The organism is Bradyrhizobium sp. USDA 3364, assembly GCF_054056355.1.
This window is the reverse complement of the sequence record NZ_JBSRYG010000002.1, coordinates 7,921,652-7,979,322: the sequence shown is the minus strand read 5'-3', so window position 1 is coordinate 7,979,322 and position 57,671 is coordinate 7,921,652. Positions and strand designations below refer to the sequence as shown.

At 61.5% G+C, this 57,671-nt stretch carries 50 protein-coding genes and 2 pseudogenes (2 of these 52 running past the window's edge); 30 read left to right on the top strand and 22 right to left on the bottom strand.

Annotation, left to right across the window (positions count from 1 at the left end):
• The 3 genes and pseudogenes from hemA to ACVILL_RS37685 all read right to left on the bottom strand — a co-directional run.
• Nucleotides 1–165: pseudogene (hemA, locus tag ACVILL_RS37695) on the bottom strand (5-aminolevulinate synthase) (it extends 1,102 nt beyond the left edge of the window).
• A 125-nt stretch (nt 166–290) separates the two neighbouring features.
• A complete protein-coding gene (locus ACVILL_RS37690; RefSeq protein ID WP_456733659.1) occupies nt 291–1,754 on the bottom strand; it encodes a catalase in 1,464 nt (487 codons plus the stop codon).
• A gap of 380 nt (nt 1,755–2,134) precedes the next feature.
• Entirely contained in the window at nt 2,135–3,382 is a 1,248-nt protein-coding gene (locus ACVILL_RS37685; protein WP_456733658.1) for a cupin domain-containing protein, read from the bottom strand.
• A 224-nt stretch (nt 3,383–3,606) separates the two neighbouring features.
• Between ACVILL_RS37685 and ACVILL_RS37680 the strand changes: the two genes are divergently transcribed.
• Nucleotides 3,607–5,913 (top strand): FdhF/YdeP family oxidoreductase, encoded by a 2,307-nt coding sequence (locus ACVILL_RS37680; protein WP_456733657.1) that lies wholly within the window; start codon nt 3,607–3,609, stop codon nt 5,911–5,913.
• A 32-nt stretch (nt 5,914–5,945) separates the two neighbouring features.
• Nucleotides 5,946–6,353, top strand: a complete 408-nt coding sequence (locus ACVILL_RS37675; protein ID WP_456733656.1) for a thioesterase family protein — start codon at nt 5,946–5,948, stop codon at nt 6,351–6,353.
• A gap of 113 nt (nt 6,354–6,466) precedes the next feature.
• Here ACVILL_RS37675 and ACVILL_RS37670 read toward each other — a convergent pair whose 3' ends face one another.
• The gene (locus ACVILL_RS37670) at nt 6,467–7,153 is read right to left on the bottom strand and encodes a helix-turn-helix transcriptional regulator (protein WP_456733655.1); all 687 of its coding nucleotides are present in this window, start codon (nt 7,151–7,153) and stop codon (nt 6,467–6,469) included.
• A gap of 57 nt (nt 7,154–7,210) precedes the next feature.
• Nucleotides 7,211–7,585 (bottom strand): DUF305 domain-containing protein, encoded by a 375-nt coding sequence (locus ACVILL_RS37665; protein ID WP_456733654.1) that lies wholly within the window; start codon nt 7,583–7,585, stop codon nt 7,211–7,213.
• Nucleotides 7,586–7,887: 302 nt separating this feature from the next.
• On the opposite strand from ACVILL_RS37665, the gene rpoH reads away from it, so the two are divergent.
• The 6 genes from rpoH to ACVILL_RS37635 all read left to right on the top strand — a co-directional run bounded on the left by rpoH (nt 7,888) and on the right by ACVILL_RS37635 (nt 16,170).
• The gene (gene rpoH / locus ACVILL_RS37660) at nt 7,888–8,790 is read left to right on the top strand and encodes an RNA polymerase sigma factor RpoH (RefSeq protein ID WP_456733653.1); all 903 of its coding nucleotides are present in this window, start codon (nt 7,888–7,890) and stop codon (nt 8,788–8,790) included.
• Between the two features lie 227 nt (nt 8,791–9,017).
• Complete coding sequence (locus ACVILL_RS37655; protein WP_456733652.1) at nt 9,018–12,200, top strand: efflux RND transporter permease subunit; 3,183 nt, start codon at nt 9,018–9,020, stop codon at nt 12,198–12,200.
• A gap of 113 nt (nt 12,201–12,313) precedes the next feature.
• Complete coding sequence (locus tag ACVILL_RS37650) at nt 12,314–13,462, top strand: efflux RND transporter periplasmic adaptor subunit (protein WP_456733651.1); 1,149 nt, start codon at nt 12,314–12,316, stop codon at nt 13,460–13,462.
• Between the two features lie 385 nt (nt 13,463–13,847).
• Complete coding sequence (locus ACVILL_RS37645; RefSeq protein ID WP_456733650.1) at nt 13,848–14,093, top strand: hypothetical protein; 246 nt, start codon at nt 13,848–13,850, stop codon at nt 14,091–14,093.
• A 345-nt stretch (nt 14,094–14,438) separates the two neighbouring features.
• Nucleotides 14,439–14,885, top strand: coding sequence for a hypothetical protein (locus tag ACVILL_RS37640; RefSeq protein ID WP_456733649.1), 447 nt, complete (start codon nt 14,439–14,441; stop codon nt 14,883–14,885).
• Nucleotides 14,886–15,879: 994 nt separating this feature from the next.
• Complete coding sequence (locus tag ACVILL_RS37635) at nt 15,880–16,170, top strand: hypothetical protein (RefSeq protein ID WP_456733648.1); 291 nt, start codon at nt 15,880–15,882, stop codon at nt 16,168–16,170.
• 2 nt (nt 16,171–16,172) lie between these two features.
• Here the strand turns inward: ACVILL_RS37635 and ACVILL_RS37630 are convergent, their stop codons facing one another.
• Nucleotides 16,173–16,397: a hypothetical protein gene (locus ACVILL_RS37630; protein WP_456733647.1), complete on the bottom strand. Its 225-nt coding sequence runs from the start codon at nt 16,395–16,397 to the stop codon at nt 16,173–16,175.
• On the opposite strand from ACVILL_RS37630, the gene ACVILL_RS37625 reads away from it, so the two are divergent.
• Both ACVILL_RS37625 and ACVILL_RS37620 read left to right on the top strand, forming a co-directional pair.
• Nucleotides 16,398–16,604 (top strand): CidA/LrgA family protein, encoded by a 207-nt coding sequence (locus tag ACVILL_RS37625; RefSeq protein ID WP_456733646.1) that lies wholly within the window; start codon nt 16,398–16,400, stop codon nt 16,602–16,604.
• A gap of 61 nt (nt 16,605–16,665) precedes the next feature.
• Nucleotides 16,666–17,336: pseudogene (locus ACVILL_RS37620) on the top strand (LrgB family protein).
• Between the two features lie 717 nt (nt 17,337–18,053).
• On the opposite strand, the gene ACVILL_RS37615 reads toward ACVILL_RS37620, so the two are convergent.
• The 6 genes from ACVILL_RS37615 to ACVILL_RS37590 form a co-directional block, all read right to left on the bottom strand.
• Entirely contained in the window at nt 18,054–18,191 is a 138-nt protein-coding gene (locus ACVILL_RS37615; RefSeq protein WP_456733645.1) for a hypothetical protein, read from the bottom strand.
• Nucleotides 18,188–18,388 (bottom strand): hypothetical protein, encoded by a 201-nt coding sequence (locus ACVILL_RS37610; protein WP_456733644.1) that lies wholly within the window; start codon nt 18,386–18,388, stop codon nt 18,188–18,190. Before ACVILL_RS37610 ends, ACVILL_RS37615 begins: the two co-directional genes overlap by 4 nt.
• A 10-nt stretch (nt 18,389–18,398) precedes the next feature.
• Nucleotides 18,399–19,562, bottom strand: coding sequence for a molybdopterin-dependent oxidoreductase (locus ACVILL_RS37605; RefSeq protein WP_456733643.1), 1,164 nt, complete (start codon nt 19,560–19,562; stop codon nt 18,399–18,401).
• Between the two features lie 121 nt (nt 19,563–19,683).
• Complete coding sequence (locus ACVILL_RS37600; protein ID WP_456733642.1) at nt 19,684–19,914, bottom strand: hypothetical protein; 231 nt, start codon at nt 19,912–19,914, stop codon at nt 19,684–19,686.
• A 228-nt stretch (nt 19,915–20,142) separates the two neighbouring features.
• The gene (locus ACVILL_RS37595; RefSeq protein WP_456733641.1) at nt 20,143–21,033 is read right to left on the bottom strand and encodes a LysR substrate-binding domain-containing protein; all 891 of its coding nucleotides are present in this window, start codon (nt 21,031–21,033) and stop codon (nt 20,143–20,145) included.
• Nucleotides 21,034–21,035: 2 nt separating this feature from the next.
• Nucleotides 21,036–22,085, bottom strand: a complete 1,050-nt coding sequence (locus tag ACVILL_RS37590; protein WP_456733640.1) for a YeiH family protein — start codon at nt 22,083–22,085, stop codon at nt 21,036–21,038.
• 1,095 nt (nt 22,086–23,180) lie between these two features.
• Here ACVILL_RS37590 and ACVILL_RS37585 point away from each other — a divergent pair.
• On the top strand, nt 23,181–23,756 hold the full coding sequence (locus ACVILL_RS37585) for an NADPH-dependent FMN reductase (protein ID WP_456733639.1): 576 nt from the start codon (nt 23,181–23,183) through the stop codon (nt 23,754–23,756).
• A gap of 55 nt (nt 23,757–23,811) precedes the next feature.
• Here ACVILL_RS37585 and ACVILL_RS37580 read toward each other — a convergent pair whose 3' ends face one another.
• From ACVILL_RS37580 to ACVILL_RS37565, 4 genes are all read right to left on the bottom strand, one after another.
• A complete protein-coding gene (locus tag ACVILL_RS37580) occupies nt 23,812–24,444 on the bottom strand; it encodes a carbohydrate ABC transporter permease (protein WP_456733638.1) in 633 nt (210 codons plus the stop codon).
• A gap of 176 nt (nt 24,445–24,620) precedes the next feature.
• Nucleotides 24,621–25,589 carry an HlyD family secretion protein gene (locus ACVILL_RS37575; protein WP_456733637.1) on the bottom strand — a complete coding sequence of 323 codons (969 nt, stop codon included), beginning with the start codon at nt 25,587–25,589 and terminating at the stop codon, nt 24,621–24,623.
• Nucleotides 25,576–27,834, bottom strand: coding sequence for an ABC transporter permease (locus ACVILL_RS37570; RefSeq protein WP_456733636.1), 2,259 nt, complete (start codon nt 27,832–27,834; stop codon nt 25,576–25,578). Before ACVILL_RS37570 ends, ACVILL_RS37575 begins: the two co-directional genes overlap by 14 nt.
• A 68-nt stretch (nt 27,835–27,902) precedes the next feature.
• Nucleotides 27,903–28,964: an HlyD family secretion protein gene (locus ACVILL_RS37565; protein ID WP_456733635.1), complete on the bottom strand. Its 1,062-nt coding sequence runs from the start codon at nt 28,962–28,964 to the stop codon at nt 27,903–27,905.
• A 482-nt stretch (nt 28,965–29,446) separates the two neighbouring features.
• Between ACVILL_RS37565 and ACVILL_RS37560 the strand changes: the two genes are divergently transcribed.
• The 7 genes from ACVILL_RS37560 to ACVILL_RS37530 all read left to right on the top strand — a co-directional run bounded on the left by ACVILL_RS37560 (nt 29,447) and on the right by ACVILL_RS37530 (nt 36,252).
• Nucleotides 29,447–30,352 carry a 3-hydroxyacyl-CoA dehydrogenase gene (locus ACVILL_RS37560; RefSeq protein WP_456733634.1) on the top strand — a complete coding sequence of 302 codons (906 nt, stop codon included), beginning with the start codon at nt 29,447–29,449 and terminating at the stop codon, nt 30,350–30,352.
• A 21-nt stretch (nt 30,353–30,373) separates the two neighbouring features.
• Nucleotides 30,374–31,351 carry a 3-hydroxyacyl-CoA dehydrogenase NAD-binding domain-containing protein gene (locus tag ACVILL_RS37555; RefSeq protein ID WP_456733633.1) on the top strand — a complete coding sequence of 326 codons (978 nt, stop codon included), beginning with the start codon at nt 30,374–30,376 and terminating at the stop codon, nt 31,349–31,351.
• 87 nt (nt 31,352–31,438) lie between these two features.
• A complete protein-coding gene (locus tag ACVILL_RS37550; protein WP_456733632.1) occupies nt 31,439–32,659 on the top strand; it encodes an acyl-CoA dehydrogenase family protein in 1,221 nt (406 codons plus the stop codon).
• Between the two features lie 176 nt (nt 32,660–32,835).
• Nucleotides 32,836–33,570 carry an enoyl-CoA hydratase-related protein gene (locus tag ACVILL_RS37545; protein WP_456733631.1) on the top strand — a complete coding sequence of 245 codons (735 nt, stop codon included), beginning with the start codon at nt 32,836–32,838 and terminating at the stop codon, nt 33,568–33,570.
• Between the two features lie 31 nt (nt 33,571–33,601).
• The gene (locus ACVILL_RS37540) at nt 33,602–34,828 is read left to right on the top strand and encodes a CaiB/BaiF CoA transferase family protein (protein WP_456733630.1); all 1,227 of its coding nucleotides are present in this window, start codon (nt 33,602–33,604) and stop codon (nt 34,826–34,828) included.
• Between the two features lie 75 nt (nt 34,829–34,903).
• On the top strand, nt 34,904–35,689 hold the full coding sequence (locus ACVILL_RS37535) for an enoyl-CoA hydratase (protein ID WP_456733629.1): 786 nt from the start codon (nt 34,904–34,906) through the stop codon (nt 35,687–35,689).
• A gap of 2 nt (nt 35,690–35,691) precedes the next feature.
• Nucleotides 35,692–36,252, top strand: a complete 561-nt coding sequence (locus ACVILL_RS37530; RefSeq protein ID WP_456733628.1) for an NADPH-dependent FMN reductase — start codon at nt 35,692–35,694, stop codon at nt 36,250–36,252.
• Between the two features lie 136 nt (nt 36,253–36,388).
• Here ACVILL_RS37530 and ACVILL_RS37525 read toward each other — a convergent pair whose 3' ends face one another.
• Nucleotides 36,389–37,315 (bottom strand): LysR family transcriptional regulator, encoded by a 927-nt coding sequence (locus ACVILL_RS37525; protein WP_456733627.1) that lies wholly within the window; start codon nt 37,313–37,315, stop codon nt 36,389–36,391.
• A 133-nt stretch (nt 37,316–37,448) separates the two neighbouring features.
• On the opposite strand from ACVILL_RS37525, the gene ACVILL_RS37520 reads away from it, so the two are divergent.
• Both ACVILL_RS37520 and ACVILL_RS37515 read left to right on the top strand, forming a co-directional pair.
• Nucleotides 37,449–37,628, top strand: a complete 180-nt coding sequence (locus tag ACVILL_RS37520) for a hypothetical protein (RefSeq protein WP_456733626.1) — start codon at nt 37,449–37,451, stop codon at nt 37,626–37,628.
• Entirely contained in the window at nt 37,615–38,277 is a 663-nt protein-coding gene (locus tag ACVILL_RS37515; protein WP_456733625.1) for a winged helix-turn-helix domain-containing protein, read from the top strand. Before ACVILL_RS37520 ends, ACVILL_RS37515 begins: the two co-directional genes overlap by 14 nt.
• 54 nt (nt 38,278–38,331) lie before the next feature.
• Here ACVILL_RS37515 and ACVILL_RS37510 read toward each other — a convergent pair whose 3' ends face one another.
• From ACVILL_RS37510 to ACVILL_RS37495, 4 genes are all read right to left on the bottom strand, one after another.
• Nucleotides 38,332–38,781 carry a hypothetical protein gene (locus ACVILL_RS37510; protein WP_456733624.1) on the bottom strand — a complete coding sequence of 150 codons (450 nt, stop codon included), beginning with the start codon at nt 38,779–38,781 and terminating at the stop codon, nt 38,332–38,334.
• 56 nt (nt 38,782–38,837) lie between these two features.
• Complete coding sequence (locus ACVILL_RS37505; RefSeq protein ID WP_456733623.1) at nt 38,838–40,169, bottom strand: NAD(P)/FAD-dependent oxidoreductase; 1,332 nt, start codon at nt 40,167–40,169, stop codon at nt 38,838–38,840.
• A gap of 106 nt (nt 40,170–40,275) precedes the next feature.
• Entirely contained in the window at nt 40,276–41,580 is a 1,305-nt protein-coding gene (locus tag ACVILL_RS37500) for a threonine/serine ThrE exporter family protein (RefSeq protein ID WP_456733622.1), read from the bottom strand.
• Entirely contained in the window at nt 41,547–41,906 is a 360-nt protein-coding gene (locus ACVILL_RS37495; RefSeq protein WP_456733621.1) for a hypothetical protein, read from the bottom strand. The genes ACVILL_RS37500 and ACVILL_RS37495 overlap by 34 nt, the downstream gene beginning before the upstream one ends.
• Nucleotides 41,907–42,187: 281 nt before the next feature.
• Here ACVILL_RS37495 and ACVILL_RS37490 point away from each other — a divergent pair, with 281 nt between their 5' ends.
• The 10 genes from ACVILL_RS37490 to ACVILL_RS37445 all read left to right on the top strand — a co-directional run bounded on the left by ACVILL_RS37490 (nt 42,188) and on the right by ACVILL_RS37445 (nt 56,280).
• A complete protein-coding gene (locus tag ACVILL_RS37490; protein ID WP_456733620.1) occupies nt 42,188–43,273 on the top strand; it encodes a heme o synthase in 1,086 nt (361 codons plus the stop codon).
• Nucleotide 43,274: 1 nt separating this feature from the next.
• Nucleotides 43,275–44,153: a ubiquinol oxidase subunit II gene (gene cyoA / locus ACVILL_RS37485; RefSeq protein WP_456733619.1), complete on the top strand. Its 879-nt coding sequence runs from the start codon at nt 43,275–43,277 to the stop codon at nt 44,151–44,153.
• On the top strand, nt 44,150–46,138 hold the full coding sequence (cyoB, locus tag ACVILL_RS37480; RefSeq protein WP_456734450.1) for a cytochrome o ubiquinol oxidase subunit I: 1,989 nt from the start codon (nt 44,150–44,152) through the stop codon (nt 46,136–46,138). The genes cyoA and cyoB overlap by 4 nt, the downstream gene beginning before the upstream one ends.
• The gene (cyoC, locus tag ACVILL_RS37475) at nt 46,135–46,767 is read left to right on the top strand and encodes a cytochrome o ubiquinol oxidase subunit III (protein WP_456733618.1); all 633 of its coding nucleotides are present in this window, start codon (nt 46,135–46,137) and stop codon (nt 46,765–46,767) included. Before cyoB ends, cyoC begins: the two co-directional genes overlap by 4 nt.
• Complete coding sequence (gene cyoD / locus ACVILL_RS37470) at nt 46,764–47,159, top strand: cytochrome o ubiquinol oxidase subunit IV (RefSeq protein ID WP_456733617.1); 396 nt, start codon at nt 46,764–46,766, stop codon at nt 47,157–47,159. The genes cyoC and cyoD overlap by 4 nt, the downstream gene beginning before the upstream one ends.
• A gap of 483 nt (nt 47,160–47,642) precedes the next feature.
• Nucleotides 47,643–48,737: an acetoacetate decarboxylase family protein gene (locus ACVILL_RS37465; protein ID WP_456733616.1), complete on the top strand. Its 1,095-nt coding sequence runs from the start codon at nt 47,643–47,645 to the stop codon at nt 48,735–48,737.
• Nucleotides 48,738–48,852: 115 nt separating this feature from the next.
• The gene (locus ACVILL_RS37460; RefSeq protein WP_456733615.1) at nt 48,853–49,653 is read left to right on the top strand and encodes an acetoacetate decarboxylase family protein; all 801 of its coding nucleotides are present in this window, start codon (nt 48,853–48,855) and stop codon (nt 49,651–49,653) included.
• A gap of 193 nt (nt 49,654–49,846) precedes the next feature.
• Nucleotides 49,847–50,434: a helix-turn-helix domain-containing protein gene (locus ACVILL_RS37455; protein ID WP_456733614.1), complete on the top strand. Its 588-nt coding sequence runs from the start codon at nt 49,847–49,849 to the stop codon at nt 50,432–50,434.
• Nucleotides 50,431–53,283, top strand: coding sequence for an ATP-binding protein (locus ACVILL_RS37450; protein ID WP_456733613.1), 2,853 nt, complete (start codon nt 50,431–50,433; stop codon nt 53,281–53,283). Before ACVILL_RS37455 ends, ACVILL_RS37450 begins: the two co-directional genes overlap by 4 nt.
• 117 nt (nt 53,284–53,400) lie before the next feature.
• Nucleotides 53,401–56,280, top strand: coding sequence for an ATP-binding protein (locus tag ACVILL_RS37445; protein WP_456733612.1), 2,880 nt, complete (start codon nt 53,401–53,403; stop codon nt 56,278–56,280).
• 11 nt (nt 56,281–56,291) lie between these two features.
• On the opposite strand, the gene ACVILL_RS37440 is transcribed toward ACVILL_RS37445, so the two are convergent.
• Nucleotides 56,292–57,671, bottom strand: partial view of a LuxR C-terminal-related transcriptional regulator gene (locus ACVILL_RS37440; RefSeq protein WP_456733611.1) — the 3' portion only. The gene runs 1,371 nt beyond the window's last position; only the last 1,380 of its 2,751 coding nucleotides appear in the window; the start codon falls outside the window, past its right edge — the gene reads right to left on this strand; it ends in the stop codon at nt 56,292–56,294.

Below are 57,671 nucleotides of genomic sequence, written 5' to 3'. Positions count from 1 at the left end.
GTCGTTCGAGCACCAGACGACGACGTCCTGCTTGCCGTCCGGTCCATTCCAAACGGCATGGGGAAATTGTCCCGCTCGGCGTTCCAGATCGACGAACACGCGATATCGTTGCTCGTACTTGAGAGCATTGATTGCGTGTTCAAAGCTGCCAATATAGTCGAACATCATCGGACTCCTCCTGGGACCATCCCCACCGGACGCGAAGCGCGAAGGGAGCGGTGCCTCGCTGTGCCCGCGCAGATCGGCGCGGGTATGCGTCCAAGCGAGGTCTCGCCGCCTTCTGACGATGGCTAGAGCTTGCCCTCGGTGAACCTGGCGAGGGCGTCGGCGACTCCCTTGCCGTAAGCGGGGTCCGCCTTTGCGCAGTTGGCGACGTGGCGTTCCTGGATGTGCCTTGCGGCCTGGCCCACCTGGCGTGCGGTGTTGTCGAACAGCGTCTGCTTCTGCGCCGAGGTCATCTTCCGGAAGAGATTTCCCGGCTGCTGCCAGTGATCGTCATCCACCCGGTGGTCCCAGTGCGCGGCAGCGCCGGTGATCTCGAGAGGCGGCTCGTTCAACTGGGGCCGGTCGGTCCATTCGCCGCGGCTGTTTGGCCAGTACGTCGGGGTACGGCCGAGATTGCCGTCAGTCCGCATTGCACCGTCGCGGTGATAGCTATGGAACGGGCATTTCGGTGCGTTGACCGGAATGTGGTGATGGTTGACACCGAGCCGGTAGCGCTGCGCGTCTCCATAGGAGAACAAGCGCGCCTGGAGCATCTTGTCCGGCGAGTAACCGATACCCGGCACGATATTGGCGGGTGAGAACGCTGCCTGCTCGACCTCGGCAAAGACGTTTTCGGGATTCCGATTGAGCTCGAAATAGCCCACCTCGATGAGCGGATAGTCGGCCTTCGGCCAGACCTTGGTGAGATCGAACGGATTGTAGGCAAATTTCGTCGCCTGCTCGTCCGTCATCACCTGAATGCACAGGGTCCAGCGCGGAAATTCGCCTTGCTCGATGCTGCCGAACAGGTCTCGCTGGTGGCTTTCGCGATCCTTGCCGACGAGTGACTGCGCTTCTGCGTCGGTCAGGTTCTGAATACCCTGCTGGGTACGGAAGTGAAACTTCACCCAGACGCGCTCATTGTTCGCGTTGAGCAGGCTGTAGGTGTGACTACCGAAGCCATGCATATGGCGGTAGCTCCTCGGGATGCCGCGCTCGCTCATGACGACGGTGACCTGGTGCAGCGCCTCGGGAAGCAGCGTCCAGAAGTCCCAGTTGTTGTCGGCGCTCCGCATGCCCGTATAGGGGTCGCGCTTGATGGCGTGGTTCAGATCGGGAAAGCGCAGCGGATCGCGGAAGAAGAAGACCGGCGTGTTGTTGCCGACCATGTCCCAGTTGCCTTCTTCCGTATAGAACTTGAGCGAGAACCCGCGGATGTCACGTTCGGCGTCCGCCGCGCCGCGCTCGCCCGCTACCGTCGAGAACCGCGCGAACATCGGCGTCTGCTTGCCAACCTCGGAGAAGATCCCGGCCTTGGTGTAGCGGGTGATGTCGTGGGTGACCGTGAACGTGCCGTGAGCGCCCGAGCCCTTGGCGTGCATTCGCCGCTCAGGAATGACTTCCCGGTCGAAATGCGCGAGCTTCTCGATCAGCCAGACATCCTGCAGCAACGCCGGTCCACGCGGCCCGGCCGTCTGTATGTTGACGTTATCCGTGACCGGCGCTCCGGATGCGTGCGTCAGATACGGTCTTCCAGTCTTGTCGTTCATTAGGGTTCTCCTGTGAGATCGGTGTTGGCAGAATGCTGGTCAATAGGTGGGTGATGAGTGTGCTCTGGGACCAAGAGGCAGGACCTCACAATCGGTCTCGACGGGCCAGGGTCCGAAGGCCCGGCTTGGGAAGCGACGGCGCCGTCAGCGTCGGCGTTTCGCGCGATCGAAGCTGTCGATATCGATCGAGACGTCTGCGGATCTCTGCATCTATGAACGCAGAATTAAAAGTCATGCCGGTTGGCCACAATGCGAGAGGTCCATCGAAACCGGCCAAAAGTCCGTCGATATTGGCCAGCGTCGACCCGGGGGCGAATACGGGAGAATCCATGGCTTGCAGCTGTTCGGAATTCACGAACCGATTGTGCGAAATGCTTTATCTACCGCTTCGGCATCACACCCGGCGCATTGTCGGGCCAACTCGCGATCGTGGCGTCGTCGACATTGAGATGTTGCGCCACGAGCTTCGACGGCGTATGCGCGAGCCAGTTGGAGAGGGAGACTTCCTCGTAGTGCGGGGCCCGGAACACGCCGATGAATTGTAGATCGGTGTCGCCGACGTTCTCGACATAGTGCCCGAGGTTGCGCCGGACATAGCCGATGTCGCCGGCATTGAAGTCCATGGTCAGCGCGTTCGGGCCGGTGTCAAACACGGTCATGCGCGCCTTGCCCTTGAGATAATACTGCCACTCGTCCGCATTGGGGTGCCAGTGCATCTCCCTGATGCCGCCGGGACGAACTGTGACCAGTGCGGCCGACACTGCCGTTGAAACCTTGAAATTGCTGCTATCGGCGATCTGGATGCTTCCAGTATCGGACGATTTGAACGGACTGGAGGATCCGAGCGGGAAGATGAAAGGATGAGTGGCGACGGGGGCATCTTTCTGGATGGCGGCGCGGTCGCCGGCGAGGTCGCCGGGCACGGTGCCCTGGAAGATCCAGAGATTGTGCAGCGGGATCCTGGCGAATGTGTCAGCCGGAACGCCGAAGTTCTTGGCCAGGATCTCGGGGGGTGTGTGAGCGAACCAGTCCGAGACGAGCAAGGTGTTGAATTCGTCGGCATGCCCGTCATCGAAGCAGATCACGAATTCGCATCCATCCGGACCCAAGCCCTGCAGTGAATGCGGCGCTCCCGGCGGGAAGTACCAGAGATCGCCTTCCTTGACGTCCGCGACATAGGGACGACCGTGTGCATCGAGCACCGTCACACGGCAGGTGCCATAGGTCATGATGGCCCACTCGGCGGCCTGGTGCCAATGCAGTTCGCGGATGCCGCCGGCGGTCAGGCGCATATTGACGCCGGAGATCTCCTTGGAAATGGCAAAATCGGCAACTGTGACCTGGCGCGCCCATCCGCCATTCTGGATGCGCTTCGGCGCGTTGTTGAAGGAGGCCCACGGTGTCGGCATGCCGCCGACATCGGTCGCCGGGGGAGATTGCGCGGAAGGAAATTGATTGCCCAGAACCTCACTCTGCGGACCCGGATCGCGGAGATTTCCCGGGCCCTTCGCGTTGATGGCGCCCTGGGGCGGCTCGTCCGGATTGCCGAAGGAGCCGGCCTTCGCCGCGGACACAGTCATTGCCGCGCCCATTGCCGAGGCCGCCAGCAGGTTTCGTCTCGAAATCATGATCGCATCTCCAGGAGGATTGCACCGCGGAGCAGTCAACAGCGGTCTCTCTCCATGGAGTTAGGAAAGCGCCGATAAGTGCCAATCCAGAGAGGACGTCGGCTTTTCGAGAATGCACTACGACGTCTCCGGTCTGGCGCGTCGCCACGAACCGGCATTCTTGAAAGAAAGTCGGCGACCGGAATTGCAAATGTTCTGCATCGGTACCCGCAGAGGTTCTTGCGATGTCGGAACGGAAGGCAATTCACCCCTATCATCATCCGGCCGGTGGGTGGGGTGCACTCAAGGCGCTCAGCGAACATCTGATCGAGCAGCGGATTCCGTTCAAGGGAGCGTCTACGCTCCGATGCATGAATCAGCCCGAAGGGTTCGACTGTCCCGGGTGCGCCTGGCCCGATCCGAAACACACCTCGTCGTTCGAGTTCTGCGAGAATGGTGCGAAGGCTGTAGCGTGGGAGGCGACCGCCAAGCGTTGCACGCCGGAGTTCTTCGCCGAGCACTCGGTGGCAGAACTTGCCACCTGGAGTGACTATGATCTCGAGATGGTAGGCCGCCTCACGCATCCGATGGCCTATGATGGAGCGACGGACAGCTACCTCCCGGTGAGCTGGAACGAGGCATTCTCGATCATCGGTCGCCATCTGAGGGCGCTGCCAGATCCGAACATGGCGGAGTTCTACACGTCCGGCCGCACTTCGAACGAAGCCGCCTTTCTGTATCAACTCTTCGTGCGCGAGTACGGCACCAACAATTTCCCCGACTGCTCGAACATGTGCCACGAGGCAACGAGCGTCGGCTTGCCGCAGTCCATCGGCGTGGGCAAGGGCACGGTCTTGCTGGAGGATTTCGACAAGGCCGATTGCATTTTCATCTTTGGCCAGAATCCCGGCACCAACAGCCCGCGCATGATGAGCAATTTGCGTGATGCCGCCCGCCGTGGCGCTTCGATCATCTCGTTCAATCCCTTCCGTGAACGCGCACTGGAACGCTTTCAGGCCCCGCAGAGCCCGGTCGAGATGGCGACGTTGGGCTCGACGCAGATCAGCTCACGGCTCCACCAGGTGCGTGTCGGCGGCGACGTCGCAGTGATCAAAGGTCTCATGAAGGTCCTGGTCGATGAAGACGCTTTGGCGCGGGCGAGCGGCGATCAGGCCGTTCTGGACTGGGATTTCATCCGTGAACACACCCACGGCCTTGATGAACTGGCAAGTGACCTGAGGGCCACGCAATGGCCTGATATCGAGCGTTATTCGGGGCTGCGCCGCGAAGAGATCGAATATGCCGCGCGAGCCTACATGAAAGCCGAGCGGGCGATCATCGTCTATGGCATGGGCATTACCCAGCATCGGCGCGGCGCACAAAACGTTCAGCAATTGGCCAATCTCGCTCTTCTTCGCGGCCATATCGGCCGTGAAGGCGCCGGCATCTGCCCGGTCCGCGGCCATTCGAACGTGCAAGGGGATCGTACGGTCGGCATCACCGAGACACCGTCCGGTGAGTTTCTCGATCGGCTGGAATCCCGGTTTGGTTTCAAGGCGCCTCGTGCGCACGGTCACAATGTCGTCACGGCGCTTGAAGCGATGATTCGCGGTGACGCGAAAGTGTTCATCGCGATGGGCGGCAACTTTGCTGCCGCAATTCCCGATTGGCAGCTGACGCAAGATGCAATCAGGCGGCTCAATCTCACGGTCCACATCTCGACCAAGCTCAACCGCAGTCACCTGATCCACGGGCGCGATGCCCTGATCCTGCCCTGCCTTGGCCGCACGGAGATTGACATCCAGGCGACCGGGGCTCAGTCGATCACCGTGGAGGACTCCATGTCGATGGTGCACGCGTCGGCCGGTCGTAACCAGCCTGCCTCCGAGCATCTTCTGAGCGAACCCGCGATCGTCGCCGGCATGGCCCGGGCGGCTCTGGGGCAGTCCTCCGTCGTCGACTGGGACGGCTTCGTCGCCGACTACGATCTTATTCGCGAGGCGATCGAGGTCGTGTTGCCGATATTTCAGGCCTACAACGCACGAATTCGCGTGCCCGGCGGCTTCCATCTGGTCTCGACCGCGCGCGAGCGGATCTGGGCGACGTCCAGCGGCAAGGCAAATTTTCTGATCTTCGAGGGCCTCGGCGAAGATCCGGACGACGATCATCCGGAGACGCTCTGGCTGAGCACAATTCGCAGCCATGATCAGTACAATACGACGCTGTATTCGCTGTCCGATCGCTATCGGGGCGTCTACGGCCAGCGCGACATTGTGTTCCTCAATCAGTTCGAACTGGACAAGCGCGGGCTCGCGGACGGCGATCGCGTCGATCTGGTGACCGTGTCGACGGACGGTCGAGAGCGGCGGGTGCGCAATTTTCGCGTGGTCGGATATTCGTTCCCGAACGGTTGCTGCGCCGCCTACTACCCGGAGACCAATCCGCTGGTGCCACTCTATGCGCACGATCCCCTCAGCTTTACGCCGTCTTCCAAGGGTATCCCGGTCCGGATCGAGCGCGTTGGCGCCAACGTCATTGACGAGCCCGCGTGACGGGACTGAAGCGATCACAGGAGTTGAGACCGATGAAGCCGAGCACGAATATCACCATCGGCATGGCTGCCGCCGTGTCGATTGTGGTCACCTCCGATATGACGGTCGGGCATTTCGTTCCGGGCATGCCACAAGTCTATGCGACCCCGATGATGATCCTGCATATGGAAATGGCCGCTGGCCTCGCGGTCGCAGCCGCTCTGCCGCCGGGCTACGTCAGCGTCGGCATGTCGGTCGATATCCGGCATCTGGCGGCCACGCCGATCGGCGGCCGGGTACGCGCGCTTGCGCGGGTCAAAAGCTTCGGCGCAAAGAGCCTCCTCTTCGAGATCGAGGCGTGGAATGATCTTGGAAAGATCGGTGCTGGAACCCACCGCCGGGGGATCGTGAATGTTCCCGAGTTCGAGAGACGGTTCGGCGTTCACCAGGCCGTGGCCTGACGTCTCCGCCCGCTGCCGGCAACGGCGCGGTCATCCTACAGGCAAGCCTCGAAATCGACGCCATTGGTTCCGGCTGCCGTCGACTGGCTTACATGGCAGATCGGGCGGTGCCGTCAGGGGAGTTCTGTGGCGGCCAGCCCGAACTCGGACCGTGGCGACATGTGATTGCCGACCCGCCAGCTCCGGGGCGTGCATCCCGTGAACCGTTTGAAGACGGTCGTAAAGTGGGCTTGGGTCTGGAAGCCGACCGTGAGCGCGATCTCCATGATCGGCATCGTGGTGTCCCTCATCAGTTCCGCGGCGCGTCGAATACGCCGCTGCAGCAGGAATTCGTGCGGGCGCAGGCCCGTCGCCACGCGAAATTGAGAGGCGAAGTGCATACGGCTAAGTCCTGCGACCGCAGCCAGATCGCGCGAGGTCATCTTCGACGATATGCTGGCATCGATGTAGTCGACGACACGTTTGAGCCGCCATTTCTGCAGCCCCTGGACATGGCGGCCGCGAACCGTGGCCTGATCGGCCCTGGTCGATTGCTCCTCGGCAGGCCCCAGACCAAACTGCCTGGCCGCGATCGCGAGCCGAAGTGCCTCCATGCATTGACGATCATTGTTGTGCGTAGCGACCTTCAGGGCCTCAAGCAGCGACCGAACGACTTGATCTCTGGATTCTATTTCGGCGGCCGCCGGCGGAAGGGTCGACAGGCGGCCTCCGGCAACGGACGCTGAACGTCCCGCCTCGTTGCCGCCCGGGGTGGGGCGCGCCAGCAATTGCCGAAGGGGATCATGGATCTGAACGGACATCTTGAATCGCTCCGGATGAACAATGCTGTCAGGTCTTCACGATGTGGCGAGATGCCATCAATTCGATGCGCGCGCGGCAGCCTCTGCGCCGGTCGACGGCATCAAATTGACGGCGGCCGGCAGCGCGTGACGAAGGGAGGAGATTTCCTGCTTCTGCTGGCTCACCATTTTCCTGGCGAGCTGCCGGAGTTCGCCGTTGTGGCCGTACTTGATCTCCGCGCTCGCCATATCGATCGTGCCCTGATGGTGAAGGACCATCACACTGACGAAATCGCGATCGATGTCGTCCGCCGGCGTCATCAGCATGCTGCGGCTGATGTTGCTCATCGCAAGTTCGATATCGAACAGAAACTGCTGCTCGTCCGCATCCTTCACCGTGCGGGCTTCGGAACCAGGCTTCGGGTCCTGCGCGAGAGCAAATGATGTCGCCATGACCGTTAGGCTGGTCGCTAGCGAGATAGCGCGTCTGCGCACGAATCCGCGGGAAAAGGACGGCACATCGAACTCCGTGGCAAGCTAATGTGGTCGGTATCACGCAGACGAATGCGTGTTGCTGCCTTGAAGATGCCAGGGGCGATCGATCAGCTCAATTAAAAATGGTTTTAAGGTTCGGCGAGCGAGACGCCGTCAACGCCGGTTAAACCCGAATTCAGATTTCTTAAGCCCAATTTAGTGGCCGCCCGGTCTGCGGTCTTCCTACAGTTGAGGTGCCGGACCCAACGTAGGAGCAGCAAATGCAGGTTCAAAAGGCCACCGCCAATGTCACCGGACTGCCAGCACTGCAGTCGGCTGGCATTCTCGCCTATTCCGCAGCCATCAGGCGCTTCGACCTGCTCGAGCGCAGCCGGGAGCAACAGCTCGCGCGGCGCTGGCAGGAGCGGCGCGACAGAAGCGCGACCGATGAACTGGTTACGAGCCATCTTCGCCTCGCCGCCAAGGTGGCGCGCGGCTACAAGGGGTACGGTCTTCCCATCGCCGACCTGATCGCGGAAGCCAATCTTGGGCTCGTGATTGCAGCGTCCCGTTTTGAACCCGGACACGGCGCGCGGTTTTCGAGCTATGCCGTGTGGTGGATCAAGGCGACCGTCCACGAATTCATCTTGCGCTCGTGGTCTCTGGTCAAGATCGGCACGACGGCAGCGCAGAAGAAACTCTTCTTCCGGCTGCGCGGCGAAATGAGGAAGCTCGCTGGCGAGACTACGGCGCTGACGCCGGAGGTTGCCCAGGCCATTGCGGACAAGCTCGAGGTGACCGTCCGCGACGTGATCGAAATGGATAGCCGGCTCGGTGGCGATCTGTCCCTGAATACCCGTATCGGCGACGGCGATCGGTCGACGGAGTGGGAAGCGACGCTTGTCGATGACGCCCCTGATGCGGAGGAGATCGTCGCGAAGCATGACGAGACGACCCGCCGGTCGGCGGCGCTGCGTTCCGCACTGGAGGTCTTGACCGAGCGTGAGCGGCGCGTGTTCGAGGCGAGACGGCTCGCAGAGCCTCCATTGACCCTTGACCAGCTCGGTTGCGAACTGTCGATCTCGAGCGAACGGGTGCGGCAGATCGAGACGTCTGCATTCGCCAAAGTCAAGCGCGCGACGATACAAGGAGCCCGGGCGGCCGGCGACGGAATGGCTGCGTGAGGCGCACGAGCATCGGGCCTGTGCGCTGGTTAGCGCAGGCTCGTCTCGACGTGAGCGGGAGCCGCGGCCGATCACGGCTGCGCGATGCCTGACCAAAAGGTGAAATTGCGCGATGGCTTCGTCATTTCATCTTTGCGCGACCGAATTCCAACTTGATTGAAGCGGCTGGCCGATCGACGCGGTGTCTTGCCGAGCGTTTTGAGCCGGCAGGCGCGCAGGGGTTTTGAATGGGAATCGTCCGATTTGCGTTGAGGTTTCCGCACACCTTCTACGTGGTGGCGGCTCTGATCCTGTTCCTGGGTGGTGCGGCGTTGTGGTCGATGCCGACGGACATCTTTCCGGAGATACGCATCCCGGTGGTGACTGTCATCTGGCAGTATACCGGGCTGTCTACGCCGGAGATGGAGCAGCGCGTCAGCACATACAGCCAGTATTCCATCAGCGCCAATGTCAATGGCATCAAGAACATGGAGTCGCAGACCCTCAACGGTCTGTCTGTGCAGAAGATCTACTTCCAGCCCGACGTCAATCTCGACCTGGCTATCGCGCAGATCGTCTCCGCCACCAACTCGATTCGTGCGTTGATGCCGCCGGGCATCCAGCCGCCGATCGTCGTGCAGTTCAATGCGTCGAGCGTTCCCGTGCTGCAACTCGCCCTGAACTCGGACAGTCTCAACGAGCAGCAACTCTATGACTTCGGCATCTATCGCGTCCGGCAGCAGCTTGCGCCGGTTCCCGGCGTCACTCTGCCCACACCGGCCGGCGGCAAATACCGCCAGATCATGGTGGACATCGATCCCGACAAGCTCCTGTCCCGAGGCCTGACGCCGCTCGATATCGTCAACGCGGTCAACACTCAGAATCTTACGCTGCCTTCCGGCACCGCGAAGATGGGAGATATCCAATACACGGTGCGTACCAATGCGACGCCGGCGACGATCGACGACCTCAACAAGATCCCGGTCAAGTTCTCGAACGGCGCCACCATTCTGCTGAAGGACGTTGCCCAGGTGCGCGATGGCTCGATGGTGCAGCAGAACATCGTCCGCGAGGACGGTCGTCGCTCGGTGCTTCTCAGCATCATCAAGAATGGCAATGCCTCGACGCTGGCAGTCGTCAACGGCGTGAAAAAGGCGCTGACTTCGGTTCGCGCTGCCGCTCCTCCCGGGCTCAAGATCACGGAGCTATTCGACCAGTCGGTCTTTGTCACGAATTCGATGAATGGCGTGCTCCGGGAAGGAGCGATCGCGGCGGGGTTGACCGCCATGATGATCCTCCTGTTCCTGGGCTCGTGGCGTTCGACCCTGGTGGTGATGATTTCAATCCCGCTGGCGATCCTGTCGTCGCTTGTCGTGCTCTACTTCCTCGGGGAAACGCTGAACACAATGACGCTGGGCGGCCTCGCTCTCGCCGTCGGAATCCTGGTCGACGATTCGACCGTCACGATCGAGAACACTCACCGGCTGTGGACGGAGAAGGGCATGTCGCTCGCGGACGCAACCCTGCATGGCGCGGCCGAGATCGCGGTACCCACGCTGGTGTCCACCCTCGCCATCAGTTGCGTGTTCACGTCGGTGGTGTTCCTCGAGGGGCCAGCCAAATACCTGTTTACGCCGCTGGGCCTCGCCGTCGTGTTCGCGATGCTTGCGTCCTACGGGCTGTCGCGGACGCTGACGCCGATCACGATTGGGCTGCTGCTGAAGGGCGAGCGCCGGCATGTCCACGGCGAAGTCTCCGGCGGGCTGTTCTCGCGCCTGTCCAACGCTTTCGAGCGCAGCTTCGAGCGGCTGCGTGACGGTTATTCCCGGCTTCTCGGATTGCTGCTTCGACGCCGCGCGGTCGTGCCGATTGCTGCGATCCTGATGCTCGGCCTGGGCGCGGTGATGCTGAGCCTGGTGGGAAGGGACTTCTTCCCATTGATCGACGGTGGCCAGATCCAGCTCCATGTCCGCGCGCCGGCGGGAACTCGGATCGAGAGTACGGAGGCCATATTCCAGAAGGTTGAAGACAAGATCCGCGAAGTCATTCCCGAGAAGGATCGTTCGCTCATCGTCGACAATATCGGACTGCCCGCGCGGGCGTATAACCTGGCCTTCGCCGACGGCTCGACCATCGGCATCAATGACGGCGTCATCCTGGTCTCGCTCCGGGATGGTCACAAGCCGACTGCGCAGTACGTCAAGAAGCTGCGTCAGGTCCTGCCGGCGTCGTTCCCGGAGGACACTTTCTATTTCCAGGCCGCCGACATCGTCACGCAGATATTGAACTTCGGACTGCCGGCGCAGATCGACGTTCGGACTGTCGGCTATGGAGCCAACAATCTGGCGGTCGCCAATGAGCTTCAGAAGCGGCTGGCCGCCATTCCGGGTGTCGTCGATGCCCATCTCCAGCAGGAAATCGACGGTCCGGCGTTCTATGCGGATATCGACAGGACCCGTGCCGCTCAGCTCGGCCTGAACGCCAGCACGGTCGCGACCAACATCAATGTCAGCCTCAGCTCGTCGGTGCAGGTGTCGCCGAATTTCTGGACGGATCTGAGCTCCGGCATTCCTTACTACCTCGCCGTGCAGACACCGGAATACAAGGTCAATTCGCTCAATGCGCTCGCCAACACGCCGGTATCGACGTCGCTCGCCGCGAGTGGCCAGACGGTGCCGGGCATGCTCAGCAACGTCGCGACCTTCAAGCGCGATACGGTGCCGACCAACGCCAATCAGAGCAACGTCCAGCCGGTCTACGAGGTCTATGCCAGCGTGCAGGGACGCGATCTCGGCAGCGTCGCGGCTGAGATCGGCAGGGTCACTGCCGAGTTGCAGAAGGAATTGAAGCCCGGCAATTCGATCCAGGTCCTCGGCCAGATCCAGAGCATGAACGACTCGTTTCGGGATCTCGGCATCGGCCTCGTGTTCGCGGCAGTCTTCGTCTACCTGCTGATGGTCGTGAACTACCAGAGCTTTGGTGAGCCCTTCGTGGTCATCCTGGCTTTGCCCGCGACGCTTTGCGGCATCGTGACCATGCTGTTCATCACCGGGACCACGCTCAATGTCCCGTCACTGATGGGTGCAATCATGTCCGTCGGTGTTGCGTCGGCGAACTCCATCCTGCTGGTGACCTTTGCGCGCGAGCAGCAGCTGAAGGGGTATTGCGCCTTTGAGGCGGCACTGAGCGCCGGTCGCACTCGGATCCGGCCGGTGCTGATGACGGCTGCCGCGATGATCGTCGGCATGATCCCGATGGCGATCGGCGGTGCCGGCGAGGAGCAGAACGCGGCACTCGCGCGCGCCGTGATCGGCGGACTGCTGTTTGCAACGCCGACAACCCTGCTCATCGTCCCTTATCTGTTTGCCATGCTGCGCAAGGGGAATGATGGAAAACCGCAGCATGGTGTGTTCGAGGAATCGCAGGCATGACAGAGATAGATGTGCGGCCCGACCAGACGCTCCACGACCTCGATCGGTCGGGCGATGCGAACGGACGTTCCCTGAAGACCGAGGACAGGCCCGGTCGGCGATCCGGAGCAGCCGTGTTCGGCTCGGCTGCGCTGGTCTTGCTCGTCGGAGGGCTCGCCTTGGGTGGCTGGCGTCACTATCAGGCCGGGCGTGACGTGGCCGCGACGTCCGAACAAGCGCGCAGGTTTGTGCCCGAAGTTCGGGTCGCAAGTGTCCGCGCCAGCGACAGCAAGATAAACGTTACTTTGCCCGCGACAACAGCCGCCTTCGAGGCTGCGAACATATTTGCCAGGACCAGCGGTTACGTCGAAAAGCGCTACGTCGATATCGGCGATCGGGTGAAGGCAGGAGCGCTGCTGGCCGAGATCGTCGCGCCCGAGCTCGACCACCAGGTCGCGCAGGCCCAGGCCACGCTGGCGCAGACCCAAGGAACCCTGCAGCAGACGCAGGCGAGCCGCGAACTCGCCGAGGTCACCAACGCGCGCGACAGCGGTCTCGTCAAGCAGGGATGGCTGACCGCCCAGCAGGGCGACAATGACCGCCTGACGCTGCGCGCACAGCAGGCGGCCGAGGCAGTGGCGAAGTCGAACATCGCGGCTCAGCAAGCCCAGATCAAGGTTCTGCAGCAGGACAAGGCCTATCAGCGCGTGGTGGCTCCGTTCGACGGCGTGATCACCCAGCGCAACATCGACAATGGCAGCCTCGTGCAGGCCGGTTCGACATTCATGTTCACGCTGATGCATGCGAACGTCATCCGCACCCAGGTTTTCGTGCCCCAGGACGAGGCGTTCGGCGTCCAGCCGGGTGTTGATGCCGTCATCCGGGTTCCGGAAATTCCAGGGCGGGCGTTTCCGGGAAAGGTCACGCGGATCGCCACTGCGTTGCAGCCCGGGAGTCGCACGTTGCTGACCGAGATCGACGTGCCCAATCCGGACGGTGCGCTTCAGCCGGGCATCTATTGCACCGTGGAGCTGTTCATTCCACGCAAGACGCAGTCGATGATCGTCCCTGCGGACGCGGTTGTCTTCGACGAAAATGGCCTGCATGTTGCAGTCGTCGATGACGGTGTGGTTCATATGCGCAAGATCGCGATCGCCCGCGATTTCGGCACGGAGGTCGAGGTGCACCAGGGCGTCAAGCCAGGTGATCAGGTGATTCTCAACCCGATGCTGAACCTAACGGAGGGAAGCCGGGTCTCCATTCGCGCGCCGCGGACGAGCTAGTTCGCTGCGGTCGGCGGCTGGAGGCTCACAGTTCGAGGACAGGCCGATCAACGGCGCGGCTTGGTGATCAGCCGTCTCCGATTTTGGACTCGCGAGCGAGCCGCCGCGATCCGCGATGTCAGTCAACCCAGTGAATCAGGCGTGAAGATCGCCGGATTCAATGTGGGGTGGTTTCGCGATTGGCTGATGCCTTCGATACCGCCACTCACCGACCGTCAAGAAGGCATCGATTGCCTTCGCTGACCCTGCCTTGACTGAGCAAAGAGGATCGTGAACGGCTCACGGCTGATTGAGGAGCTGTGAGCAAGTCTTGCATTCGGATCTCCGCATCAATCCGCACCTCACTCACAGAGCCAACATGCTCTGTGTTTGAATGGAGAGATTGATGACAATGTTGAAGATCTTGTCGGCGGCACTGATTGCCACCGCGATGCTTGCATCGGCCGCAAGCGCACGAGAGAGCCACATGCACGAGCGGCACGCCGCTCATCATGCGAGCGGCTTTCCGTTTGCTGATGGTATCGACGGCCATCCCTGGATGTCCGTACCACCCGTTGGCTCCGATAGCGCGGCGCCCTCGGACCAGCCGGGCGGAATTTGCGACCACGGAGACGACCCGCAGATTTGCTGAGGCGCCCGGCCCGGCGAGCCTGAGGCCGGGCTCGGGTTCGCCAGAAGGGTTGAGGAGTGCGGGAGAGCTGCTCGGCGGCTTGTCTTGGAACGATTTATCCTTGGCAAGAATTCTGCTTAGCAGCCTGCGGGCGGCGATCTGCCCTGCATGGCTGCAGTGCCACTTGTGTCGACGGGATTCGTCGGGGCCGGACTGGCGAGGTCCATCGAAATGCTTTCGCTGCATGCCGCCGTGTTCGGGGTTGGCACGACGTCCGGTGCGGGGCTGATGCTGGTCTCGGCCGTGCCAGCATCGGGCATTGGCGCCCGAATGGTTCCCGGTGGAGGTCCTTGCGGGACAGCGGGCGTGGAGGCTGGCAAGGCCGCAGCATTGGTCAACGTGCTCCCGGGCGCCGACGTGCACGAGCTTCCTGGCGCGGGGCCACCGAGCATCGACGCTGGTGCGACGGTGCCCGTCGTGCTGCCGGTGACTGTGCCTACGATGGTCACTGGCATGGCCGCCGGCAAGCTTGCACCCGTTGTCGGCGCGGTCGGCCCCAACATGCCGGTGATGGTGCCCATTGCGATTTCTGCGCTCATCGCCACCGTGGGACTCGCGGAAACGCTGTTGCTCGTGGAAGTGACGCTCTCCACGGACGGCGAAAGCTCGACTTCGGTCGGCGCGCAATTCACGCTCGTTCCCGGAAGTGTCGGGTCCTGCGCCAGCGGGGGTGACGCCAGAGTGGTTGCCGGCGCACCGGGAATGGTCGCGGCCGAGAACAGGCTCGTGAACGGACTTGGCCCCGCCAGTTGAGACGACACAATCGCTCCCGGGGTTGTCGGAATGGACATGGCGGTCGTGCCCATGCTCGAGACTTGCGCCAGACAACTGCCACCGCTCAACAGAAGGGCGGCCGTCGCACAGATATGTTTACGCATTCGAATCCCAGACGCTCGGTTGCCGAGGTAACGTAGGCACCGGAGCCGATGGATCCAATTCACTTTCGAGAGCGGAGCGCGATGGCCGGGCAGTGGGTGCCGGCAGCGCGCCTGCGACCGGCGCATGCACGTCAGGTTCGCATCGAGTAGCTTCGCACCGCTCTTGATCAGAGATTCTCAATTCGCTGTCATGATCCTTGCCGGAGCGCATCTACCGCCTAATCTTAAGCTTGGATGATCAAATCATTGGAGATGCCCTCTGGAGGGACTGCTGTCTGCGAAGGTGCTACATGCAACGAATTCCATTCATACTGATCTGCATGGCAGTCTCGGCTTGGGCATCGCCTGGTTATGCGGTGCCGGTTGTCCCCTCTGATCCTCCAATGAGTGCCGGAAGGATCGCTCGCCTTCCATCCGGAATCAGGAGGGTCGTTTTGGCCAAGTGCGGCGCCAACGCTCAAGCAGGTCACTACTTCGCGACATACGACGATAACTCAAACGTCGTTCGGCTCGACTATTCACGCCTCCAGTGCCCGAATGCACCCGAACCTTGCGAAGGCTCCAGCTGCGTGCAGACGTTCATCCTCCACGCTGGCCAATATGTGCTGTCCAGGTCCGGCGGCAATCGCGCGTCGTGGCCGCATCCGCGGCGGGATCTGCCGTTGTGGTACCCTCGCAGGCCTACGTGACAGGAACTGCGCATTGTCGCGTCTCATCCTTCTGAGACGACGAAATCCACCTGAGGTCGTCGACGTCTGCCGTACCGAGTCTGTATTCCTTGTCAGGATCGCTCTCGCGATCGTGCTCGGTGCGGAGCGGGCCTGAACCTACTTCAAGTTCAGGTCATCTCAACGTCTGGAACACGAATCATGAGACTGTTGTCCCTGTTTTGCTTCGCACTTTGTCTCACCCTCTCCGCCACCACGGCATTTGCTCGCGGCGGCATGGGCGGATCCATGGGATCGCACATGTCGATGGGTGGCGCGCTCGGTACGAGTGCCGCCAGGCCGGGAACGAATTCCGCGGGCACCGCGCTGCCGTCATCCGGTGGGAGCGGCCATGCCATGAAGGGGCCGCTGCTCGGCACGAACCCTGCCATCGACATGGAGGACGCGCGGGTTGAAAAAATGCTGGAGGGGTCGATCTGTCGCGGATGTTGAATTCACGCACGCCGACGCAGCAAATGATCGTCCCCGCGTTTCTTGTTCTGCTGGCGTGCGAACTCGCCGGCGATCTGCTTCACTAGGTTCTTGCGCTCCCCCGTACCGGGACCGATGATCGGCATGTCGATCCTGGCCGTCGCGCTGGTCTTGAGAAGGGAAGGGCCGGCCGCGAAGTCGCCGGTGACTGCCGGCGTGAAGCACACTGCTGAAACCTGATCCGTCACATGGGGCTACTATTCGTGCCGGCCGGCGTTGGTCTCATTGCGGAGACTGGAGTGCTGCGGGCGCAATGGCTGCCGATTGCCGCGGGCCTGATCGGATCGACATTGCTGAGCCTCGCCGCCACCGGGTTGGTGATGTATTGGAGCATTCGCCGCCGCGCCGCGAGACGGTCGCCGGACACCGTGCAGGGGCGGAGACGCGTTGACTGACGTCAGGCGGTTGTCAACGGTTGCAATCGATCGTCTCTGGATTGCGCTTGGTGCGACGCCCGTGTTCTGGCTCGTGGTAACGCTGGCGGCTTACGCCCTCGGCAACGCGCTGCAGCGAGTCTGCGGTGGTTCGAGCTTCGCAAGCCCGGTGCTCACGGCCATCATTCTCGTGGCTTGCACCGTCGTGATGACCGGGACCGATTACAGGGTGTACTTTGCGGCAACCCAGCCCATCAATTTCCTGCTCGGGCCGGCAACCGTCGCCTTGGCCGTTCCGCTGGCGCGAAGCGCGCGGCTTCTCAAGGAGAATCTTCTGGGCATAGGGCTTACACTGATGGCGGGCTCCGTCACATCGATCCTCAGCGGGATTGGCCTGGTGTGGCGCCTTGGAGGCTCACGCGCGGTTGCGTTCTCGATGGCGCCGAAGGCGGCGACCACGCCGTTGCGGTCGCGGTCTCCAGCCAGGTCGGCGGCATTCCGGCCCTCACGTCCGCGCTCGCGATCCTTGGCGGTATTGTAGCGGCGATCGCTGGTCGGAAAATGTTGACCGCGCTGAACATCCACGATTGGCGGGCCCACGGTCTTGCGGCCGGAATTGCCGGGAGCGGCGTCGCGGCCGCGCAGGTGGCTGCACGCAACGAGCTTGGTGCCGCATTCGCCGCAGTTGGCATCGGATTAAATGGCGTCCTGATCGGACTCGTTGTTCCGCTGGCTGCCCAGTACTGGAAATAGCGGGCGCAGATTGTTGTCCTGAGCTCCTGTGCGCGCCCAGGTTCGAGTCGTTGCGGCCTTGAAGGGCGATCGCTGGTGCTCCGAGCGATGATGCCAGCAATGTGATATTTCGTGCAGCCCGTGCAGATTGGGATCACGAACGACGCGCATCACTTCCAGGAAGTGAACAACTGGAGAAAGTTCGATGCGTACTCTTTTAGCTGCAGGCTTTTTGATCTCACTGACCGCATGTGCGAGCGCGGCTCCCTTGCATGGTACCCACACCCGACATCGGGTCGTGACGCATCATGGGCAATCCGCATCGCTGGGTGACTTCGCCGTCCCGAGGGAGTCCTATGCGGCCACTCGGCCGCAGACCTATTACGACGACACGCCCAGCTATGACGATCCATCCAAGCTCGGTGGCCAGCCTCCCGCGATGTGATCCGCAGGATCCGGTCGCATGTCCCGTACGCCGCATCGATCGTGCAAACGATCTTGGGTGATCTCAATGCGTTGTCTTCTGGCGTTTGGTCTTCTGCTGATCTCGTGCGCCGCCTCCGCGGCAACGCACGGTCCGGTCGCCCCCGCGGCACGTGCGCAGGGCCATCGACATCAATTGGCAGCTCCGGGTGCAGCGTTGTCCGTCCGTCCTCGCTTCGCCGTTCCCGGCTGGACGGATGAAGACACCGAGCGCTGGCTGGACAACGCCAGCTCGGGCTGGTCGCAGGCCTGACGCTAGTTCGTTCCCTTGGTGCTGACGAGATAGTCGACGATCGCGGGCACGTCGCTCTCGTCGATAGGCGCTCTGTAGACCTTGATCATCTTGCGGACCTCGGAGTCCCAGACGGGCCTGGAGAGGGCAGGCTGGTTCAACACCATGTGTCTGCGGAGTGACAGGCCAGGCAGTTGTTGTTGATGGCATCCGCGCTGGATCCACCCGGAAACAGCGCATCGCCCGCAGGAAGCTCCACGGTTGTCGATGTGATTGCCAGAGCAGGCTGGACCCGGGCGGAGGTAGGCGTCAGCAGGGCAGCCAACGAGGCGCCAAGGGCAATGATGGCGTGGCGCATGAAATTGCTCCTAAATGGCGGTGATATGGGCCGTCTCGACGGCGTTGAGCATGAAACCGCTGCTGTTCCAGTTGGGCGTTTCGGGCTGCACTTCGCCGCTCAGATTCGTGCAACGGACCATGAGCGAATGATAGCCCTTCTCCAACTGGGGGACGCTCATCTGCCAGCGGCGGAAGCTGTACTTTCCGAAGTCATCGCCAAGTGTCGCGAGTTGCCAGGTCCGGCCGTCATCCATCGAAAGCTCGACCTTGGCGACGCCCGTATCGCCCCCGAAGGCAATCCCGCGGATTGTTGCGCTGGCGGCGGCTGGAAGCGACGCATTTTCCGCAACATTCGTGAAGAAGGACCGCGGCACCATGCGGCTGATCGGAACCAGCTTTACCCCGGTCTGGCCCGGCGCAACGTTGGCGTGCGGCGTATCCGGAATGGTATAGGCGGTCGCCATCCAGTAATTGTCGTCCGCGCGATCAAGGACTTCGATGTCGCTGAGCATCTTGACCCAATAGGTCGAGTACCACCCGGGCACGATCAGGCGTAGCGGAAAGCCGTTCAGCAACGGCAGCTGCTCGCCGTTCATCGCGAAGGCGATCATGACTTCGCCGTCGCGGGCGTGATCGATGTCGAGCGACTTTCGGAAATCGGGCGCTTCGGGCACCACGGGCTCGTCCAGTCCGTTGAAGCGGACCTGGATCGCGCCTGGCTTGACGCCCGCGCGGTCGAGCACATCCTTGAGCAGCACTCCCGTCCATCGCGCATTGCCCATCGCGCCATGCGCCCACTGCGCACCGGGGACACGAGGTGAAAAGAAACCTCGGGAATTGCCCGAGCACTGATTGACGGCGGCGAGCTCCACGCGAGGCAGCTTGAGCAGATCGCCGATCGACAACGACAGCGCTTGATTGACGTGACCGCCTACGGAAAGCCTGAAGGCCGCCGCATCCACCGATGTCGGGATCACGGCCCAGTGCCAGCGCACGTAAAACTGGCCGTTCGGCGTGAATACACCGCGATCGAACACTTCCATCGGAGTTTCCAGCAGCGGTGGCCGGGTGCGCTGCAGGATCATGGGTCCCTTCTGCGGGAAGTCGTGCGTCACCGGCCGCTGTCGCGGACCACCGGCAATCGGCAGCTCCACCGATTGATCTGCCCAGGCCGACGAGGATGCCAGCGCCATGCCCGCCACTCCAATGGTGCGAAGCACGGCACGGCGAGTCAGAGATTGGGAGCGTACTTGGTTGCGATGTTGCTGCATCGAGAGCTCCTGTCGAGGTGACGCATGCTCTTTCATGCATCGCTCATCCGAGGATCATGTCCGCGAACGGATCTGCGACCTGCCGCTGCGGCGGCGCCTGATGGCTGCACTGCAGATGCCGGTTGCTAAGGCGCAACCGCTCTTGCGAGTGAATGATACTCCCTTTTCTCGAAAAATGCATCTCGTTGTGGGCCTGCGCGGGCGGCGCACCGAGTACCGAAGCTGTGGTGGCCAGCGCGGCAATCGCGAGGAAAGCGCGGTACGAACCGATCATTGTGAATCTCCATCTCGATGTTTCCGGCAGGCGGTGTTCGATGTGCCTGTCGCTTATCAAGGACGTAGGCCGCAGTGCGGCAGCAATCCAACGAGATCATGAGATCGTTCTGATCGCCGGACACGATCGAATGCGCAAGGACGCTCGCGCGCCGACGACGCTCCCGGCATTGCCGGCGAGGCATCAGTTCAATGATCGCAGAAGTGTCACCCGCGGTCGCAGGTCGTCCTACGCGGCAGCGCCCGCAACGATGCTGGACATCAGCGCGGCCTCGGCCTTGCTCACATGCCGCTCCTTGTGGCGTAAAGCGTAGAACGAGCGCGTCGCCAGTTCGCCTTCCAGCTGGAACAGCCGCTTTGCCACGACCGCCTTCTCAACCACCAGATCGGAGATGGCCGCGGCACAGCGGCCGGTCTCGATCGCGGTTCGAATTGCCTCGTTGGAGGCCAGCTCGAGCTGCACCGTCAAGTTGGAGAGGCGCACCCCGCGCTTCTTCAAGGCCCGCTCGAACATGGCGCGCGTTCCGGAGCCCGGCTCGCGAAGGATCCATGGTGTCCTGATCATCCAGTCGGGAGGAAGCGACTTCTGGGTCGCAAATGGGTGTTGTGCGCCGACCACAGCGACCAGCGTATCGGTGTCGACGCGGCGGGCGGACAGTGCAGGATCGTCGATCTCGCCCTCGATGAAGCCGACATCCGCCATACCTTCGCGAACGTCGGTCGCGACCTGTTCGGTGTTGGCGATCCTGACCGCGATTTCGATGGCGGGATAGGTCGCCTGAAATGCCAGCAGTCTCGCGGGCAGCCAGTAGCTGCCGACGGTCTGGCTGGCAGCAATCACAAGCTTTCCGGCCGTGAGCCCGGCAAAATCCCGCAGCACCTGCTCGGCTGCATGGGCACGCGCCAGCACAGCACGCGCTTCGCTGAGAAAGCGGCGGCCCATATGCGTGAGAACGATGCCGCGGCCCACCCGATCGAACAGCTTGACGCCGTAACGCCCTTCGAGCGCGGCGATTGCCGCGCTCGTGGCCGATTGTGTCAGATTCAGTTCGCGCGCGGCTTGCGTGACGTGCTGCTTGTCGGCGACCGCGGCAAAGATCCGGAGCTGTTCGAGCGTCATGGTCACCCCATGAGTTTGATGAGCGTCAGGCTGAAAGCTGCGACGAAGAGGAAGGCGAACCCGCCCAATATAGCTGGCCGCAAACCCTTCGCGTAGAGTCTTGAGACGTCGGTCTCGAGGCCCATGGCGGCGAGTGCGATCGTGAGCAGGAACGTCGACAAAGTGACGGTTGCGCTTCTAGCGTCTGCCGGGATGGTCACGACGCTGTTGATGGCGGCCACCGCGACAAAGCCGATAGCGAACCAGGGGAGGGGCGGCCTTCCGGATCCGCGCCTGGCTCCCGTCCGGGGCGCGACGCTCAGGGCCAGGACCACGGGCGCAAGCAACATGACACGGGCAAGCTTGGCGACCGTCGCGATTTCGCCGGCGCGCTGGCCGTTCTGAAAGGAAGCGGCGGCCACCTGCGCAATCTCATGGATGGATGCCCCGCTCCAGAGCCCGTAGGCCGCGCCGTCGAGATGCAGAAGATGCGGCAGCACGGGATAGACGAACATTGCGATCGAACCAAAGATTGTGACGCAGGCAATCGCATAGGCGACATCCTCGTCGGATGCCTCGGTGACGCTGTTGGTCGCTACAACTGCCGAAGCACCGCAGATCGAGGTGCCCGCGGCGATCAATTCGGTCAGCTTCCGATCGACGCCCAGCGCTCGACCGGCTGCGAGAGTGAACGCGAATGTCGCAACGAGCGTGGCGGTCACTATGAAGAGCCCCGTTGCGCCCACGGCCGCAAGCTGTGTCAGTGTGATCTGAAGACCGAGGAGAACGATCGCTGATCGGAGCAGACGGCGCATGCTGAACGCGATTCCCGGGCCGGCGAAGGATGGCGTGCCGACAAGATTGCGCACCGCGATCCCGATCGTGATCGCAAGAATCATCGGGCTGAACGTGGCGCCACCGGGAATGCTGTGAAGCAGGTCTGCGGCGAGCGCGACGGCTCCCGCCAGCGCGACGCCAGGGATGATCGGCCGCGCGGATTCCACGCGAGATAGGATGGCGTTGCATATGACGGGTTTGATTGAAGGTTGACGGGAATGGATCGCTGAGGTCATTGGCGTCTCTCCGGGTGTACGCCAATTGTGGTGCGCGGATTCAAACTTATCTAACAGATTAGTTTAACCGTTATCATCGACAGAATCGATTAATCTGCAAAATCGATCGCCTTCGCGGTCGGACCACGTCTGTGATCGGACCAAAGATTGCCACGATCAAGCTCGCAATCGGTGAGCCGGCGGAGATCTTGAGGGCTGTCGCGAACGAGGTCCGCAGACAGGCACGCCCGATATGGTCTTGCGAGCCGGCGACTCCGCTTCGTCGCTTCAGCGCGAAGCAGGTGTCGGCTTTTGCGCGCCGCGCCAGTGAATGAACTCGTATTTAGTCGATGTCCACGCGCGAGGCACTACCTCCTCATTGTCGGTGACGTTTCACGCGATCCGCACGACCGTTTTGCGCGGTGCGTTCTCGCGTACTCGCACAGCAGTCCCACGCCTTGTCACGGGCAACCCAGGAGTCCGACAATGTGCTCTTTTCACCAATTCAGCGCTTTCGCGGCCTCGCGCGGCGACGGGCTTCATCCGAAGCTGCACGCGCTGCTCGAACGGACGGCCACATCTCCGGCTTCCGAGCTCTCGCTGCGCCATGATGGTCTGGCTCAAGCCGGTCCGGATCCGAGCCCGGAAATCGTATCGTCGCACAACAACGTGATTCCGTTCTCGCGATAATCGGCCAATCAGACAAGCGCGTCTAAATAGAGTTTTAGTGGTGACGGGTCGGCCGCTGCCTACTTCCAGATCGTTCGCACAACATAAGGAGACGATCATGACCTCGACCACACCGGCAACTGCATTCGCGACCGACCACGACCAGTGGATCAGCTGCTCTCACTGGGGCATGTTTCCGCTGCGCCAAGCGCACTGACTGCGATCGGGCCGGTCCGACCTCAGATCCGGCGAACAGAGTCCTCGATCGCACTTCATCGCCGTCGCAAGGCAACTTTCCAGCTGCGATCTGCAAGCTCCTGGAATTCGGGCAAATTGGAAAGGAGGCTGCCGACCTGTGGCCTACCTCTCCAGGTAGTGGTCACAATCGACGAATCCTGCAACGACGATCGCTGACGTGGCCGATAAGTGCAGTGCGATGGAGATAGTATGACGTCAGCAGCCTCAACCCGTCTTGTCGGGTTACCTGGTAGCCTTCGCAAGAGGTCTTATTCGCGCGCAACCTTGGCCAGTCTGCGCGATATCCTTCCAAGCACTACGAGCCTGGAAATATTGAGTCCGGAGCTTCCCCTCTACAATGAGGATGAGGATGGAAATCATGCTCCGATCGAGGTGCGACAGTTTCGGAATGTGGTGGCGCACAGCGCCGGCTTGATCATCGTCACGCCGGAATACAATCACGGCATGCCGGGAGTGCTGAAAAATGCGCTGGACTGGGCGTCCCGCCCATATCGGAAGTCCGTCCTGATCGACAAGCCGGTCCTGGTGATATCGGTGTCTCCAGCCTTCACCGGTGGTGTTCGGGCCCACGCGCAGGTCAACGAGACGCTGCTTTCAATCCCTGCCTGCCTCGTTGGCGGAGCGCAGGTCGTTATCGGGAACGTCGCGGAGAAGCTGTCGCAGGAGAGGCTGGATCGATCATTTCTCGGCTTTGCAATGCAGTCGGTCGATCGACTGATCGAGCTTTCACGGAACGCCTCGGCCGCAGTCGCAGCGGCTCAGTGAATATCGGACACTGAGTCGCGAAGGGGGCTGGAACATGGGTTGAGGCAAGAAGGGCTTATGCCTTGACTGCCCCGGCCGTCATGCCGTCGATGAAGCGGCGTTGCAGCAGGAAAAATATCAGCACGACCGGCAGCACGATAATCACTGCCGCCGCCAGCATCTCACCCCAATCCGTCGAATACTGCCCGGCCAAGCTGTATAATTTCACGATGGCCGTGACATTGTCGTTGTTCTGTAGGAACGTAACCGCGATGACGAATTCATTCCAGGCGTTGAGGCCGACGATGATCGCCACTGTGAGAAGCCCCGGCCGCATCATCGGCAGGACGACATAGTAGAATTTCTGCCATGCCGTCGCGCCGTCCACCTCGGAGGCCTCCTCAAGCGCATAGGGGATCGAGAGGACATAGGTGCGCAGCAGGAAGATCGAGAATGGCGAGAACATCGCCGTGTAGATCAGCGCTACCGCCGGAATCGAATTGACGAGGCCGAGTTTCGCGAAGATGAAGTACAGTGGGTAGAGATAGAGCTGCACCGGAACGGTGATCGTCGCCATGAAATAGAGGGTGACGATGCGCCAGCCGCGCCCTTGCTGGCGGGCAAGGACGTAGGCGCAAGGCGCTGCCGTGACGCACACAAGGATGATGGTGAGCCGCGGCTCGCCGCCGGCGAGATGAAATGACTGCAAACCGCCATGTCACTACAATCCTCTCGGCAGCTAGAATTGGACAGTGCGGCGAACGATCGAATAGTCCTGAGATCGGGGGTATGTCGCTGAGCCGGCGCGAGCCAGTTCGGAGGTTCGCGCACTGTTACGGAGTTCTGGACGGGTGAGGCGGGGGGGATTTCTTTGCTGTGCTTTCGTTAACGCTCAATCCAAACAGTCATGCCCGGCTCAAAGCCCGCGGGCTCTCCCTGCGGTTCGAGGCGCAAGCGAAGCGTGTTGCGATCATGATCCCCAATAACCCGCTCGGCCTGCCAGGTGGCGAACGTTCCGATCGGTCGCAGTTCGGTGATGCCGGCCTTGATCGCGCCGGCGGTGCCATCTCGTATCACGCTCGCCGTTTCTCCCATCGCGAGACGGTTGAGATGATCTTCGCGGACATTGAACGAGAGCCATTGCCTGCCTGCCGCTTCGATCATCAGGATCGGTTGGCCCGTGCGAACGTTTTCGCCGACTTCTGCGGCGATGACGGTGACGATGCCGGCAGCCGGAGCACGCAAGACCATCTTGTCCAGCCGGCGCTCGAGCACGGTGACCGCGGCGGCCGCAGCCAGCACCTGCGCGTCGGCGATCGCACGTTCCTCCCGGGTAGGTCCCGCGACCGCCGCATCGTAATTCGCCTGGGCTCCCGCCACGTCGGCACGCGCGCTGGCAACGTCGTTTTCGGCCTGGTCCAGCGACTGTTGGGACTCAAAGCTCTGACGCGCCAGCGTGCTGGTTCTGGTGAGCTGGGCCTGCACGTAGTCGAGGCGGGATCCTGCCTTGGCGATTGCCGCCTTCAGCGAGTCGATCTGTTCGCGACGGACGCCAGCGTAGACGTTGTTGCGGTTCGCGGTTGCCGAGGCCAGAGCGGCACGCGCCTGGTCTGCCTGCGCCGTCAGTTCCACCGCGGAGAGCCGCGCCAGGATGTCGCCCGCGTGCACATTTGCGCCCCTCTCGACTGCGATCGACATCAGTTGGCCGTTCATCTCCGGCTCCACCCTGACTTCGGTCGCCCGCACGACGCCAATGATAGGGGCCGCCGATCCGGAACGACGCAGGGAGGTGATCAGAACACCTGCGATGAGCACGAGTGCGATGGCAACAAGGGCGTATCTAGCTTTGCGCATATTGCGCTCCCCTCTTGACGGCAAGTGCCGAGATCACCGCGAGCGCGAAATAGCCCAGCGCCAGACACCACAGCCAGAGCCAGTCATGCCCGACTTCCCAGATGCTGGCACCGAGCTGGTTGATACGCACGAGACCGTCGATCGCGGAATCGGCGGGGAACATCCGACCGAGCGTAAGGGCGACATCGGGGATTGCTTCGCGCGGCCATGCGAAGCCGGCGGTGAAGAACTGAGGCAGGCTGGTGGCCAGCAGGAGCAGGGTGGCGTTTTCCGGCCGTGTGAACCAGGCCCCGATGGCCTGTCCCATAAAACTCGTCGCCAGCAAAAAGACGGTCGCCAGCGCGAAGATCTGTGGAACGTGTCCGAGCGTCGAAAAGCCGTAGATCCGCGGCAACACAATAAGATAAAGCGCGAGCGCTGGAAGGTAGATGGTCAGATGGGCGACGCTGCGGCCAAGCACGCCGGCAAACGCTCCGCCGGCGCCGGCCAGGGCGGTTCCGGTCAGCATCGCCGCCCCGATCAGAAGCGTTTGTTGCAGGATCAGCACAAACGCAGCTGGAACGACATAGCTCGCATAGCCGCCGACGGGGTTGAATATCGGCTGCAGCAGAACGTCGGCCGGGCTCGCGCTCGCCAATTTCGCCTTGACGAGGCTGCCGTCCGAACGCGCGCCCCGCGAAATGAGCTCTGACGTCAATGCTCCTATCGCCGTGGCGATCCCGCTCGCAGTCGATCTGAATATGAAGAGATAAGTGGCGTCGGCGTAGACCGGGATACGAGCGGTGATGCCCTTGAGCGCGTCGCGCTCGGTGCCTGCCGGAATTTCGACGGCGGCAAAGGCCTTGCCACGATCGATGGCGGCGTGCGCGTCGGCAAGGGTGCGGGCGCGAACCGCAACGCTCAATGCGCCACTCGCATCCAGCGTCTCGACAATCCGGCGGCTGAGATCGCTGAGATCATTGTCGACGACCGCGATCGGAAGCTTGCGCAGGATCTGGTTCAGATAGGGTTGCGGATAATAGATGCCGTAAACCAGCGGAGCCAGAAGCAGCACACTGAAAGCACTTCGGGTTCGGAGTACGCGCAACCACTCCGCTATGAAGGCGCCGCCGATGCCGCGCCGCGTAGGGTCGCTCGCTGGCTGCTCGGCAGGTCGCGCCGCCTCAAACCAGCCCCTGCGTTTGAGGCTCGCCATGCGCAGCAAGGCAAGGCCGGCAAAGAGCAGCGTCAGGCCGGCGAGCGCCGCGAAGGGAACGGCGGCTTCCGAGACCGGCAATCCCCGCGCTGCCTGTCCCAGCAAGACGGCCATGTACCAGCGCAGCGGCAGGATCGTGCTCCAGACTTGCGCAAAGGCGTTCATGCCGACCGTGGGAAAGCCGACGCCGGCGTAGCCGAATGCCGGGGAGGCAAACAGGCCCGCGAGTCCGAGCCCCGTCGCCAGGTCGCCGGCCAATAGCTGCAGCAAGGCGCCCACCGACAAATAGGCAATGATCAAGAGGGAGCCGGCGGCGATCATCAAAGGCAGGTCCCCCCGGAAGCGGATTTGCAGCACGCCCTCCAGGAACAGCGGCACGGCCAGCATGATCACGAGGAAGATGCAGAATAGCGGCGCGAGCTTGCCGGCCAACGCTGCGACCGGATCGCCGCCGGCACTTTCCAGCCACTCCTGCGCGTTGCGACGGCGGAATTCGGAGCCGACGGAATAGCCGGCGGCAAGGGTGATCACCACATGGATGATGGTCGGCAGCAACGCACGCAGCAGGAACTGAGCATAGTTCTTTTGCGGGTTTACCAGCGCGATGGTCTCAGCAGAGAGCGTTCCCAGCGAAGCCGGAGCGGGTGAGGCGCGCCTGGCGGGAGCGGCCACCGCCGCCGCGGCGGAAAGCGAATCGCTCAGCCCCGAGGACGCAATGCCGGCTGCCGTCAGGAACTGCTGGTTATAGAAGCCTACGACCTGCGGGCGGCGTTCGGCCTTCAGGTCGCTCTCGAAATCGGGCGGAATATGGATTGCCGAGATCGCCTTACCCGACCGTATGTCCTGCACGGCCGCCGACAGTGTGCCGGCGCGGTCGACGATCTTCAGGCTCGGTGAGGCCGCGACGTACTCGACCAGGGCCCGCGAAGCATCCGAATTGTCCTCGTCGACGACCGTCACCCCGAGCCCGCGGATGACCGGATGGCTGAAGACGGTCGTGAGAACCACGAACGCAAACAGCGGCACGCCGAAGATCAAAAGCAGCGCCACGCGATCGCGAAACAGCCAGCGGCACTCGCGTTGCGCGACTCGCCAAAATCCGGGTTTTGACACCGGCCTCATTGGCGAGACCGCCAGTCGAGATAGGCGCTCATTCCAGGTCGCAGCTCCGGCACCGGCTGGACCGGGTAGGCGCGGATCGAAAACGTCCGCAGGTCGAAATCGCCCGTAGCACGCGTGGCCCGCCAGCTCGCATACTCACCCTTGGTCGCCACCAGCTTGACCTCGACCGTGACGGAGCGGTCGGCGAGAGCCGGAATACGAACGTCAAACCGGTCGCCGACCTTCAAGCCTTTCACCAGATCTTCGCGAAGATCGAAATGAATCCAAACGTCGGCCAGGTCGATCAAGGTAACGAGCGGTACGCCCGGCGATACGTATTCACCCGGCTCCACGTTGCGTTGATAAACCTGCGAGGCAACGGGAGCATAGACTTGGAGTTGATCGATGATCGATTGAACACTCTGGATATCGGCATTGGCCTTTTCGACGTTGGTCCTGGCAATCGCCCGCTCTTCTTTCGTATAGCCGTTGACTGCCTGGTCGTAGGCCGACTGGGCCTGATCGACCGCGCGTTCGCTTTCGTGCAGCGCATCCGTCATCTGGTCGAGACGGGCTTGCGGCGCGTTGCCCTGTCCGGTCAATGTACTGGTTCGATCATAGGTCTTCTGCGCCAGCACCAGCGCCGCCTGCGCGCGCTCCAGCTCCGCCTTCCGCGCGGCGATGACTTCCGCCCGCGTTCCGACTAGCACGTTGGCAAGCTGTGCCTCGGCCACAGCCATCGCCGCTTTCATCTGCTCGTATTTGGCCAGCGTTTCCGGATTATCGATCTGCACGAGCACCGCTCCCGCTGCAACGTTCTGGCCGCGGTTGACAGGAATTTCCTTGACCCGTCCGTCGACGCGGGCGGCTATATCGAGGCGCGTTGCATCGGCCTCGCCCTGTACGAGTAATGGCTCCGGTCGCAACAGATAGAAGACGGAAAACGCCACAACGACCGCTGCAACGATACCTACGATAATGGAAGGAGCATGCGTCGCCGCGTGCGCGCTCTTGTCCTGGCCGTCGTGCGGTGTGTTGGATGCAATTTGAATGTCCTCGCCAGAGGTCGGCGTGTCCATGCCTGTTTCCATTTGGTTCATGAGCGTCTTGGTTGTCAGGCCTCGCCGGACTTCCATACACTGTGTCTGACCTGGCGGCAGCGTGACTTAGCCAGCGCGTGCATTTTTCCGCTTGTCCGGACGCGCTCCGATTTGCATGTTCGTGCGGTTCACCATAGCTCACAGCTTTGATCGCGAAGAAAAGTTCGTGCGCAGCGCCATCGCCCGGCAATGAGAGATGGGGATCCGCATGTTCCGCATGTCCGAAGTCGCAAAACCCTCCGCGAATTGAGTCACTGTGAACTGATCACGGACCGGTATCAAACTAGCTTCGTGTACGAACGTGCAAGTGCGCAGCGGAGACGAATCGCGCCGTGCGACGGCAAGAAGAAGCACAACCATTCCAGCCATGATCGTCTCATTCAATATTGCGGCAAGGTTTCGCGGCACTGTCCCGGTCAAGCGCTGACCAATTCCGCGTCAAACCGCCGTACGGGTGTCACATGTCCGAAGCCGTCAGGAAGCACAGTCAAACCGCCGTCGCGCCTCGTCTCTTTGTCCTGGAGCTGAACGCCGGCCACATTCACTCCATGAATACGGACGGTTCCGACCGCAAGACCATCGTGTCGGGTTGCCATTTGCCGGATGGTATCGTCGTCGATGCCGAGGCCGGTCATATCTACTGGACCAACATGGGCATCCCAAGTCTGGATGACGGGTCGATCGAGCGCGCCGATGTCGACGGCAAGAACCGCAAGACCGTCGTCCCGCAGGGCAAGACCCACACCCCGAAGCAGATCATTCTCGATAAGAAGGCTGGCAAGCTCTATTGGTGCGACCGTGAGGGTATGCGCGTCATGCGCTGCAATCTCGACGGCTCGCAGCTGGAGACGCTGATCGAAGCCGGTCGCGGCGAAGCCGATAGCCGGGATCAGACCCGATGGTGCGTCGGGCTGACGATCGACCCGAAACTCGGACATATCTACTGGACGCAAAAGGGCCCTGACAATGCCGGGCTCGGCCGTCTGTTCCGCGCCAATGTCGAAATTCCCGCCGGCCAGACCGCAGCGACCAGGTCCGACATCGAGATCTTCTACGACGGTCTGCCGGAGCCGATCGATCTCGAGCTCGACGTCAAGAACCGCATTCTCTACTGGACCGACCGCGGCGACCCGCCGCGCGGCAACACGGTAAACCGCGCCTCGATCGACACCAAGCCTGCCGAGCCGGAGATCGTGGTGACCCATCTCATGGAAGGGATCGGAATCGCGCTCGATGTTCCGAACGACCGCATGTTCGTGACCGATTTCGCCGGCTCGGTGTATTTCGCACGGCTCGACGGATCCGGGGAACGAAACTTCCTCTTCGCCCAGGGCAATCTCACCGGCATCGCCTACGCCGAAATCTGATCACCGCTTCGGAGACATGACATGACAGATACCAAGCCCATTCGCCGCATCGCCATCATCGGCACCGGCGTGATCGGCGCGAGCTGGAGCTCGCTGTATCTCGCCAAGGGATTGCAGGTGATCGCGACGGACCCTGCGCCGAACGCGGAGGCCGCGTTGAGGAAGTTTGTCGAGACCGCCTGGCCTGCGCTCAACCGATTGGGCCTCTCGCCCGGAGCGTCGCAATCCAACCTGACGTTTACACCCGACCTCGCGAAGGCGCTCGCCGGCGTCGACCTCGTCCAGGAGAACGGACCCGAGCGGATCGACTTCAAGCAGAAACTCTATGGGCAACTCGACGAGCTACTGCCGCCCGAGGTGATCATCGCGTCGAGCTCGTCGGGGCTCACCATGAGCGAAATCCAGAAGGGCGCCGCGACCCATCCCGAGCGCTGCGTCATCGGTCATCCCTTCAATCCGCCCCACTTGATCCCGCTGGTCGAGATCGTCGGCGGAGCCAAGACCTCGGCGGCAACGATCCAGCGCGCGGATGAATTCTACACCTCGATCGGGCAACGGACGGTGCGCGTCAACAAGGAGATGCCGGGGCATGTCGCCAACCGGCTACAGGCGGCCCTCAGTCGCGAAATTTATTACCTTGTCGCCGAAGGCGTCGTGAGCGCCGCCGACGTCGACACTGCTCTGTCCTGGGGCCCGGGCCTGCGCTGGGGCGTTATGGGCGGCCTGATGCTCAACCATCTCGGTGGCGGTCCGGGCGGCATCGAGCACTTCTTCCAGCAGTTCACCGGCCCGATGACGGCCTGGTGGAAGACCCTCGGCTCGCCGGTGCTAACGCCGGAAGTGCAAAAGATACTCATCGACAGCGTCCATGCCGAGGCGGGATCGCGCACCATCGCGGAGCTGGAGGCGGAGCGTGACGAAGTCCTGCTCGGATTGATCGAGCTGCGCAACAAGGTTGCCAGGTCGAGCGAAGCGAAATCAAAGAAGTCGGTCGCCTGAGGCCGGGCGCGGCCGGCGCCGTCGATCACAGATCGGACAGTCCTACAATTTTTTCCGGCGTTCAAGCCGCAGTCAAAGGAGTCTCACATGCCCACCGCAGCAACCGCAACCAAGACCGCCGCGCCGAAGCCGGTGCCCGTCCCCAACGGCGATTTCTATCAGCTGGTCGACCTTCTCACCCCAGAGGAGAAAGCGGTCGTCAAGAAGGTGCGGACCTATATGGAGACCAAGGTCCAGCCGATCATCAACAAATATTGGTCCGACGACGCGTTTCCGTTCGAACTGCTGCCAACGTTCAAGGAGCTCGGCCTCGGCGGACTTGGCTTTGAGGGTTATGGCTGTGCCGGCGGCAGCCAGAAGCTATTCGGCTTCGTCGCCATGGAGCTGGCGCGCACCGACGCGTCGTTCTGCACCTTCTTCGGCGTCCACAGCGGCCTCGCCATGGGTTCGATCTATCTCGATGGCTCCGAGGAGCAGAAGCAGAAATGGTTGCCGGCGATGGCACGCTGGGAAAAGATCGGATGCTTCGGCCTCACCGAGCCGTTGGTCGGTTCGGGAACCAGCGGCGGCCTCACCACAACGGCGAAGCGTGAGGGCGACAGCTGGATTCTCAATGGACAGAAGCGCTGGATCGGCAATGCGCCGTGGTGCGACATCTCGATCATCTGGGCCCGCGATCTTGCCGACAATCAGGTGAAGGGATTTATCGTCGAGAACAAGTCGACGCCCGGTTTCAGCGTCGAGAAGATCGAGCACAAGATCGCGCTCAAGGTGGTCCAGAACGGCCAGATCACCCTGAAGGATGTACGGGTGCCGGAAGCGAACCGGCTGCAGGGCGGCAATTCGTTCCGCGATACCGCACGCGTGCTGCGGATGACGCGATACATGGTGGGCTGGGCTTCGACCGGCATCCAGATGGGCGCATTCGAAGCAACCGTCAAATACGCCCAGGAACGGCTGCAATTCGGCAAGCCGATTGCTTCGTTCCAGCTGATTCAGGATCTGCTCGCCAAGATGCTTGGCAATCTGACTGCGTGCCAGTGCCTGATGCTCCGCCTGGCGCAGCTCGACGACGAAGGCAAGCTTGGCGACCATCACGCGGCGTTGGCGAAGGCGTTCTGCACGTCGAAATCGCGTGAAACCGTCTCATGGGGGCGCGAAGTCCTGGGCGGCAATGGCATCGTCGCCGACTACAATCTCGCGCGCTTCTTCGCCGATGCCGAAGCCCTCTACTCCTACGAAGGCACGTATCAGATGCAGAATCTGATCGTCGGCAAGGCCATCACCGGTCACGGCGCCTTCATCTGACATCCCAGCGGCGCCGGCGCTGTGGCGCCGGCCGCCCTCGCAATCCCGGAGATACGATTATGGCTTCGCAAGCTGCCCCGCTCACCCCTTCGCCTGCGACCGTGCCCAGCTCCTTGCCCAGGGCGGCATTGGCGCTCGCGAATGTCCTGTACGAGAAAAACGGTTCGATCGCTTATGTGACAGTCAACCGGCCCAAGGTGCTCAACGCGCTCAATACGCCAACCTGGACCGATTTGAAGGCTGCATTCGAGGACGCAAAGGCCGACGCGTCGGTGCACGGCGTGATTCTCACCGGCGCGGGCGAGAAGGCCTTCATCGCCGGCGCCGACATCAGTGAACTTGCGAATGTCGACGCCTATGACGCGGAGGAGTCCAGCCGGTTCGGGCAGGGGGTGCTGGACCTCATCGAAGGTCTCGGCAAGCCGGTGATCGCGGCGATCAATGGCTTTGCGCTTGGCGGCGGCTGCGAGACGGCGATGGCTTGCACGATCAGGATCGCAGTCGAGCATGCCAAATTCGGCCAGCCCGAGGTCAAGCTCGGCCTGTTGCCCGGCGGCGGCGGAACGCAGCGTTTGCCGCGCCTAGTGGGCAAGGGCCGCGCGTTGCAGTTGATCCTCACCGGCGAGACGATTTCCGCGCAGGAGGCCTATCGCATCGGCCTCGTCAACGAAGTGGTTCCTGCTGCCGGACTGATCGATCGCGCCGAAACGATCCTGAAGCAGATCATGGCGAATGCGCCGATTGCCGTGAAGTTCTCGCTGGAGGCGGCCAACAAGGGAATGGACACCAGCCAGGCCGAAGGGTTTGCGCTCGAAGCGTCCTATTTCGGCATCTGCGCGGCAACCGAAGACAAAAAGGAAGGCACCTCTGCCTTCCTCGAGAAGCGTGCACCGAAGTTCCGTGGTCGGTAACCCCTCAACAGCACGATTGGAAAGAACAGCCATGGCAAGCAACAACATTTTCTCCGGACTGAAGGTGGTGGATCTGGCGAGCTTCATCGCCGGCCCCAGCGCCGCAGTGATCCTGTCGGACTTCGGCGCCGACGTCATCAAGGTCGAGCCGCCGAGCGGCGAGCTGTGGCGGCACGCGCACAACATGCCGCCGCAGCCGGTCGCCGACGATCCTTACCCCTGGCACCTCGCCAATCGCAACAAGCGGGGTATCGCGCTTGATCTGAAGTCGCCAAGTGCCCATGCGGTTCTCGAGAAGCTGGTCAAATGGGCCGATGTTCTCATCGTCAATACGCCGCATCCGGCGCGCGCGCGGCTGAAGCTCAATTACGAGGACGTGCTGCCGTGGAACCCGCGGCTGATCTATGCCGACATCACCGGCTTCGGCGACAAGGGACCCGATGCGGATCTGCCGGGCTTCGACATCACGTCCTATTGGGCACGCAGCGGTCTGCTGTCGATGACGCGCGATGCCGGCGCGCCGCCGACCTGGCCGGTGGCGGGCAGCGGGGATAATGCCACGGCGGTCGGCCTCTATTCGGCGATCGTCACCGCGCTCTACCGGCGCGAGCGCACCGGCGAGGGAGCGCATGTCACGACCTCGCTGCTCGCCGAAGGCGTCTGGTCCGCCAGTGTCTCGATCCAGGCCGCGCTTTGCGAGGCGAAGTTCTTCGGGTTGCATGATCGCATGCACCCAGCCAACGCGGCGATGAACGTCTATCGCGCCAAGGACGATACCTGGTTCGTCCTGATCATAACTCCAGACAAGGTTGCAGCAGTGGCAAAAGCCATCGGCCGTCCTGATCTTTTGACCGATCCGCGCTTTTCCGATCCGGCAAAGCTGATGGCGAATATGCCGGAGCTTACGGCGATCCTCGACGAGATCTTCTGTGGCCAGCCGATGGCGCATTGGTACGAGGTGTTTAATGGCGTCCACGTCACGTTCGGAGCCGTGCGCGGACCGCAGGAAGTGATCAAGGATCCCCAGCTCCAGGCCAACGACATCATCGTTCCGCTCAATGGCGCCGGCGGAAAGCTGACGTCCACCATCTCCAGCCCGCTTCAGGTGCACGGCGTCACCAAGGTGCCGGCGAAGCGCGCCCCGAAGATTGGCGAGCACAACGACGAGGTGCTGCGGCAACTCGGATTCAGCCCAACCGAAATCGACGGTTTGCGTGCGAACGGTGCCATCCCAAAACCAAAGGAACATGCGGCCTAGCATTGTCGGGGCGTCGCGAGCCGCCCCAAGCTTGGACTTGTCGTGCAACTCACTAAACGGACCGGGAGTTCGACCATGGATGATATCGTTACCGAACAGGCCGGAAGCATCCTGCGTATCCAGTTCAACCGCCCGACCAAGCGGAATGCGATGACGTCGGCGATGTACCTTGCTCTCGCCGGCATCTTCAACAAGGCGGCGCATGACGAGAATACGCGTGTCGTGCTTTGGCATGGGGCGGGAGACTCCTTCTGCGCAGGCAACGATATCGAGGACTTTCTCAAAAATCCTCCGGGGGCAGGCGAGTCGCCCCAGGCCAGCCTCATGCCCGCCTTCGTCAACTTCGACAAGCCGGTGGTCGTAGCGGTCCAGGGCGCGGCGATCGGCGGTGGCACCACCATGCTGACGCACTGCGATTTCATCTACGCCGGCGAGAGCGCGAAATTCCAGATGCCTTTCATCAACCTCGCCATCGTACCGGAATTTGGATCGAGTTGCTCGGTGCCGGTACGGATCGGTCATCTCCGCGCCGCGGAGCTGATTTTGCTGGGAGGTCCGTTTGATGCCAAGCGGGCCGCAGAGTTGGGTCTGGTCACCGAGGTCGTATCCGACAATGACCTCCTGGCGAAAGCGACCGAGACGGCCCAGAAGCTGGCAGCGAAGCCGGCGGCAGCGCTGCAGGCCAGCAAGAGGCTCATGAAGCAGCCATTTCGCGAGCAGCTCAAGGCGGCGATGAAAGCCGAGAACGAAGAGTTCAGCGTACAGGTCCGCTCCGAAGACGCAAAAGAGGCGTTCTCGGCCTTCCTGGAAAAGCGCAAGCCCGACTTCACGAAGACCGTCAAATCTCCGGCGACGGCATAACCATGGAGAGACCGATGAATGCGTGCGTGCTGGTTGGAAGCCTGCGGAAGGCATCACTCAACGGGATGCTGGCGAATGCGCTGATGTCGCTTGCGCCATCTTCCATGAGACTCGAAACCGTCGAGATCGGGCAATTGCCGTTTTTCAATCAGGATCTGGAGGCGGCAGCGACACCTGCGTCATGGACTGCGTTCCGGCAGCGCGTCAAGGCCGCCGATGCAGTTTTGTTCGTCACGCCCGAATATAACCGATCGGTGCCTCCCGCTCTCAAGAATGCGCTGGATGTCGGATCCAGGCCGTATGGCAGCAATGTCTGGGACCGCAAGCCCGGTGCGATTGTCAGTGCGTCGCCGAGCGCGGTCGGGGCCTTCGGCGCCAATCATCATCTGAGGCAGTCGCTGGTGTTTCTGAACATGCCGACCATGCAGCAGCCCGAAGCCTATATCGGACATGCCGACAAGTTGTTCGACGAACAAGGCAAGCTCGTCAACGATGGTACCCGCAAATTCCTGCAGGATTTCATGCAGGCATTCGCGAATTGGGTCGAGCGGACTCGATCCTGAGGCGACGCGTCTGACGTTTTCGAAGGTGGGCCGCTCGCGTAAAGCGGATCGCGCACGACGACTGGTCGCTGATTAAGCCGCACTCTGCGGTCCTTGGTCGCCGTGTCAGATGATACCCGGCGAATGATTGCCACGCTTAGGCGGTGCGCGCCTCATCGTATGCCGTTGCAAGCTCCGCCTGGACTTGGTGAAGCTGCTCCCAGATGAAGTCGATTACAAGGCGCGTGCGTGGCGCGAGGTGCCGTCGTGATGGGTAGACCAGGCTGTACGGTACTCCCGGCGCTGGAAAGTCTCTCAATATGCGAACCAGCCTGCCGCTGCGCAGGTCATCGAAAACGTCAAACAGAGCGAGATAGGCGATGCCGTATCCGGCGCGAGCGGCTAGATGCACCGCCCGAACGTCGTTGGCGAGAAATCCACCCGACACCAGAAAATCCTTGTGGCCGTCTTGCATAGCAAAGGTCCAGACGTCCGAATTCGGTCCGACGCTGTGCAGAATGCAGGTGTGGTTTGCGAGATCGGCGGGACTGGATGGTTCGCCGTGTCGCTTGATGTAACTTGGCGCTGCCACGGCAACGCGCTCGGCGATTCCGCTCCGGCGTGCCACCAGTGACGCATCCTTGATCTCGCCGACGCGCATGGCCAGGTCGAGCCGCTCTTCGACCAGGTCGCCCTGCCGATCACTCACCACGAGCTCGACCTTCAGCCGCGGATGATCAATGAGCAAGGTCGGGAGACGTTCCGCGAGAAGGTGGCTGGCCGCCACCGTGATACCCACACGCACGAGCCCGACAGGCGAGGCGCTCTGCCGGCCGAGCGCTGCTTCCAACCCGTCAACACCGTCCAGCACCGGCCGGGCCAGACCGAGCAGCATCTCGCCATCGTCAGTCAGGCTGAGCTTTCGCGTCGTGCGGTGAAAGAGGCGGACCCCAAAATGTTCCTCCAGCTGCGAGACCTGGCGGGCGACCGCAGCCTGGCTGAGCTCGCGCTCTCGGGCGACGGCCGAAAACGAGCCCGTCTCCACCACGCGGACCAGGATTCCGAGCGCGCCGAAAAGGTCCATCGATTTCCTCGAAGAACACAAAGATCATTCAAGGAAATGTGGGCTAATCGCGGCGATTCAAGGGGGTTATGTTGGATCTGAGGCGGCCCGAAAGAGAAAGCGAGGTGGACCAATGTCAAAGGCGCTCGCAATATTGGCCAATCTGAAGGCCATTCTCATCGCGGCGAGCGTCGCTTTTGCCCGCGGCGACATGCTCCCGGTCATCCTGATTTCGATCTTGCTCAATCTCGCCCAATTGGGCGCGAGGCCGGCGGGTCACGCTGAGCCGCGCGATCCGGTTGTAGTGCCGCGCAGCCTTGATGATCGTCTCTGAACTCGAATCGACCCAACCAAAGTCTCTGGTGATGATTATGGAACGACCGAAGTCCAACGTTTGGTCGACACGCACGAATTGCACCGCCGTTCACAGGAAGCTGGGGTTTGGTCCTTTTGAACTTTCGACCCGCGAGAGAGTGCTCCGGCGCGATGGTCAAGTGCTGCCCCTCGGGGATCGGGCGTTGGATATTTTGATTTATCTCGTCGACCGCCCAGGTGAGGTCATCGCGAAGCAAGAGTTGATGGATCACGTCTGGCCGGACGTAACCGTTGAGGAAGGGAGTCTACGGGTCCACGTGGCCGCCATCCGCAAGGCGCTTGGCGACGGCCGATTTGGGAACCGATACGTCGCCAATATCAAGGGACGGGGCTATTCGTTCGTCGGCGCCGTTGTCGGACTTGGGGATGGCAAGAACGGCGGGAGCCATAGTCCCGATTTCCAAGGAAGACTCACTGCGCACCGGCCAATGCTGATTGGTCGCGAGGTGACGGAGGCTGAGGTTCGTAACTGGATTCGACAGGGACGATTCGTCACGTTGCTTCGTCCAGGGGGCATCGGCGGGACAACGGTCGTCGTGGCTGACGGTCTTGACACGGATCAAAGATTGATCGCGGCCTTGATTCGTGCGCTCCAGGCCCGGCGCTGATCGCTTGGGCACAGGCACCGCCCTGCCCGTCGATTTAAATCGCGCGGCCGAGGCTCAAAATTGCATCGGTCTCATTTCTTCGAATTCGTCGCGGCACACCTCGCTGAAGCCTCGCAACAGATCGATCGTGCCATCGATGGCCATTTCGCGCAGTTCGACGAAGCTCTTGTCGGGCTCCAGATAGGCATCCAGAATTTTTCGGACAACATCGTCGGCCTGCTGAACCACCTTCTTCGAAGACACCGCCCGCATCGCGCTCAGCCTCGCATACAGGCTGACGAGACCGGGAATGTCGGCTTCATCGTGCTGGAGCGCATCAATGTAGCATTTGGCGGCGTCTTCGATGAAATCCCTGTAAAGGGTCTGCCGACGGCTCTTCTCGTGCAGAGCCCACTCGACGCGGACCTGGCTTCGGTGGTTCAGCCAAGCGGCCATTCCGCTCGTCAAGCCGCCAACGGCTGCGCCGGTGAGGGCCGCGAGTGCGGAGATGATGGAGACGTCCACAGGTGCGGTCCGCAATCTGCTGCTCGGAGCGATAGTTGCCGAGGCTAACTATTACTTTACGGCGCGGACGATCGCGGCCCTTCGGAAATCAGCCGTGAGCTCCGTTGCCCCGACAGATAAGACCAGAACCATTGCGTTTGAACGCGAAACCGGTTCTGGAGCTGCGGCAGCGCAAGCACGTGCAGCGCGGCCCACACCAGCCAGGTCAGGAACCCGCTTGTGCGCAAATGGCCCGCCTCGAGGATCGCAAAATTCTTGCCGACCACCGCCATACTGCCTTTGTTGCGGTACCGGAACGGTCGACCATCCTTGCGTCCCCTGACGCGGTTGGCAATGAGATGGCCGACAAACCTTCCCTGTTGAATGGCAGCCTGCGCCACACCGGGGACGGGGTGACCATCCTGGGTCATCGCGGCTGTGTCGCCCGCCACAAACACGTTGGGCGCCTCGGGGATGTCCATGAAAGCGCCAACCAATGCGCGGCCGGCGCGGTCCGTGGTGGTCCCCAGCATCTTCACAACCGGCGAGGCGCTGACGCCCGCGGTCCAAAGCACGGTGGCGCTGGGAATCCGGTCGCCGGCTGCGATCACGCCCTGTTCGTCAACCTTCTCGACCTTTACACCCGTCGATACTTCAACCCCGAGCTTGGTTAGCCGCTTGGCTGCCTTTCGTGACAGCGACTCTGCAAAGGTCGGCAGAATACGCGCACCGCCATCCAGCAACAGAATTCGGCTCTTGGCAGGGTCGATCCTGCGAAAATTGTTGCGCAGGGTCACCGAGACCAGTTGAGCGATCGAGGCGGCCAGCTCGACGCCGGTCGGGCCACCGCCCACCAACACAAAGGTCATCTGCCGAGCCCGCTCTTTCGAGTCATCGGTCGACTCGGCGAGTTCGAATGCGCTCAGGATTTTGGTTCGGATCGTTTCAGCGTCGTTGAGGCTCTTGAGGCCCGGCGCGAACCGCGCGAACTCGTCATGACCGAAATAGCTCGGACGCATTCCGGTGGCGATTACCAGGAAGTCGTATTCGAGTTTTCGGTTACTAACGCCCGGGCAAATGGTCTCGACGACACGAGCTCCGAGATCGATGCCCTTGACCTCGGCCAGCAACACGCTGAGGTTCCTCTGTTTGGCCTCGAGCTGACGGATCGGTGCCGCTATTTCGGCGGGTGACAGCACTGCCGTAGCAACTTGATACAGCAGTGGCTGAAAGATATGATGATTGCGCCGGTCGATCAGCGTGATTTGGACGTCGGCTCGCTTGAGTGCGCGCGCCGCCGCGATACCGGCAAAGCCACCGCCGACGATCAAGACGCGTTTCTTGCCCGGAACAGCCTTTGCTGCCGGGAGCGCTTCTGGCGGGAACGATTTGGTCAGAACTGTAGTCATGGATGCACCGACGCTCTTTGGGGCCAGCCGCCCGATCAGCATTGGTACAGCGGGGCTTCAGGTCGTTCTTGGACCGCGCTGCGGTACGTTGAACGATCGTGCCTCATCATGCCGGGGAGGGTGCTACGCGCTCGAACAGCATGCGCGGCAGGATCAGCCCGAAGGTCATGGCCATGATGATCAGAAATGCGGTGGCGCCATTGGTGGCGATGCTCGTCAGCAAAGCCGCTGGGGCGGCCGGCCCGATCGAGACCAATTCGACGAGGCCCGTAGCGGCGTTGAACAGGAAAAAGCCCGGCATCAAGGAGACAACGGCGGAGAAGGCGACGGCGGCGAAAGGCAGATGCAGGCGCTCGGCGACTGGCGTCGCGACGACGCTGACGAACATGCAGGCGACGAGCGCTCCGGTCGGGGCACTTCCCCCGGCGAAGGAGATCAGCGCCCAGCGTGCGGCATGCGCGACCATGCCGATCAAGATCGGGAACGCCAGCAGACGCCACGGCATCGAGAAGAAAGTGCCGAAGGCGGCAACGGCGCATCCTGCCGCTATCACATCCATCACCAACGGCACCGGCGGAGAGGATTGCGCTATCGCGAGGTTTGCGCCGACCACCGTGAACCCGAACAGGCCGCCGGCGCAGATCAGGAGCACGATGACGCCGGCATAGGCGAGGCGTGCGATTCCCAAAGCGATGCGCGTCCGAGCGAGGTCGATGGCACCGTTGAGGATATGCGGACCGGGGACCAGTACCATGCAGGGACAGAAGGCGACCAGCGCCGTTGCAACCGAAAGCTGGAAACGGCTGGCGGCAGCGGCCACGACACCCGCAATCAACGCGGCGCACAGCGGCTGGATCAGCGGGTTGCTGCTGAGGCCGGACAGCCGGCGGCGGACCAGTGCGCCAAAGGTGGCGCTGGCAGCGATCAGCACCAGGCTCACCGCATCGAGCGCACCGAAGATGACGCCAAGCGAAGCTGCGCCAATGGCGGCGAATAGCGTGAAGCGCGGTGTAGAAGCCGGCGGCAGCCGGCCGGCCTGTTCAAGCGCCGACTGCGCGGCCTCGGCCGGCAATTTTCCGTCGCAGATCCGATCGATCACCGTCGTGACGGCCAGCACCCGGCCCATGTCGACGCCGAGCGGCTTGGCAGGGACGATTTGCGAGATCGGCGCGCCGTCGAGTTGGACGGTGATTTCGCCCCAGTAGGGTAGCACCTTGACCGGCACGCCGAGCGCGTGCCCGAGCCGCTCGGCCGCGGCAACCGTTCGTTCGGTGGTCTGCCCGTGAGCAAACAGCAGTGTGGCGGCCAGCGCGGTGGTCTTTAATGCCGCCTCGTACGTCAGTGCCCCGGAGCTCGTCGGGTACGTTTCCAAATTCGTCAGTTGCGCTGCGCGGTCCAGTAGCCGGTGCATCGCGCGCTTCCCGCGTGGCCGCTCCATCTTCCACCGCCCGAGGTCGCAGACAGCCTGCCCGTGCCGGAAGCGAATTTGTCGTGGACCGTTACCGAAGCACGAACGGAACCGGATCTGGCGACATACCCCCTGAATTTTACCAGATTGGGATGGGTCACAATGCCGTCGGAAATATTGACGGTGAAGTTATAGGCGGGATCGCATGTGCCACTTTGCGTGACGAAGTTAAGATCCCAGGAGCCATCATAGGCGGAACGCGCCCGCGCCAGGGATGCCGAGGTGACGAGGCAGGCGACTGCAAGCAGGCAGAGCAAAGGTCTCTTCATCGATAGTCTCCGTCAGGTGCGGATATTCGAACGAGGATCAGCTTTAGAGGATCAGCTTTAGTAAGAGCTGGGGCAGCACGCTTGTTGAAACGTGCTCAACAATCCCAAATCGTGCGATCGCGACGTGCGTCGTTGGAAGCTACTCAGCCAACAGTTTGGAGCATGATTGGCCCCAATCGAGCAGCCGCGTTCAATCGCAGGCGACGGTGGCGATGCATATTCGATGCACGCAATTCGAACTGAGCACCGCGGCTATCCTTGAAGGACCCTGGAGCAGCAGGATGAACGTCAAATCAATTGTGGGCCAGCTCGGGGAAAGACGAGGGCGCACCGTTTTATCTTCTCGTTCGGCCGGGCTACTTGCCGGGTATCGGTTTGTCTCCGACTTCATCACTCTCACAAAGCCGCGTGTGATGATGCTTGCGATCTTCACCGCGCTCGTGGGATTGAGCTGCGCTCCCGTCCGACTCGGTCCACTAACCACCCTTGCCGCGGTTCTGGCCATCGCCGCGGGAGCTGCGGCTGCCGGCGTGCTCAACATGTGGTATGATGCCGATATTGACGCGATCATGACCCGCACCGCAATGCGGCCGATCCCGCGGGGCAAAATCTCCCGATTCGAGGCGTTCGTCTTTGGTCTCGTTCTGTCCGGGTTTGCCGTGGGGGGTCTCGCCTTGGCAACGAATCTCGCGGCGGCCGCACTGTTGGCCGGCACCATCCTCTTCTATATCGTCGCGTACACCGCGTGGCTGAAGCGGGCTACGCCACAGAACATCGTCATCGGCGGCGCCGCCGGCGCGCTGCCTCCCGTGATCGGCTGGGCCGCGGCAACCGGAAACGTCGGGCTCGAGCCGCTGGCGCTGTTCCTCATTATTTTCCTCTGGACGCCGCCGCATTTCTGGGCTCTCGCGCTCAATCGTACCGACGATTATGCGCGTGCGGGCGTGCCGATGTTGCCGGTCGTCGCGGGACGCGCCGCAACGACGCGCCAGATCCTGATCTACAGCGGCTTGCTGGTTCTGGCCTCGGAGCTGCCCTGTGTACTTGGGTTTGCGGGCGCGATCTATGGCGCGATCGCTGCGATCTGCGGAGCGTTGTTCCTTCTGCTTGCGCGCCGACTGAACGGGAGCATCAAGGCCGATCGGCGCGCGGCGCACCGGCTATTCGTGTTCTCGATCGTCTATTTGTTCGCGCTGTTTGCGGGCCTCCTAATCGACTGCGGAAATGGCCCGTTCCGGCCCCCCATGCGATTATCGGATGGTGGCGGCCGATCATCGGATGGTGGCTGCGGCGTCCCGGTACATGCCGTACTGCATTCAGGCGCCGACCGCGCGGTGTGCCGCCCCGTCAACTTCAGCGAGGTCTGACATGCGATACGGTCTACTTGCCGCCGTCCTGATCGGCGTCGCGACACTCGGTGGCTGTACAGAAGGCGTGCTCGACCCGAAAGGGCCAATTGCCTTCGCTGAGCGGCAAATTCTGCTCAACGCGCTTGGCATCATGCTGGCCATCGTGATCCCGGTAATTATTGCCACGCTTGGCGTTGCTTTCTGGTTTTGTGCATCGAATGAGCGTGCGCGCTATCGGCCAAATTTCACATACTCCGGACGACTTGAATTGCTGGTCTGGTCCGTCCCTGCGATGACGGTGCTCCTGGTCGGCGGCGTCGCATGGGTCGGCGCGCACGACCTCGATCCGGGCAAGCCGATTAGCTCAATGGTCAAGCCTGTCAGTATTCAGGTCGTCTCAATCGACTGGAAGTGGCTGTTCATCTATCCCGAGCAGGGGATCGCGAGCGTCAACAAGCTGGTCGTGCCGGTTGACACGCCGATCAGCTTCGAACTGACCTCATCGAGCGTCATGAACAGCTTTTTCGTGCCTCAGCTCGGTAGCCAAATCTACACTATGTCGGGAATGGCGACGCGCCTTCACCTGCAAGCGGATCATCTCGGAACCTATGCAGGGGTATCCGCCATGTTCAGCGGGGAAGGCTTTCCCGACATGCGCTTTACGGTCGATGCGGTGACGGACGACGGATTTGCGCAATGGGTTCGCCAGGCTCGTGAAACCGGTTCGGAACTCGATAAACAGTCTTATGCCGACCTGGTCAAGCCGAGCAAGGCGGTCGTGCCGTTCACCTATCGTGCCGTCGCCCCCGATCTGTTCAGCAGCATCGTAGACGCTGGCTTGCGCACGCAAGGCTCCTCCCTATCAACTTGTTCAACGTCGCAGAGGGCAGAGCGATGAATCTCCTTGGTAAGCTTGATTGGAACGCGATCCCCCTCCATGAGCCGATCATCATGGGCGCCACGGCCTTCATGGTGCTGGTCGTTCTGGTTGTTCTCGGATTCGTCACGGCGAAGGGAGCCTGGCTCTATCTGTGGCGCGAATGGCTCACCTCGGTCGACCACAAGCGGATAGGCGCCATGTATTGCATACTGGCGCTCGTCATGATGCTGCGCGGTTTCAGTGATGCGATCATGATCCGCGCGCAGCAGGCGCTCGCAGCCGGCGGTGCACAAGGATATCTGCCGCCCGAGCATTTCAATCAGATTTTTTCGGCGCACGGCACGATCATGATTTTGTTCATGGCAATGCCGTTCGTGGTCGGACTTATGAACTTCGCAGTACCGTTGCAACTTGGCGTTCGCGATGTCGCATTTCCCACGCTCAACTCGGTCAGCTTCTGGCTGACTGCCTCGGGAGCGTTGCTGGTCAACATCTCGCTGGCGGTCGGTGAGTTCTCAAAAGCCACCTGGTGGGGTTATCCCCCACTGAGCGAAATGCAATACTCGCCCGGCGTCGGCGTCGACTACTATCTTTGGTCGCTGCAAATCTCCGGTATCGGCACCTTGCTGGCGGGCATCAACTTCGTCACGACGATCCTCAAAATGCGGGCGCCAGGGATGAGCTATATGCGCATGCCGGTCTTCTGCTGGACCGCGCTTGCCGCTAACCTGCTCATTGTTGCGGCTTTTCCGGTCCTGACCGCGACGCTTGCGATGCTGGCGCTCGATCGCTATCTCGGCTTTCACTTCTTCACCCTTGAAGGCCAGGGCAATCAGATGCTGTACTCCAACCTGTTCTGGGTATGGGGGCACCCCGAAGTCTACATCCTGATCCTGCCCGCCTTTGGCGTATTTTCGGAAGTGATGGCGACCTTCTCCGGCAAGCCGTTGTTCGGCTATCGCTCGATGGTGGCCGCGACGATGGCCATCTGTATCCTCTCCTTCCTGGTCTGGCTGCATCACTTTTTCACAATGGGTGCCAGCGCGAACGTCAACGGCTTCTTCGGTGTCATGAGCATGATCATCGCGTTGCCGACGGGCGCGAAAGTCTTCAACTGGCTGTTCACGATGTACGGCGGCCGGGTTCGGTTCTCGGTGCCGGTGCTGTGGTCGATTGGCTTCATGGTGACGTTCGTCATCGGCGGCATGACCGGCGTGCTCATGGCGGTGCCTCCGGCCGACTTCCAGCTGCACAACAGCGTGTTCCTGGTCGCGCACTTCCACAACGTCGCCATCGGCGGCGTCGTGTTCGGCGTGATGGCGGGGTACAATTATTGGTTCCCCAAGGTATTCGGATTCAAGCTCGACGAACGCTGGGGCAAAGCCTCGTTCTGGTGCTGGCTCGTCGGCTTTTATGTCGCCTTCATGCCGCTCTACGTGCTGGGCCTGATGGGCATGACCCGGCGCATGCAGCATTACGACAATTTGTCCTGGCAGCCGTGGTTGATAGCGGCGGCATTCGGCACTGCTATCATTCTGGTCGGCGTCGTTTGCCAAGTCGTGCAGCTTGTCGTGTCGATCCGCAATCGCGAGGAGCTGCGCGACGTGACCGGCGATCCGTGGAACGGCCGCACGCTCGAATGGGCGACGGCATCGCCGCCGCCGGCGTGGAACTTTGCATTCCAGCCCAAGGTCGCCGGACTGGACGCGTTCTGGAGCAGCAAGAACCGCGCGCAAGCGACCAAGGACGAGCCGACGCCGACCCGCCAATACGAGCCCGTCGAAATGCCGAAGAACAGCGCCACCGGCTTTGTTACTGCCTTCTTTGCCGTCGTCATCGGCTTTGCGCTCATCTGGCACATTTGGTGGTTGGCCGGCGTCGGAGTGTTCGGCGCATTCATGACGTTGCTTGCCTTCGCATTCCGCCGCCACAACGAAATTGAGGTGCCAGCCGAGGAGATCGCCCGGTTCGTACGATCCCACCAGGCAGGAGTTGCAGCATGAATATCGCCGTCGCAATTGATCAGCTTCCGCAAGACGCACCGCCAAGTGCAAGCGAAGCGGGACCTGCTCCAAAGAGGATCGTGGTCGCCTATGGTTTCTGGATCTTCCTGCTGAGTGACATCATCATGTTTGCCGCGCTCTTCGCGAGCTACGCGGTTCTCGTGCGCTCCACAGCTGGCGGGCCGACTGGCGCCCAGCTGTTCAATCAGACGACTGTCGCGATCGAGACGGCCTGCCTTCTCTTTTCGAGCTACGCTTGCGGGCTGATGTCCTTGGCGGTGAATTCGCGCCGCTATTTCGGGACCTATCTGGGAGCGCTGATCACGTTCGTACTCGGAGCCATATTTCTTGGTCTCGAGATTCGCGAATTCCTGAGCATGATAGCCATCGGTGCAGCGCCGCAGCGGAGTGCGTTTCTGTCCGCATTCTTCACGCTTGTCGGATGCCACGGCCTGCACGTTGCGCTTGGACTAATCTGGCTGACCGTGATGATGGTGCAGGTGGCGGTATTCGGATTCGCCGCGAGGGTGCAGCGCAGACTGCTCTGCTTCTCTTTGTTCTGGCACGCGCTCGACATCGTTTGGGTCGGGGTATTCACGGTGGTTTATCTGATGGGAGTAAGCCCATGACCGAAGCTCAATACGAACGCGCACCCGGAGACAGGCCAAGCCGCGAGATGGACGCATCGGCTCCATCCGAGTTTCTCGTCTACACGATCGGGCTATTTGTGGCAGTTGCTCTTACGGCCACATCGTTCTGGGTTGCAAACACGACGCTGATCTGGCCAGGCGGCGTATTCCTCGGGCTCGCTGTCCTCGCCATTGCCCAGATGGGCATTCATCTGGTGTTTTTCCTGCACATCAGCAGCGGGCCGGAAAGCACCAACAACGTGCTCGCGCTCGCCTTTGGCGCTCTCATCGTATTCGTCGTGATCGCCGGCACAATGTGGATTGTAGCTGACATGAACGCGAACATGATGATGCCGTCGGGCGCGCCGATAAGCATGAGGATGCAACATTGATGAGGGGCGCGGGGCGGGCGCTGTCGATGGATCATGCCGTCCCGCGCAGTATATTTTGATGGTCTTGCAGACTTCGTCGATCAAGAGGCATTTGCCCCCACGCGCTGTCGAACATTGCTGAGGGATGAACGTCTTACGAGCTGACTATCTTGTGGTGCGTTTGCGCGTGCTATTGGTATCCCCGGCGCCGGGCATTTGGGTGATTTCGACCTGGATCACCTGCCTGCAAGCATCGCTGAGTTCGGAGCTCCGTTCTCTGAGACAAACCGCTATGTCGTCCGCATTTGGGATGAACGCACTGCAAAGTCTGAACGCGTCGGGCGTGCATGCCGCGCGCTGTTCCGGTGTCCCTTGCGAGAACGAGGGCGCGGGCCAGGCGGTGGCGACCAGCAGGGCACAGGGACATACCCCGCGCCAGGGATCTCGACTGCCGTGGCGTCCGTCTGTCTGAGGTTTTCGTTTTCATCAGGAGTCTCGCGCTGATTGGTCGAGGCCGATAGCCGGCCTCGTCAAGCAGACATCGATACGCGCTGGCTGGAGCGCGGGCTTGTCGCAAAACGTCAGCATTTGCAGCTTTCGACCCTACCGCGGCCGGGAACGCACTTGTGGGAGAGCGGGCAGTATGGAGCTGCTCGGTTCGGGTCGATTTGTATCAACGGCGGGGCCGCACGAACTGCCAAGTCATCACACGTTCATCCAAGCGTCGAGTTTAATGCAGACGCTAGTGTTCGATCTTGGAATGATGCGCCTGACATCGACTGCTGGCGGGGCGAAGACATGCTCAAGGGATTTACGGCTCCTCGGTCGCCTCGGGGGATTGCTGCATTGGTCCCGCCGCCACCCTGGTACTTCGCCGGTGACGTGCTCGCGGTGGAATTCTGGAACGATCCCGATATATCGGTGCAGACCCTGCCGTCGGGTGTGGAGCTAGATGAGCGAGGCCGAGGCCACTCGGTCGCACTCTTTACGGACTATCAGTTCACGGCGCAGAATGAGGAGTATCTGGACCCGGCCAGATATCAGTGTCGCGGGTTCAGCGTTCTCCTCGACGCGGTCTGGAAGGGGGCCCGAATAGCGTGGTGCCCTTACTGCTATGTGGACAACGACGCTGCATTGATGAGAGGCTGGATTCAGGGCTATCCGAGAAAGTTTGGCACGGTGCATGTGACCCGCACCTTTGCCGCAGCGAGCATGGCGTCGGCACCACTGGTCAATGATGGCAGATTTTCGGCTTGCATGTCCGCGCACGGCCGCTTGCTGGTGCAGGCAAGCGTCACCTTGCGCGAAAAGGCTGAACGTCTTGTCGGATTTCTCGACCGCCGGATTGTGGGGCGGCGGTATTTTCCGCGGCTTTCCGCCGGAATGCACGACAAGCCGGCCGTGGATGAACTCGTTCGATGTGTCTCGGATCACTCTCTGATCACAAACATCTGGATCGGCGAGGGTAAGCTCTATTTTCCGGAGGCCTACGGAGAGGAATTGGAGATGCTGGGTCCGCTCAAGGTAGGACGCGCATATCGGTTCTCGTTCTCTTATTCCGTCACCGACATCGAGGTTCTGGCGGACCTGACGGCGTAGCAGCCGGCGTGTTCCGGATTGCGACAGGAATCAACAAGCCGGCGCATTTCAATCAAATCAAGCGGGGCTGGTTCCGTTAGCATCGGTGCTGAAAGTGATGCATCAGGACAAGAGAATGCTGAAGGGCTTTACAGTTCCGAAGTCGCCATTCGGTCAGGCCGCTCTCACTCCGCCGCCACCCTGGCACTATGCTGGCGATGCTGTCGGGGTCGAGTTCTGGACCGACCCCGACGCGACAGCGGCGACATTGCCGCGTGGCCTTTCTCCGGATCCGGAGTCGAACGGTCACGCCGTCATGCTCTTCCTGGATTGGCAGTTCACGGCTCAGGATGACGAACACCTCGAGCCGGCCCGATATCAATATCGTGAGGCGTTTGTTCTGGTCGACGCAGTGTATGGCGACGTACCGATCATGTGGTGTCCGTACATCTATGTCGACAATGACGCAGCGCTGGCGCGCGGTTGGACACAGGGATTTCCGAAGAAGATGGGCAGCATCTTTCAGACGCGCTCCTTTGCGGCCTCAGGGCCCGCCGCGGCACCGATCGCGCCCGGCGGCCGGTTTGGTGCCAGCCTGTCGGCGCATGGCCAGCGTCTTGCGGAAGCGTGCGTTACCTTGCGCAAGCCGGTCGAAGACGGACTGTCCCTGCTCACCCGCCCCACGGTGTTGCTGAGGTACTTCCCGAGACTGGCGGCCGGATGCCAGGACAACCCTGCGGTCGACGAGCTTGCGATGTCGGTCACCGACAATCTCACCGTTGCCGGCGCTTGGATCGGGACGGGCGAACTCAATTTTCCGGAAACGAACGGCGAAGAACTCCACGCGCTCGCGCCGAGGCGGATCGAGGCGGGATTTCGCTATTCACTTTCCTACTCAACCAGCGATCTGAAGGTCCTTGAAGACCGAAGCTTGTAAGCAGCCTACTCCTGATTCTACATGCCGATCTATTTGGGAACAAAGGAGTTTTTCTCGTTTTCGAACGTTTGCCCAATAAGCGAGCATTTGTTCATTTAACTGTTCAGAACACTACTTAACAAGCCAAGAGGGTCCCCTTGCTGCACTCTCTCGTCGATCCGGGGCTGGCGGCCTGATCGTCGAGGAAATGACTATGGCAGGACTTCCGGCTATCGCACCAGAACCATCCGTGGCATCTGACCAGCAGTTCAGCCTGGTTGCGAACAGCCTGGCCACGCTGCTTGAAACGGCAAGACGGGAGCTGGAACGTGATCGAGACGCGGCCAGGTTGTCGCTGGCCACGGCATCTCACATCCTGCAAGCGGAGATCGAGCGGCATTCGGGTGCGAACGGTACCGCAACGGGCGGTCTGGCTGCCTGGCAGATCCTGCGCGTGCGAGCCTACATTGACGGCAATCTGCACCGTACCATTCACATTCGGGATCTCAGCGCAGTCGCACGTCGAAGCCCGGCGCATTTTTCCCGGAAGTTCAAACTGGCTGTTGGGGAGTCGCCACATGCTTACGTGGTGAGAAGACGCCTGGAGAGAGCTTGCCACCTCATGATGACCAGTGCGGCATCGCTGAGTGAAATTGCCCTGAGCGTAGGCTTTTCCGATCAGGCGCATCTATGCAGGCTCTTCCGACAAGCCTTTGGTCGGAGCCCAGCCAGCTGGCGACGCGAGCGCGGAATCCCCTGCGATCCCGCCCCGGGAACCGACGTGGACGAGAATGCTCCATGAGCGGACGGCAAGGGACAGTTCTGAGCTTCGGCCCGTTTGAATTGTCGATCACAAACAGACTTTTGACGAACCACGCGAAAGTCGTGCCGCTGGGCGCGCGTGCCATGGATCTCCTCATCGTCCTGGTGGAGCAGGCAACCAAAGTCGTCGGCAGGAGGACCCTGATCGAGCGTGTTTGGCCGGAGAGAGGCGCGGAGCAAGTCAGCTTGCGTGTCCACATCTCGGCACTGCGGAAGGCGCTCGATCAAAGCGACCCTGGCAGGCGATATATCGCCAATATACCTGGGCGGGGATACAGCTTCGTCGTGCCGGTCACCTCACGTGACTCACAGGTATCGGAGAATCCCAAGCACCCTTCGAGGCCCCGAGTGCCTGCGCGCTTGATGCGGATGCTTGGACGAGAGGACGCCGTGGCCGAGATCAAGGCGAAGCTGGCCGAGCAGAAATTTGTTACGATCGTTGGGCCTGGCGGCGTCGGCAAAACCACGGTAGCCATTGCAGTTGTCCATGAAATGGGCGCGGCTTTCGACGGCCAGACTCTCTTCATTGACCTCAGTGCGCTCGGCGACTCTTCACTCGTCGCGCCAGCCATTGCCACGTCACTCGGCATGTCGGTGCAGACAGCCAATGTCGTACCTGCCTTGATTGATCGTTTGCGGCAAAGGCCAACGCTGGTCGTGCTCGATTGTTGCGAGCATCTGATCGCTGAAGCAGCGGCCGTCGCGGAAGAACTGGTTCGCCGTGTCACGACATTGCATTTGCTTGCGACCAGCCGGGAGGCCATGCGCGTCGAGGGAGAGCACGTCTACGAACTCGGTGGGCTTGAATGTCCTCCGGACGACAGCAATCAGTCCGCACGGGACATGCTGCGCTACCCATCCGTTCAACTGCTGATCGATCGCGTGCGGGCCGTGAGAAGCCACTTCGAGCTGACGGATGCGGATGCGCCGATTGCCGCGAGAATCTGCCGTCGGCTTGATGGCGTACCTTTGGCCGTCGAACTCGCGGCCTGCCGGGTCGATATATTTGGCCTTGGTAAGACCGCAAGCCTGCTGGACGAACGACTGAACCTCTCATGGACGGGGCGCCGAACCGCCCCGTCCAGGCATCAGACGTTGAATGCCACGTTGGAGTGGAGCTACGATCTACTTGGCGAGGCAGAGAAGCGCATCTTGAATCGGCTCAGCGTCTTTGCCGGTGGATTCACAATCGAAGCGGCAGTCGCCGTTGCCGCCGACGCGGCGGTGGATGAAGCAAATGTATCGGATTGCGTTTGGGAGCTTCGTTCGAAATCGATGATTGCCGCTCAGGGGCAGGACGGGCGGTTGCGCTTGCTCGACTCCACGCGCGCCTTTGCCTTGCAACGACTGGCCAGGAGCGATGAGCAGGACCTTTTTCGTCGCCGTCACGCTCTTTATTTCACCGACCTGTTCAAGCAGGGCGCCGCGATGGACACCTCGGGTTGGTCCAGGGCACTCGGGATCGAGGTCGATAATCTCAGGGCCGCGCTGAATTGGGCATTTTGTGCAACGGGTGATATGAAAATCGGCGTCGAACTCGCGGCCGCGTCGGCAAGCGCTTGGATGGGCATGGCGCTGCTCACCGAATGCGTGGAATGGATGAGAAAGGCCATTAGCCATCTCGATGATACGAATTCTGGCACGCGAAAGGAGATGGTCCTCCAGTCGGCCCTCGCGAGTTGCGTGATGTTCACAGGCGGTATGACGGAAAAATCATACGCGACCTGGGCCAAGGCGCTGCTTCTCGCCGAGGGCCTCCAGGACGTCGACTATCAGATGGACGCCGTCCTTGTGCTGTGGGCACACGAGTTGCGCGTTCCGAACTATCCGCAAGCGATCGCGCTGGCGGACCGCGGCGGCACCTTTTCGGAAGGAACGGGCCGGATCGGCGCCGTCGCGACGGCAAACTATATGCGGGGCATCGCATACTACCATGTCGGCCGCATTGCGGAAGCACAAGGCCTGCTGGAATTGTCGCTGCATCGTGATGACGAGGCTGCACGACAATTGCTGATCAAGCGGTTTGGCTATGATCGCAAGGTCGACAATCTAGCCGGTCTTGCGACCCTGGCGTGGTTGCGGGGCTCTCCGGACCAGGCCCGAAGATTCAACCAGATGGCCGTCGCCGAGGCGCGCCAGTCCAATCTGACCGTGAATCTTTGCGGTGCGCTGACCTTTGCGGGCCTCATCGCGTATTTCACAAATCCGGATGACGGCGAAGCCGAGGCATTCCTGGACGAGCTCGTCACCCATGCCGCTAAATTCGCTCTGCATAACTATCAGGGGCTTGGTCTCGGGATGCAGGCTCTCTACGAAGTCAGGCGAGGAGGCCAAATCAGTGCTGCATCCGCTATGCTTGCCGAGGGTCTCGAGAAACTGTCCGCGGCACGCTACGGAATTTTCGACTGGTTCTTGCAGGCGGAGTTTGCGATGTGCATGGCCCTGGCAGGCCGATCGAAGGAAGCGCTTGATGTGTTCGAGCGGGCGAAGATCGATCTCAACGAAAGCCGATGGTACGGCCCGGAGCTACACCGTATCAGAGGCGAGCTGGCGCTGAGCTGCGGCGAGGGATTGGCGGTCGGCAGGCAATACTTCCACCGCGCATTCGAGCTTGCAAACAGGCAAGCTAGCCTGTCGTGGGCGCTCAGGGCGGCGACGAGCCTCGCGATTGTCGAAGAGTCGACGGGGCGAAAAGAGGCCGCATGGCAGGCACTGCAAGCGACTTGCGCGAAGTTTCAGGAGGATTTTGAGACGTTCGATCTGCGGATGGCCAGGCAGGTGCTGAGCGGTTCACACCGGCGTGAAAGCCTCGCAAATTTGGCGCCGTGACAGGCTTGTTGCTGAAAGGGGTTTCGTTTAACAATTGATCGGTTGACGTGCGTTTGCGCAAGACTGACGGCGAACGGTGCGATAACCAAATCGTCGACGGTCTTGGCGGAATAATTCATGTCAGTCCAGCCAATCGGCTCACCAAGTGCAATCCGGCTTCGGTTTGGCCCGTTCGAGCTGAATGTCGCTGAACGGTCTCTCAGCAAGGCGGACCAGGTCGTTCCCTTGGGTGGCAGGGCCTACGACATCCTGCTCGCCCTGCTCGAAAACGCCGGTGACGTCGTCCCGAAGTCCGAACTGATCGCCAGGGCATGGCCTGACGTAACCGTCGAGGAAGGCAGTCTTCGCGTCCATCTATCGGGACTGCGCAAGACACTGGGTGATGGTCAATTCGGTAACAAATATATCGCGAACATCCAGGGCCGCGGGTACAGCTTCATAGCGGCGGTTACGGCGCTTCCGGCTGCCCGCGACAGCGGTGACGCATCTTCGAGATCGTCCAACCTGCCGCCGGCATTGGGCCGCATGGTAGGCCGCAACAACGTGGTCCTCGAGATTCAGCGTTTGCTCCAGACGGAGCATCGCCTGATCACGATTCTGGGGGCAGGGGGCATCGGCAAGACGACGGTTGCCCTGTCTGTGGCACACGGGGCGCTGGCCGACTTTCGGGGGTCTGTATTTTTTGTCGATCTTTCGATGGTGACCGACAAGGAGCAAGTCATCGGGGCTGTCCTTTCCGCGGTCGGGCTCTCCCCGCAGCTGGTCGATTCGAGGGAGGCATTGCTCAATTTCCTGCGCGCCCGCAGGGCGCTCGTCGTTCTCGACAGTTGCGAGCATCTTATCGAGAGAACCGCGGAGATCGCCGACTATATTTTCCAGAATACCAGTGACGTCTACGTACTCGCTACCAGCAGGGAGACCTTGCGCGTTCCTGGTGAACGCGTACTTCGTCTTTGTCCATTGGACTGCCCGCCGGAGCAGCCGCGGCCGACCGCGTCAGAGGTGCTTGCCTATCCGGCAGCAAGGTTGTTCGCCGAGCGCGTCATTGCTCGCCGCGGCAGCTTTTCGCTCAGTGACGACGAAGCTCCTCTGGTTGCCGAGATTTGCCGCAAGCTCGACGGCATTGCGCTCGCCATCGAGCTCGCCGCTGGAAGGGCCGCCGTATTCGGCGTCAGAAGTACGGTGGCAAGATTGGGGTCTCGCCTCGATCTGCTGAAGTTCGGTCGCCGGACCGCAAATCCGCGGCATCAGACGCTCAAGGCAACACTGGATTGGAGCCACGATCATTTGTCCGAGCTAGAACGAATCGTGCTGCGCCGTGTCGCGATCTTCATCGGGCATTTTTCGCTGGAAGCAGCGTGTACGGTTGCGGAGCAGGAGGGAATTGGCCGGTCTGAGATCGAGGGGGCGATCGAAAACCTGGTCAACAAATCGCTCGTTGTGGCGTGGCCCAGCTATCGGCGGATGCTTTACCGATTGCTCGACACCACGCGCTCCTACGCCTTGGAGAAACTCGCCGCAAGCGGTGAACATAATAGGGTCGCGGCGTGTCACGCGAGTTATTTGAGCCGATCACTGGACGGCACTCGCAGCAACCTCTTCGATCTGGAACACGGACAATCTCTGGCAGATACGATCCAGCACTATCTTGGAGATATCCGTGCCGCGCTGGAATGGGCCTTTGGTCCCGATGGGAACGATGGTGCTGCCATCCGGATCGCCGCCGCCGCCTCGCAGTTGCTTCTGGCCAAGTCGCTTTTCATGGAGTGCCGGGATTGGATGGAGAGGGCGATTGATCGAATTGGTACGGGCTGTGACCCGCGCGATCAGATGGAGATCCACGCCTCTCTTGCCTTGTCGCTGATGTTCACTGCCGGGAATAGCCAGCGGGTTCGCGATGCCTTCAATTCGGCGCTGGCGTTCGCTGAGCAGCGGGAGGATACCTACCAGCAAGTACGCCTTCTCAGCGGGCTTTCGATGTATTTTCATCGTACGATCGATGCGCCAAGTAGTCTTGAACTTGCACTGCGCGCGGAGTCTGTCGCGAGCAAGACCGGAAGTCCGGAAGACGCTGCGCTTGCGGATTCGATGCTGGGATCGGCGTACTACATGCTTGCGGATCACGTCCGCGCGCCGAAATACCTGGAGCGGGCCCTACACGGGGCCCCGGCTTCCCGGCGGTTCAACGCAACTCAATATTTGTTTGATCTGCGCACCACTTCTCTGTTCAATCTTACCAGATCGCATTGGTTCGCGGGCAATCTCGAAAGGGCCTCCAATTACGCTGCAAGAGCGATCGAGGAGGCGGAGAAGTCGTATCATCCGATCGCCCTGTGTCGTGCTCTTATTCTGACGATGCCGCTCTATTTCTGGGTCGACGATTTGGGCGAGGTCGAGCGGAATCTCTCCGCGCTCGAGCTCACCTCCGAGAAATATTCATTGGAGCCGTTTCACGCCGTCGCCCTGGGACTTCGCGGACGTTATCTGGTCCGTGTCGGTCAGACGGCGAACGGCATGTGTCATTTGCGGAACAGCTTGGACAAGCTCCGGGCGCTCCGGTACGAAATGCTTGTAACCGATTTTGTCTCCGAGATGGCGATCGGTCTCGCTAGACAAAGCGAGCCCGCGGAAGCGCTGGCTCTCATCGACGGTTCGATCGCCACGCAGATCGAATCGAACAGGCCTCTTCACCTTCCGGCGCTGCTGCTGGCGAAAGGCTCGGTCCTTTTGTCCGGCGAGCCCCAACAGCGTGATCTGGCTATGGCATCTTTCGAGGAGGCGATGACGCTGGCAGGGCGGCAATCCGCGCTGTCGTTCGAACTGCGGGCGGGATTGGAGCTTGCGCGGCTTTGGATGGATCGGGGGCGGATCCGAAAAGCCCATGGTCTCATCGGCGCTGTTTACAGCCGGTTCACCGAGGGCTTCGAAACGCCGGATCTCGTGTTGGCGAGACTTGTCCTCGAGCGGACGCGCGTTCGTGCGCGACAGGCCGGATGACAGGCGAAGCATTACCGCGTGGTGACAATGCCGAGCGTCTGCGCGCGTGATACGGCCTGTGCGCGCTTCTCCACACCGAGCTTGCTGAAAACGCTCTTGAGATGCGACTTCACGGTCTCGGGTCCGATATCGAGGCTTCGGGCGATTTCCTTGTTTGACAGTCCATCCGCGATCCGCGTGAGAATGTCGGTCTCGCGACGGCTCAATGCGCTGAGAATCCGTGCGCTCGAGCTCGGCGCCGAGCGATCCTGTCGTGCGCGCTGCAGGCCCGCCGCGAGACGATCGACATAGGGGACCAGGTCCGCCTTGAGGTTTCCTCCCTCCCGGGTCGCCCGGAGAAGCTCTGAGATGGCTGGCCCCTCGTCGAGTACAGTCTGATAGAGACCGGCCTCCCCACACGCGGCAAGCACGCGACGAAATCGGCTCACGGCCTCCGCGGCCTTGCCAGCACTGAGCTGAACTGCCGACTGACGAATCGCAATGCAGATCAGGAACTGGCGGTGTTCCATGGCTTCGGCTTCGTGCTGCAATTGTTGCAGGATTGAAATGGCCTGGTCCGGACGAGCCTGTTGGCCGAGCAAATGAGCGCGGGTCAATCTGTGGTGCCATCCAATCTCCGACCAGGCGCTAGGCCTCGGTGCGGAGTATTTCCGTGCCAGGCGTTCGAGGCGATCGACGCAGGCAGCGGCTTCGTCCAGCCGGCCATCGTTCAGATAGAGCCGCGCCTGCTCGGCGATCACGCCGGCTGAGAGCCTCCCCCAATCCCGCGCGACGCCGAGATTTTCGGCGCGCTCCAACAGAGTGCGCGCACGCTCGAGGTTCATCCGCGCCGCGGCGACCCGGGAGATCACGAAATAGGTGCTCCACACACAGTCGAGCATCGTCCCCGAGTTGATCAGCGGCACGCGATCGATCACCCAGGCCTCCGCCTCATCGAGCAGGCCTTGCTCGTACTTCATTCGCGCGATCAGGCTTGCAGGCAAGGCAGCGGCAACCGAGTTCGGCCCGACATCCTGCTCGGCGATCCGAAAACCCTCGCGGTAGTGCTCGTCTGCCGCCGCCAGACGTATCTGCCGCTCTTCTGCGAGCCCGTTCAGGCAGTGTCGGTACACCGAAGCAAATACGTTTCTGCGATCCTCCTCGAGCGAATAGGGTATCCACGGTGTTGCATGGAATTGCTTGAGGTTGCCCGCCTTCATATGACTGAAGCGAACGACGTTTGAGGCGACGTTCGCGGTCCAGGGATCGGATGAACGGTTCACGCAATCCTGTGCCAGGGGCAGCGGGCTCTCGCTGTCATCCTTCAGCGCGATGGCGACCGAGCGAATCGCCTGGCATTCGCACAGCAGGTTGCCATCGGGTAGCGGCGTTGCGGCTATATCGACTTCGAT

What these genes read in the sequence shown, in the direction of transcription:
- ACVILL_RS37495 (WP_456733621.1), bottom strand. Translation starts at nt 41,906, where the DNA reads ATGAAGAGACCTTTGCTCTGCCTGCTTGCAGTCGCCTGCCTCGTCACC.
- ACVILL_RS37490 (WP_456733620.1), top strand. Translation starts at nt 42,188, where the DNA reads ATGAACGTCAAATCAATTGTGGGCCAGCTCGGGGAAAGACGAGGGCGC.
- ACVILL_RS37500 (WP_456733622.1), bottom strand. Translation starts at nt 41,580, where the DNA reads ATGCACCGGCTACTGGACCGCGCAGCGCAACTGACGAATTTGGAAACG.
- ACVILL_RS37445 (WP_456733612.1), top strand. Translation starts at nt 53,401, where the DNA reads ATGTCAGTCCAGCCAATCGGCTCACCAAGTGCAATCCGGCTTCGGTTT.
- ACVILL_RS37460 (WP_456733615.1), top strand. Translation starts at nt 48,853, where the DNA reads ATGCTGAAGGGCTTTACAGTTCCGAAGTCGCCATTCGGTCAGGCCGCT.
- ACVILL_RS37550 (WP_456733632.1), top strand. Translation starts at nt 31,439, where the DNA reads ATGCCCACCGCAGCAACCGCAACCAAGACCGCCGCGCCGAAGCCGGTG.
- ACVILL_RS37670 (WP_456733655.1), bottom strand. Translation starts at nt 7,153, where the DNA reads ATGTCCGTTCAGATCCATGATCCCCTTCGGCAATTGCTGGCGCGCCCC.
- ACVILL_RS37590 (WP_456733640.1), bottom strand. Translation starts at nt 22,085, where the DNA reads ATGACCTCAGCGATCCATTCCCGTCAACCTTCAATCAAACCCGTCATA.
- ACVILL_RS37675 (WP_456733656.1), top strand. Translation starts at nt 5,946, where the DNA reads ATGAAGCCGAGCACGAATATCACCATCGGCATGGCTGCCGCCGTGTCG.
- ACVILL_RS37450 (WP_456733613.1), top strand. Translation starts at nt 50,431, where the DNA reads ATGAGCGGACGGCAAGGGACAGTTCTGAGCTTCGGCCCGTTTGAATTG.
- ACVILL_RS37565 (WP_456733635.1), bottom strand. Translation starts at nt 28,964, where the DNA reads ATGGACACGCCGACCTCTGGCGAGGACATTCAAATTGCATCCAACACA.
- ACVILL_RS37625 (WP_456733646.1), top strand. Translation starts at nt 16,398, where the DNA reads ATGGGGCTACTATTCGTGCCGGCCGGCGTTGGTCTCATTGCGGAGACT.
- ACVILL_RS37585 (WP_456733639.1), top strand. Translation starts at nt 23,181, where the DNA reads ATGACGTCAGCAGCCTCAACCCGTCTTGTCGGGTTACCTGGTAGCCTT.
- cyoB (WP_456734450.1), top strand. Translation starts at nt 44,150, where the DNA reads ATGAATCTCCTTGGTAAGCTTGATTGGAACGCGATCCCCCTCCATGAG.
- ACVILL_RS37505 (WP_456733623.1), bottom strand. Translation starts at nt 40,169, where the DNA reads ATGACTACAGTTCTGACCAAATCGTTCCCGCCAGAAGCGCTCCCGGCA.
- ACVILL_RS37635 (WP_456733648.1), top strand. Translation starts at nt 15,880, where the DNA reads ATGAGACTGTTGTCCCTGTTTTGCTTCGCACTTTGTCTCACCCTCTCC.
- ACVILL_RS37655 (WP_456733652.1), top strand. Translation starts at nt 9,018, where the DNA reads ATGGGAATCGTCCGATTTGCGTTGAGGTTTCCGCACACCTTCTACGTG.
- cyoC (WP_456733618.1), top strand. Translation starts at nt 46,135, where the DNA reads ATGAATATCGCCGTCGCAATTGATCAGCTTCCGCAAGACGCACCGCCA.
- rpoH (WP_456733653.1), top strand. Translation starts at nt 7,888, where the DNA reads ATGCAGGTTCAAAAGGCCACCGCCAATGTCACCGGACTGCCAGCACTG.
- ACVILL_RS37610 (WP_456733644.1), bottom strand. Translation starts at nt 18,388, where the DNA reads ATGCGCCACGCCATCATTGCCCTTGGCGCCTCGTTGGCTGCCCTGCTG.
- cyoA (WP_456733619.1), top strand. Translation starts at nt 43,275, where the DNA reads ATGCGATACGGTCTACTTGCCGCCGTCCTGATCGGCGTCGCGACACTC.
- ACVILL_RS37600 (WP_456733642.1), bottom strand. Translation starts at nt 19,914, where the DNA reads ATGATCGGTTCGTACCGCGCTTTCCTCGCGATTGCCGCGCTGGCCACC.
- ACVILL_RS37525 (WP_456733627.1), bottom strand. Translation starts at nt 37,315, where the DNA reads ATGGACCTTTTCGGCGCGCTCGGAATCCTGGTCCGCGTGGTGGAGACG.
- ACVILL_RS37575 (WP_456733637.1), bottom strand. Translation starts at nt 25,589, where the DNA reads ATGCGCAAAGCTAGATACGCCCTTGTTGCCATCGCACTCGTGCTCATC.
- cyoD (WP_456733617.1), top strand. Translation starts at nt 46,764, where the DNA reads ATGACCGAAGCTCAATACGAACGCGCACCCGGAGACAGGCCAAGCCGC.
- ACVILL_RS37595 (WP_456733641.1), bottom strand. Translation starts at nt 21,033, where the DNA reads ATGACGCTCGAACAGCTCCGGATCTTTGCCGCGGTCGCCGACAAGCAG.
- ACVILL_RS37690 (WP_456733659.1), bottom strand. Translation starts at nt 1,754, where the DNA reads ATGAACGACAAGACTGGAAGACCGTATCTGACGCACGCATCCGGAGCG.
- ACVILL_RS37455 (WP_456733614.1), top strand. Translation starts at nt 49,847, where the DNA reads ATGGCAGGACTTCCGGCTATCGCACCAGAACCATCCGTGGCATCTGAC.
- ACVILL_RS37560 (WP_456733634.1), top strand. Translation starts at nt 29,447, where the DNA reads ATGTCCGAAGCCGTCAGGAAGCACAGTCAAACCGCCGTCGCGCCTCGT.
- ACVILL_RS37540 (WP_456733630.1), top strand. Translation starts at nt 33,602, where the DNA reads ATGGCAAGCAACAACATTTTCTCCGGACTGAAGGTGGTGGATCTGGCG.
- ACVILL_RS37515 (WP_456733625.1), top strand. Translation starts at nt 37,615, where the DNA reads ATGATCGTCTCTGAACTCGAATCGACCCAACCAAAGTCTCTGGTGATG.
- ACVILL_RS37605 (WP_456733643.1), bottom strand. Translation starts at nt 19,562, where the DNA reads ATGGCGCTGGCATCCTCGTCGGCCTGGGCAGATCAATCGGTGGAGCTG.
- ACVILL_RS37555 (WP_456733633.1), top strand. Translation starts at nt 30,374, where the DNA reads ATGACAGATACCAAGCCCATTCGCCGCATCGCCATCATCGGCACCGGC.
- ACVILL_RS37530 (WP_456733628.1), top strand. Translation starts at nt 35,692, where the DNA reads ATGGAGAGACCGATGAATGCGTGCGTGCTGGTTGGAAGCCTGCGGAAG.
- ACVILL_RS37680 (WP_456733657.1), top strand. Translation starts at nt 3,607, where the DNA reads ATGTCGGAACGGAAGGCAATTCACCCCTATCATCATCCGGCCGGTGGG.
- ACVILL_RS37665 (WP_456733654.1), bottom strand. Translation starts at nt 7,585, where the DNA reads ATGGCGACATCATTTGCTCTCGCGCAGGACCCGAAGCCTGGTTCCGAA.
- ACVILL_RS37645 (WP_456733650.1), top strand. Translation starts at nt 13,848, where the DNA reads ATGACAATGTTGAAGATCTTGTCGGCGGCACTGATTGCCACCGCGATG.
- ACVILL_RS37535 (WP_456733629.1), top strand. Translation starts at nt 34,904, where the DNA reads ATGGATGATATCGTTACCGAACAGGCCGGAAGCATCCTGCGTATCCAG.
- ACVILL_RS37685 (WP_456733658.1), bottom strand. Translation starts at nt 3,382, where the DNA reads ATGATTTCGAGACGAAACCTGCTGGCGGCCTCGGCAATGGGCGCGGCA.